The organism is Oceanospirillum beijerinckii DSM 7166 (assembly GCF_000422425.1).
GTDB classification, from domain to species: Bacteria; Pseudomonadota; Gammaproteobacteria; order Pseudomonadales; family Halomonadaceae; genus Oceanospirillum; species Oceanospirillum beijerinckii.
Genome location: NZ_KE383828.1, coordinates 224,003 through 281,673 on the forward strand (window position 1 = coordinate 224,003; position 57,671 = coordinate 281,673).

The 57,671-nt window shown below is 46.9% G+C and carries 43 protein-coding genes (1 of these 43 cut by a window edge); 20 read left to right on the forward strand and 23 right to left on the reverse strand.

The window, feature by feature from the left end; genetic code table 11:
• Positions 1–279: 279 nt before the first annotated feature.
• The 3 genes from H579_RS0119630 to H579_RS0119640 all read left to right on the forward strand — a co-directional run bounded on the left by H579_RS0119630 (position 280) and on the right by H579_RS0119640 (position 3,283).
• Entirely contained in the window at positions 280–762 is a 483-nt protein-coding gene (locus tag H579_RS0119630; protein ID WP_028302069.1) for an REP-associated tyrosine transposase, read from the forward strand.
• 344 nt (positions 763–1,106) lie between these two features.
• Positions 1,107–2,426, forward strand: coding sequence for an AAA family ATPase (locus H579_RS0119635; protein WP_028302070.1), 1,320 nt, complete (start codon positions 1,107–1,109; stop codon positions 2,424–2,426).
• A complete protein-coding gene (locus H579_RS0119640) occupies positions 2,426–3,283 on the forward strand; it encodes a DUF4435 domain-containing protein (RefSeq protein WP_028302071.1) in 858 nt (285 codons plus the stop codon). The genes H579_RS0119635 and H579_RS0119640 overlap by 1 nt, the downstream gene beginning before the upstream one ends.
• Before the next feature lie 172 nt (positions 3,284–3,455).
• On the opposite strand, the gene H579_RS0119645 is transcribed toward H579_RS0119640, so the two are convergent.
• Positions 3,456–5,819: a hypothetical protein gene (locus H579_RS0119645; protein WP_028302072.1), complete on the reverse strand. Its 2,364-nt coding sequence runs from the start codon at positions 5,817–5,819 to the stop codon at positions 3,456–3,458.
• Between the two features lie 646 nt (positions 5,820–6,465).
• Between H579_RS0119645 and H579_RS26735 the strand changes: the two genes are divergently transcribed.
• Positions 6,466–8,454 (forward strand): LTA synthase family protein, encoded by a 1,989-nt coding sequence (locus tag H579_RS26735; protein WP_051227981.1) that lies wholly within the window; start codon positions 6,466–6,468, stop codon positions 8,452–8,454.
• A 45-nt stretch (positions 8,455–8,499) separates the two neighbouring features.
• Here the strand turns inward: H579_RS26735 and H579_RS0119655 are convergent, their stop codons facing one another.
• Positions 8,500–8,997 (reverse strand): SixA phosphatase family protein, encoded by a 498-nt coding sequence (locus H579_RS0119655; RefSeq protein WP_028302073.1) that lies wholly within the window; start codon positions 8,995–8,997, stop codon positions 8,500–8,502.
• A 123-nt stretch (positions 8,998–9,120) separates the two neighbouring features.
• Between H579_RS0119655 and H579_RS26740 the strand changes: the two genes are divergently transcribed.
• Entirely contained in the window at positions 9,121–10,314 is a 1,194-nt protein-coding gene (locus tag H579_RS26740; protein ID WP_245583317.1) for a cryptochrome/photolyase family protein, read from the forward strand.
• Positions 10,315–10,338: 24 nt separating this feature from the next.
• On the forward strand, positions 10,339–10,650 hold the full coding sequence (locus tag H579_RS29755) for a hypothetical protein (RefSeq protein WP_245583318.1): 312 nt from the start codon (positions 10,339–10,341) through the stop codon (positions 10,648–10,650).
• A gap of 109 nt (positions 10,651–10,759) precedes the next feature.
• Here the strand turns inward: H579_RS29755 and H579_RS0119665 are convergent, their stop codons facing one another.
• From H579_RS0119665 to H579_RS0119685, 5 genes are all read right to left on the reverse strand, one after another.
• A complete protein-coding gene (locus tag H579_RS0119665; RefSeq protein ID WP_051228045.1) occupies positions 10,760–12,028 on the reverse strand; it encodes an ABC transporter substrate-binding protein in 1,269 nt (422 codons plus the stop codon).
• Positions 12,029–12,288: 260 nt separating this feature from the next.
• Entirely contained in the window at positions 12,289–13,893 is a 1,605-nt protein-coding gene (locus tag H579_RS0119670; RefSeq protein ID WP_051227984.1) for a fatty acyl-CoA synthetase, read from the reverse strand.
• Positions 13,894–14,253: 360 nt separating this feature from the next.
• Complete coding sequence (locus H579_RS26745) at positions 14,254–16,785, reverse strand: 3-hydroxyacyl-CoA dehydrogenase/enoyl-CoA hydratase family protein (RefSeq protein WP_051227986.1); 2,532 nt, start codon at positions 16,783–16,785, stop codon at positions 14,254–14,256.
• 180 nt (positions 16,786–16,965) lie between these two features.
• Positions 16,966–18,165 carry a beta-ketothiolase BktB gene (gene bktB / locus H579_RS0119680; RefSeq protein ID WP_028302076.1) on the reverse strand — a complete coding sequence of 400 codons (1,200 nt, stop codon included), beginning with the start codon at positions 18,163–18,165 and terminating at the stop codon, positions 16,966–16,968.
• A gap of 340 nt (positions 18,166–18,505) precedes the next feature.
• Complete coding sequence (locus H579_RS0119685) at positions 18,506–19,684, reverse strand: acyl-CoA dehydrogenase family protein (RefSeq protein ID WP_051227989.1); 1,179 nt, start codon at positions 19,682–19,684, stop codon at positions 18,506–18,508.
• A 312-nt stretch (positions 19,685–19,996) separates the two neighbouring features.
• Here H579_RS0119685 and H579_RS0119690 point away from each other — a divergent pair, with 312 nt between their 5' ends.
• The 6 genes from H579_RS0119690 (at position 19,997) to H579_RS26755 (ending at position 28,213) form a co-directional block, all read left to right on the forward strand.
• Positions 19,997–21,112, forward strand: a complete 1,116-nt coding sequence (locus H579_RS0119690; RefSeq protein WP_028302078.1) for an AraC family transcriptional regulator — start codon at positions 19,997–19,999, stop codon at positions 21,110–21,112.
• 202 nt (positions 21,113–21,314) lie between these two features.
• Positions 21,315–24,236, forward strand: coding sequence for a LodA/GoxA family CTQ-dependent oxidase (locus H579_RS26750; protein ID WP_051227993.1), 2,922 nt, complete (start codon positions 21,315–21,317; stop codon positions 24,234–24,236).
• 15 nt (positions 24,237–24,251) lie between these two features.
• Positions 24,252–24,680: an NAD(P)/FAD-dependent oxidoreductase gene (locus H579_RS0119700; RefSeq protein ID WP_028302079.1), complete on the forward strand. Its 429-nt coding sequence runs from the start codon at positions 24,252–24,254 to the stop codon at positions 24,678–24,680.
• Positions 24,637–25,395, forward strand: a complete 759-nt coding sequence (locus tag H579_RS0119705; protein WP_157834669.1) for an NAD(P)/FAD-dependent oxidoreductase — start codon at positions 24,637–24,639, stop codon at positions 25,393–25,395. Before H579_RS0119700 ends, H579_RS0119705 begins: the two co-directional genes overlap by 44 nt.
• 326 nt (positions 25,396–25,721) lie before the next feature.
• Positions 25,722–27,122 (forward strand): DUF4856 domain-containing protein, encoded by a 1,401-nt coding sequence (locus H579_RS0119710; protein ID WP_028302081.1) that lies wholly within the window; start codon positions 25,722–25,724, stop codon positions 27,120–27,122.
• A 95-nt stretch (positions 27,123–27,217) separates the two neighbouring features.
• Positions 27,218–28,213: a sterol desaturase family protein gene (locus tag H579_RS26755; RefSeq protein ID WP_051227996.1), complete on the forward strand. Its 996-nt coding sequence runs from the start codon at positions 27,218–27,220 to the stop codon at positions 28,211–28,213.
• A gap of 76 nt (positions 28,214–28,289) precedes the next feature.
• On the opposite strand, the gene radD is transcribed toward H579_RS26755, so the two are convergent.
• The 7 genes from radD to H579_RS0119750 all read right to left on the reverse strand — a co-directional run bounded on the left by radD (position 28,290) and on the right by H579_RS0119750 (position 38,502).
• On the reverse strand, positions 28,290–30,080 hold the full coding sequence (gene radD / locus H579_RS0119720) for a DNA repair helicase RadD (protein WP_028302082.1): 1,791 nt from the start codon (positions 30,078–30,080) through the stop codon (positions 28,290–28,292).
• Positions 30,081–30,309: 229 nt separating this feature from the next.
• Positions 30,310–31,410, reverse strand: a complete 1,101-nt coding sequence (locus tag H579_RS0119725) for a response regulator (RefSeq protein WP_028302083.1) — start codon at positions 31,408–31,410, stop codon at positions 30,310–30,312.
• An 86-nt stretch (positions 31,411–31,496) separates the two neighbouring features.
• Positions 31,497–31,667 carry a hypothetical protein gene (locus H579_RS29230; protein ID WP_157834670.1) on the reverse strand — a complete coding sequence of 57 codons (171 nt, stop codon included), beginning with the start codon at positions 31,665–31,667 and terminating at the stop codon, positions 31,497–31,499.
• 141 nt (positions 31,668–31,808) lie between these two features.
• A complete protein-coding gene (locus tag H579_RS0119735) occupies positions 31,809–33,185 on the reverse strand; it encodes a multicopper oxidase family protein (RefSeq protein ID WP_028302084.1) in 1,377 nt (458 codons plus the stop codon).
• 125 nt (positions 33,186–33,310) lie between these two features.
• Entirely contained in the window at positions 33,311–34,363 is a 1,053-nt protein-coding gene (locus H579_RS0119740; RefSeq protein ID WP_157834671.1) for an alpha/beta fold hydrolase, read from the reverse strand.
• A 329-nt stretch (positions 34,364–34,692) separates the two neighbouring features.
• On the reverse strand, positions 34,693–35,382 hold the full coding sequence (locus tag H579_RS26760) for a YitT family protein (RefSeq protein ID WP_084624249.1): 690 nt from the start codon (positions 35,380–35,382) through the stop codon (positions 34,693–34,695).
• Positions 35,383–35,790: 408 nt separating this feature from the next.
• Positions 35,791–38,502: a carbamoyltransferase HypF gene (locus H579_RS0119750; RefSeq protein WP_028302086.1), complete on the reverse strand. Its 2,712-nt coding sequence runs from the start codon at positions 38,500–38,502 to the stop codon at positions 35,791–35,793.
• A 401-nt stretch (positions 38,503–38,903) separates the two neighbouring features.
• On the opposite strand from H579_RS0119750, the gene hisC reads away from it, so the two are divergent.
• Positions 38,904–39,971, forward strand: coding sequence for a histidinol-phosphate transaminase (gene hisC / locus H579_RS0119755; RefSeq protein WP_028302087.1), 1,068 nt, complete (start codon positions 38,904–38,906; stop codon positions 39,969–39,971).
• A gap of 255 nt (positions 39,972–40,226) precedes the next feature.
• On the opposite strand, the gene H579_RS0119760 is transcribed toward hisC, so the two are convergent.
• The 3 genes from H579_RS0119760 to H579_RS26765 form a co-directional block, all read right to left on the reverse strand.
• Positions 40,227–41,459 carry a putative phage abortive infection protein gene (locus H579_RS0119760; protein WP_028302088.1) on the reverse strand — a complete coding sequence of 411 codons (1,233 nt, stop codon included), beginning with the start codon at positions 41,457–41,459 and terminating at the stop codon, positions 40,227–40,229.
• 802 nt (positions 41,460–42,261) lie between these two features.
• Positions 42,262–44,199: a monovalent cation:proton antiporter-2 (CPA2) family protein gene (locus H579_RS0119765; protein WP_028302089.1), complete on the reverse strand. Its 1,938-nt coding sequence runs from the start codon at positions 44,197–44,199 to the stop codon at positions 42,262–42,264.
• The gene (locus H579_RS26765; RefSeq protein WP_051228004.1) at positions 44,196–44,855 is read right to left on the reverse strand and encodes an NAD(P)H-dependent oxidoreductase; all 660 of its coding nucleotides are present in this window, start codon (positions 44,853–44,855) and stop codon (positions 44,196–44,198) included. Before H579_RS26765 ends, H579_RS0119765 begins: the two co-directional genes overlap by 4 nt.
• Positions 44,856–45,377: 522 nt before the next feature.
• Between H579_RS26765 and H579_RS26770 the strand changes: the two genes are divergently transcribed.
• From H579_RS26770 to H579_RS29235, 4 genes are all read left to right on the forward strand, one after another.
• Complete coding sequence (locus H579_RS26770) at positions 45,378–46,187, forward strand: tyrosine-protein phosphatase (protein WP_051228007.1); 810 nt, start codon at positions 45,378–45,380, stop codon at positions 46,185–46,187.
• A gap of 442 nt (positions 46,188–46,629) precedes the next feature.
• Positions 46,630–47,217, forward strand: coding sequence for a hypothetical protein (locus H579_RS0119785; RefSeq protein ID WP_157834672.1), 588 nt, complete (start codon positions 46,630–46,632; stop codon positions 47,215–47,217).
• Positions 47,218–47,290: 73 nt separating this feature from the next.
• The gene (locus H579_RS0119790; RefSeq protein WP_028302091.1) at positions 47,291–48,151 is read left to right on the forward strand and encodes a PI-PLC domain-containing protein; all 861 of its coding nucleotides are present in this window, start codon (positions 47,291–47,293) and stop codon (positions 48,149–48,151) included.
• A gap of 291 nt (positions 48,152–48,442) precedes the next feature.
• On the forward strand, positions 48,443–48,598 hold the full coding sequence (locus tag H579_RS29235) for a hypothetical protein (RefSeq protein ID WP_157834673.1): 156 nt from the start codon (positions 48,443–48,445) through the stop codon (positions 48,596–48,598).
• Positions 48,599–48,706: 108 nt separating this feature from the next.
• On the opposite strand, the gene H579_RS30175 is transcribed toward H579_RS29235, so the two are convergent.
• Positions 48,707–49,063 carry a helix-turn-helix transcriptional regulator gene (locus H579_RS30175; protein ID WP_084624250.1) on the reverse strand — a complete coding sequence of 119 codons (357 nt, stop codon included), beginning with the start codon at positions 49,061–49,063 and terminating at the stop codon, positions 48,707–48,709.
• Between H579_RS30175 and H579_RS26775 the strand changes: the two genes are divergently transcribed.
• Both H579_RS26775 and H579_RS28180 read left to right on the forward strand, forming a co-directional pair.
• Positions 49,026–49,514, forward strand: coding sequence for a helix-turn-helix domain-containing protein (locus tag H579_RS26775; protein ID WP_084624251.1), 489 nt, complete (start codon positions 49,026–49,028; stop codon positions 49,512–49,514). The genes H579_RS30175 and H579_RS26775 overlap by 38 nt on opposite strands.
• Before the next feature lie 239 nt (positions 49,515–49,753).
• A complete protein-coding gene (locus H579_RS28180) occupies positions 49,754–50,089 on the forward strand; it encodes a helix-turn-helix domain-containing protein (RefSeq protein WP_051228011.1) in 336 nt (111 codons plus the stop codon).
• Between the two features lie 180 nt (positions 50,090–50,269).
• Here the strand turns inward: H579_RS28180 and H579_RS0119820 are convergent, their stop codons facing one another.
• A complete protein-coding gene (locus tag H579_RS0119820) occupies positions 50,270–51,442 on the reverse strand; it encodes a reverse transcriptase family protein (RefSeq protein ID WP_028302093.1) in 1,173 nt (390 codons plus the stop codon).
• 281 nt (positions 51,443–51,723) lie between these two features.
• Entirely contained in the window at positions 51,724–52,947 is a 1,224-nt protein-coding gene (locus H579_RS0119825) for a phosphoribosyltransferase-like protein (RefSeq protein ID WP_028302094.1), read from the reverse strand.
• Positions 52,948–53,249: 302 nt separating this feature from the next.
• On the opposite strand from H579_RS0119825, the gene H579_RS0119830 reads away from it, so the two are divergent.
• Entirely contained in the window at positions 53,250–53,534 is a 285-nt protein-coding gene (locus H579_RS0119830) for a hypothetical protein (protein WP_028302095.1), read from the forward strand.
• A gap of 300 nt (positions 53,535–53,834) precedes the next feature.
• Here the strand turns inward: H579_RS0119830 and H579_RS0119835 are convergent, their stop codons facing one another.
• From H579_RS0119835 to H579_RS26785, 3 genes are all read right to left on the reverse strand, one after another.
• On the reverse strand, positions 53,835–55,283 hold the full coding sequence (locus H579_RS0119835; protein WP_028302096.1) for a nickel-dependent hydrogenase large subunit: 1,449 nt from the start codon (positions 55,281–55,283) through the stop codon (positions 53,835–53,837).
• Positions 55,284–55,414: 131 nt separating this feature from the next.
• Positions 55,415–56,443, reverse strand: coding sequence for an NADH-quinone oxidoreductase subunit B family protein (locus tag H579_RS0119840; protein ID WP_051228014.1), 1,029 nt, complete (start codon positions 56,441–56,443; stop codon positions 55,415–55,417).
• Positions 56,440–57,671: the 3' portion of a PAS domain-containing sensor histidine kinase gene (locus H579_RS26785; RefSeq protein ID WP_211224760.1), read on the reverse strand. It continues 166 nt past the right edge of the window; only the last 1,232 of its 1,398 coding nucleotides appear in the window; the start codon falls outside the window, past its right edge — the gene reads right to left on this strand; the stop codon is at positions 56,440–56,442. Before H579_RS26785 ends, H579_RS0119840 begins: the two co-directional genes overlap by 4 nt.

Consider the following 57,671-nt stretch of genomic DNA (forward strand, 5'->3'; position numbering starts at 1 on the left):
ATGTTGCATCAGACCTTGCCGTTAAGGCAGTAGAAACACGCCAACAGGAATGCAGAGAAGATAAGCGCACGTTGCATCAGACCTTGCCGTTAAGTCAGTAGAAACAGCTGCCCTTTGTGTTTCTCTTTTGCGTATTGGTTGCATCAGACCTTGCCGTTAAGGCAGGCCCAGTGTCGGATGGCGCTTCGCTTATCCAACCTACGGATATTATGGATAGGGGAATAGGCTATCCGCGTTAGGATGTGAGTTTATCTATCCAAGAGACAACAAGGATGTGGTATGCAATATCGGCGCAATTATGTTGAAGGTGGGACGTACTTTTTTACGGTTAATCTACAGGATCGGGGTGAAACTCTATTGGTCGATCATGTCGATGAATTACGTGAGTCTGTACGTTGGGTAAAGAGACGCCGACCTTTTTATATTGTTGCCTGGGTTGTCTTACCTGATCACATTCATGCGGTATGGACTTTACCTGAAGGTGATGCGGACTATTCGTCCCGCTGGTGGGAAATTAAAAAACGCTTCTCAAAGGTGTTGCCACAAGATGAGCTTCGTTCTTGCGTGAGGGAAAGAAAAGGAGAGCGTCGTTTTTGGGAACATACCATTAGGGATGATCAGGACTTTCGACATCATGTTGACTATGTGCATTACAATCCAATTAAGCATGGTATGGTTAACCAATTGAAAGATTGGCCTTTTTCTAGCTTTCACCGTTATGTCGTCAATGGAGTGTATCCAACTGGTTGGCACGGTTCGTAGGTCGGAAAAGCCGTAGGCGCCTTCCGACATTGTTGGGTTCACGTATTTATTTGGGATGGTGTATTCACCTTGGATTGGCGCTTTGTTTTTCGTTGGCTTTGAAATGGTTTGAGGGTGCTCAATTTCAACCAAGGCGTGATGGAGAGGCCGTTGTCGGATGGCGCTTCGCTTATCCAACCTACGAAATTTATCGGATGTGGTATAACCTCCCGCTGTTTTTATAGAGCCCTTCGGAGACGCTAATCTCTTGTTTTTATATTGTTATTGATCTTGTTGAACAGACGTATCGGCTGTTAATCTGCTAATGGATTTAATGTTGAGACGGTGTTTGACAAGGAGATGATATGGAGCTGCTGGGTGTTAAGGTGTCGGGGCTGTTTGGTTGTTTTAATCATACGCTGATGCTGAATGAGGCAAACAAGGTGACGATTTTAACCGGGCCGAATGGTTACGGTAAAACGGTGCTGTTGAAGATTCTGGATTCGGTTATCAGTTTGCAGCTGGATTTTTTTCATAAGCTGGAGTTTGAGCTTATTGAGGTGTTCTTTAGTCGTCATACCCTCCGGTTTACCAAGGAAGTGCCCTGCTCGCCCGGTTTTCAGATGATGCTGGATCAGCAGGAAGAGACGCGCTTTTCTTATCGGGAACATTTTGCGTCGTTGTTAAAGCGTCGGATTACGACGGATGATCTTGAGCTGCTTTTGCCTCAATTGGAGCGTATTAATAGCCTTAAATGTTATGACCGGAGTATTCGGGATATTGTCGATATTAACGAGGTCGTTGAGCGCTATCCTGATGTACTGGCGTTATCGGGTATAGAGACTTCGCGCTTTTTCCCGGATTGGTATATCGGGTTGGTGGCACCGATTAATGCTCACTTTATCCGGGATCAACGTCTGATCAGCCGGGACAGTGCCAGTGATTACCGCGAGGGGGCTGCTACGCCTAAGACGCTGCTGGATACCATTGAGCAATACGCTTTGGATCTGGCTCAGGAGTTACGCCGTTACCGTCAGGAGTATGCTGAGTTATCGCAGCAGTTGGATGCGTCTTTGCCGGTGCGTTTACTCGGTTCTGATTCACAAAGCCCGGCGGTGTTGTACTCCAGTGATCAGGTTCGGGAGCAATTGGGGCAACTATTAGATCTTCAGCAAAAATTACAATGCCATCAGTTGTTGCATTCCCATTTGCAGTTATTGCAAACCGATGTTGAAATCCGGGATCAGGACCGGGCTATTTTAACGCTGTACATTGATGATACCCGTAAAAAGCTGGCCGTTTTTCAGCCATTGCTGGCTAAGATTGAGACATTTATTGACCTGCTTAATGATAAGGGGCTGGCGTTTAAAACCGCTCAGGTTGATATTGAACGGGGCTTGGTGTTTAAAAACCATAAGGGTCAAAGCCTGTCATTGAACCAACTCTCTTCCGGTGAACAACATCAGATTATTTTGCTGTTTGAGCTGATTTTCCGTGCCGGTGATAACGATCTGATTCTGATTGATGAACCCGAAATTTCCCTCCATATTGCCTGGCAGAAAGAGTTTTTGCATGACCTGCAGCAGATTATTGCGGATCGGGATGTCAAAGTGCTGATTGCCACTCACTCCCCGCAGATCATTGACAGTGAGTGGGATCTGACGGTGGATCTGGAGGATGAGTGATGAGGCAATATCTCTCCAATGAAGCGCGCATCAACGAGCTGCGCATGTTGATGAAGAAGAAAAAATACCGCAATAAGTTGTTTATTCTGCTGGAAGGGACATCGGATATTCGTTTATTCCGTAGTCTGTTGAACCGGGATAAGGTGGTTGTGGATTCGATGGATGGCAAGGGCCGTATTGAGCAGATTGTGCGTGCGGTGGACAAGGTGCATCAGCAGCGAGTGAAGGGTATTTGTGATGCGGATTATGATCATTTGAATGGCAGGAGTTACGCTTCGGGCCTGATTTTGCTTACGGACAGCCATGATATTGAAGCTATGATGTTAGGCTCTCCTGCCCTTGATGCCGTTATTTCTGAGTATGCCTCGCCGGAGTATTACGATGCGCTGCATCGGCAATTGCTGAAAAAGGCGTTAGAGGTGTGCTACGAGATCGGCCTGCTGCGTTGGATCAATGACGATGAAAATCTGTTTTTGAGCTTTAAAGAGCTTGATTTCAGGCGTTTCACCACGATTAACAATCTGAAAATTGATTTTGATCGCTCCAGGGTTATTCCTGCTTTACTGAGTATCAGCAAAAGCGCCCGTATTCAGCAACAGGCGCTGGAGCAGAGGCTTGAAGAGTACAGGGAAAGAGAGGCCGACCCTTTCCAGGTGTGCGCGGGACACGATCTGACCCGGTTTATGGCGATGGTGATGAACCAGCAGGAGGTAGGAATGTATCGCCTGGACGGTCGCGGTTTGGAATCAGCGCTGCGTCTGGCCTATCAGATTGAAGACTTTGAACACACGCAGCTTTTTGAGCAGCTGTCTGATTGGGCACAACAGATGGAAACGGGTTCTATTTTTAGTCATTGATATGGCTAATACAGACGGACTGAGCCGGAAATGCCGCAAAGCGTCTTCCGACAGCGACCGGATAGCGGAGCAAGTGCCGGATGGCGCTTTGCTGATCCAGTCTACTCTGATATCAAGAAGCTTATTGGGCTAAGGTATTCCCCCCTTCCCGATAAGCCTCTTGATTTCAGTATCAGTTGCCGTCCTGGCCCTGTAACAATGCTTGCTCGTTTACGATGATCGTTGCAGGACAGGATTCAACCGTTTGGTTAACGGGCTCGATATCTGACGGCTCAGGTTGATAAAAAAGCCCTCCTAAACCCCCAAACAGAATTAAAGTGATGCTTACCAAAGCCGCTATTGCCTTTAAGGCGGTTCTGGATCGCCTTAAGCCCTGTTCAGCCGGGTCTTTGGGTTTATTCACATAATGCAGGAACCAGGTCACAACCCCTATCACTACACCTAATACCGCCCAGTGCCAGTCCAGACTCCAGAGTTCCACGGCGGGGTCGGTCATCTCTTTAAAGTTGGTGCCAAACACCCCGGACAGAAAGATAATCCCCGTGCCGACCGTAGCGATATTTTTAACGTTTCTGTCGTGCTCTTTTTCTCTTTTCTGCTGGGCCTTTTGTGCCGTGATTTCCCGTTCCTGAATATTGATTTCCAGCAAAGTCCGGGTATCCGACATATCTTTTTCCAACTGTTCTATTAGTGCCTTCAAAGAGAAGTGTTTTTCCCAGGCCTTATAGCTTTGGTTATGGATATCCAGAATACTGACATCGGTAAAGATGTCGTTCACCCGGAATTCAATCAGATATTGCTGTAGCTCTTTCAAACTATGGAAGCGCTGATCAGAGGATAGATCACCTTCACTCAGCTCCAATGTTTGATCTACGCCGTGCAAAAAGCTGTACTGCATATAGGCCAGCAACAGGATATTCAGATAAACCTGACGCCCCTTGTCCGTCATAAATCCTTCATGAAAGTCCCGATCCGGCTGAGAAGAGATATTCGGATTAATCAGCACCACACCGCCTTCCCTGGCCGCATAATGCTCTATATCACTGTCGCCCCAGTGAGTGTAGCTACTATGGTTTACTCCAACATAACCCTGATTATGCAGATGAGCCATTTGGCACAATAAACGCTTCAGGTAATCATTATTCCGGCTATGTTTGGTCAGCCTATGGTCCTTACCGCTTAACATCATGGTGTAGATTAAAGGACGGGCAAAGCTGCTATGAAGCGCCTCATTACCTGGCAGCAGGCATTCCAGCAGTTCGGTTAAGGTAAACGACTCATCTCTCTCCAGACCGAAGGCATAACTTTTTCCCAGGCATTGCTCAAGATGTTGGGTATTCGTTGCCACACCTTCCTTTTTAAGGCCATCACACACTCTTTCCAGATAGGGTGCTGAAGAGGCGCTGATATCCGCCAGATAGGGATAACACAACTGGGCTGATTCCCGTTTGCCCCGCTCCTTATCCGCAAGAATGTAGTTCAGCTCCCGGATATCCTCCAGACAAAGTGGCACCTCGCCCTTTAAGAAATTGTCTGGTGCGACAATATCCAGTTGTAAAAAGCGTAGTGCAACCACCACGCTGTTCACTCCGACGGAGAATCGATCGAGGTATATATTGTCAATCTCAAAGCGGGCAAACACCCGGTCATCTTTATCCAGCTGACAATAATCAGGGTGCTTATTATCGTCGCCACTGCTCTTAGTACTATTATTCTTAGCGCTATGGCTCTTAACACCAATTGGCTTGGCTGCCGGTATTAAAGCCCCTGTCTCTTCATAGTGAAAAAAATTACTGATCGCCTTTTTCGTCAGCGGCATCCAGATACCTTGGCGAAACCCTTGAACCCCTTCCCGGTTGAGATAGTCAGTAAAGGCTTTACTGATACTGTGGCGCTGTGTGTGTATCGTATTCTTTAACGCACTGCCTTCTGAAGCATTCTCGTTTAATGTATTCGGTTTCAACGACTTAAGGCTATTATCAACACCAACACCAAACAGCTTTTTAACGCCTTGATGAAAATCGTCACTCACTTTTAACGCAGGGCCCTGCCAGACCATTAACTCCGGCTTCGCCTGTATGGGCAGCGCTTTAATAGCGGCCAACTCAGCTACACTAATGGCGTCTAAATTCTGTGTATTTTCCCAGTTCTGCTGACGAAATGACGCCAGCTCTTCCGGTACAGTGAAATTGGGTGCTTGGTTAAAAATCAGATAGGTTAGCTGCTGACTCTTATTTTTTTTATTCTTTTTACTCCCCCCCTTCAGCTCGGTTTGTAAGGGGAAGTAAAGCGCTCTGGGGCGCGAAAGTAATGCCTCTTCCTGCTCCAGACGCTCCATGATGTCTTCTGGTGGCTTGATTTCTTCCTGAATCAGAGCAGACAGATCCCTTGGTGTTTGCAGCAGTTGTTCACAAAGGTTTTGAATTAAGGGTTGCGTCTGTTCTAAGCCTACATTATCAAACAGTCGCCTTACATAACGTTCAACACTTTTGCGACGCAAAGTAACCGCATCAATAACACCTGATTCATTTTCCATCAATCTATTCCTTGAAATGCAACTGCACCGATGAATCGATGATACCATTCCCGATAAGTTTCTTGATATTAGAGTCGGTTGGATAAGCGAAGCGCCATCCGACTGACTCAGATACCGGATGATTGTCGGAAGGCGCCTTGCGGCTTTTCCGACCTACAACAGCTTATATTGTTTGGTATTATCTTCGGTATCTGCAACGTTAATACACAGATAAAACACTTTAGTTTCCGAGCCATTGCTATTCAATAGCTTTGTTGAATCAATCTGTTCGGCTGTTAAGCCCTTTAGGCTATCAAAACTTATAGTGACTCAATTGAAGCTAACCCTACAGTCAGGCACTGTACTGCACTTGATTACCCTCTAACCCTCTAACCCTCTAACCACAAGCCAACCGATCACAGATACCAGCCCCCAATACTCAGTTTTTCTGATTTTATTGCATTTATTTGACAAAATTTTCACCCCCAATGGCTATTAATACACAGTACTTTTCCCCGTATAAAGCCCGTATTTTCCGGCCGCTTCGGCCGGAAAATATCGGAATATTTATGTTCGGGTACTTAAAGCATGTCGCCACCCCTTTTGCCATGGGTCAGCGGCAGATCAAACCTGAAACACATATCATAAATCGCATTGGGTATCTGCTTTGCATAAACTAAAGAGATTTTTTGGCCCTCTCTATCCTGTCCTTTGGGCCTCTATTGCACTATTAAGTATTTTCACACTGTCTCGTTTAGGACTTGCAGTATGGCACTTTGATCGCGTGACAGATGCCGATGGCTGGCTGCGTGTTTTTGCCAGTGGCTTACGCGTGGATATCGCCTCGATTTGCTTTCTGTTTATCTTACCTGCTTTTTTATCCTGCCTGATTTCAGGCCCACATAAAACGGGACAACTCTGGAATATAGTGCTGCGTCTTTGGATGACTGTCGGGTTGTTATTTGCCGTGTATATGGAAGTGGCGACCCCTCCTTTTATTCAGGAGTATGACCTGCGTCCCAACCGTTTATTCATTGAATATCTTGTTTATCCGCAAGAGGTTTTTGGGATGCTGTGGTCCGGCTATAAACTGGAACTGTTTATCAGCCTGCTGGCGAGTATTCTGACGCTTGTTCTGGGGTGGAAATGGACAAAGAACCTGGTTGAAGATTTGTACTATCCAAAGTGGTATTGGCGCCCTGTGATCGCTGTTCTGATCGTCTTTATTGGAGTGCTGGGTGCCCGCTCATCTTTGGGCCATCGACCGATGAACCCTGCTATGGTGTCTTTTTCCAGCGATCCTTTGATGAATGATCTGGTGTTGAACTCAGCCTATTCGGTACTCTTTGCCGCTAAGCAAATGGGCGCTGAAGCCAATGCTTTTAAGTATTATCCAAAGATGGGTAAGCAGCAGGTTATTGATGAAATCCAGGCCTCAATGAATGTCAAACCAACAACGTTTGTGAGTAAAACCAGCCCTACACTGGCTCAGCATGATGCGACCTATCAGGGAACCTCGAAAAATATTGTGATTCTTTTAATGGAGAGTCATGGTGCCCGTTATGTGAGTAGCCTGGGAGGTATTGATCTCTCCCCCAATATGGATCAGCTCATGGATGAAGGCTGGGCCTTTACCCGTATGTATGCGACGGGGACTCGTTCTGTACGGGGTATTGAGGCCGTTACAACGGGATTTTCACCCACACCGGCCCGATCTGTAGTAAAGCTGGGTAAAAGTCAAAATAACTTTTTTACCGTAGCCAGATTGCTGGCAGACCGCAGTTATCATACTCAGTTTATCTACGGTGGTGAGAGTCACTTCGATAATATGAAGTCATTTTTTTTAGGCAATGGCTTTGAGGATATGCAGGACTTCCCGACCTTCTCAAACCCCAAGTTTGTTGGCTCATGGGGCGCTTCAGACGAAGACCTGTTTAATAAAGCCGACGAGCAGTTCACTCAGTTGACTCAGGAGGGTAAACCCTTCTTTAGCTTGGTATTCAGCTCATCTAACCATAGCCCATTCGAATACCCGGATGGCGTGATCACCCCTTATAATGAACCGAAACAGACGGTCGAAAATGCGGTGAAGTACGCCGATTATGCGCTGGGCCAGTTCGTTGAAAAAGCAAAGCAATCATCATATTGGGATAATACAGTCTTTGTTGTTGTCGCTGATCATGATGCCCGTACCCATGGCACTCAGCCCATACCTATCGACTATTTTCATATTCCGGCCATTATTTTTGGCGGCGGTATTGAAGCGCGTAAAGATGATCGTCTGGTCAGTCAGATCGATCTTGCCCCTACGCTTTTGTCGCTTGCGGGCATCAGTAGTCAGAATCCAATGATCGGCCACGACTTAACCCGGAGTGTGCCTCCCGAAAAACAGAGGGCACTGATGCAACGTGATAAGAACTTTGGCTGGCTGACATCCGATAATCAGGTTGTTGTATTACAACCAGGGCAAGGTATATCCACGTATCGGTATGATAATCTGACACATCGTTTGACCCCTCATCAGGTTGATGCTTCCATTGTAACCCGTGCCCATGCAAACGCGATGTGGGGCAGCCTCGCATTTGATGAGAACTTTTATAAACCACAAGAAGAGAGCGGTCTTTCTCTTTCCAGAGCAGAGCCCTCTTTCCAATAAGGGATAGAATCGGTGTTCCCAAGATCGTTGGCGGGATGAAAGCCCTTAGCTTTTCAGCATTTTTGGCTTTAGCAGTACCATTAGCTCCATTGAGCCTTCGGCCAGATCCTGCCAATGCTCACCCTCAAAGCTTAACTGGGCATAAGCGCAGGTGGGCATATTATCGACCGTACTGGTACTCAGGTAGTTGCACAGATCGGTGAGCGCGGGGTTATGTCCGATGATCACCACTTCTTGCATGCTGTTATCCCGCTTATGACACCAGGCCAGCAGATCGTCCCTATCAAAGGTGTAGAGATCATCATCCAACTGCCATTCAAACGGGTGCTTAGGCAAGTTTTTACTGATCAGATCGATGGTTAGCTGGGTGCGCACTGCCGAGCTGCAAAAGACATTTTCAAACTTACAGCCCGCATTCAATATCGGTTTTGCCATCAGACCGCAGGACTTTTGCCCACGTTTATTCAGTGGCCGCTGTTTGTCAGACAGAGAGTCATCGGCCCAGCTGGATTTGGCATGGCGAATAAGATGGAGTTTTTTCATAACGGTCCCTGATAAATATTTTACTGATCATTGTAAAAGTAATCGACTACATCTTCATAGCTGTAATGAACCAAGCCAGTATCAGATACGTAATTAAGGTATCGATAACTATCCGGTGAGCCTATGTCCGTACTGCGCTTAATTCTTGGCGATCAGCTTTCTACCAGTCTCTCCAGCCTGAGAGATTATCAACCCGGCGATACCCTACTGATGTGTGAGTTAAAGCAGGAAACTCAGTGTGTGCGTCATCATAAGAAGAAGCTGGTCTTTGTACTTTCTGCTATGCGCCATTTCTCCAGGGCGCTGCAAGACTGGGGGTTTAGCGTCCGCTACTTTACCCTGGATGATGCCCTGACCAGTTTCACCGAAGCGGTACACTGTGCGCTTCAGGAAAACACATACAGCCGGGTGGTGGTTACTCATCCCGGAGAATGGCGCGTACTTGCTGAGTTAAAAACGTTACAACAGCAACTTACTATGCCTCTGGAAATCCGTGAAGATGATCGCTTTCTCTGTACTCAGCAAGCGTTTGCCCATTGGGCTGAGGGTAAAAAACAGCTGCGTATGGAGTTTTTCTACCGGGAGATGCGCAAGCGATATAGCATTCTGATGGAGGGTAAGCAACCTGTCGGTGGTCAGTGGAATTACGACAGTCAAAACCGCAAATCGCTGCCGGATGATATTCAACCACCAGAACCCTGCCAGTTTAAACCCGATACGATTACCCAAGAGGTGATGGCTTTGGTGGATCAACATTTCCCCCATAACTTTGGCTCTACACAGGGCTTTAGTTATGGCATTGATCAAACACAGGCTGAAAAAGTATTAAGCACTTTCATTGAACAACGTTTGGGACTGTTTGGTGACTATCAGGATGCGATGAAAACCAACCAACCCTGGTTATTTCATTCCCATCTGGGCTTGTATCTGAATATCGGCTTACTGACGCCGTTACAGGTGATACAACAGGCCGAAACCGCTTACAGAAAAGGCGCTATCCCTCTGAATGCGGCAGAAGGTTTTATCCGCCAGGTACTGGGCTGGCGTGAATATGTGCGCGGGATCTACTGGCTGAAAATGCCCGATTACGCCAAACTCAATACTCTGCATGCCACCCGTCATCTGCCCGATTTTTACTGGCATGGTGAAACCAAGATGCACTGCCTGTCCGAGTGTGTAAACAATACCCGTGATAATGCATATGCCCATCATATTCAGCGTTTGATGGTACTGGGCAACTTTTCACTACTGGCCGGTATTAATCCCAGTGAGGTGAGTCGCTGGTTTCTGGAAGTTTATGCCGATGCCTACGAATAGGTTGAACTGCCCAACGTCAGCGGCATGACGCTGTTTGCCGATGGCGGTATGTTGGCCAGTAAACCTTATGCTGCCGGTGGCAGCTATATCAATCGTATGTCCGATTACTGCCGCCACTGCCAATACAATGTGAAAGAGAAAACCGGCGAAAACGCCTGCCCGTTTAACTATCTGTATTGGGATTTTCTGGATCGTAACCGCTATCTGTTAAAACCCAATCCTCGCCTGGCGCTACCCTATAAGAACCTGGATCGAATGAGTGATCGGCAAAAAGAAGCTTTTCGGGATAGTAGCCGGGAGTTCTTAGCCAAACTGGAGCAAAACCTGCCGGTTTAGTCCTGATGTCCGGGAAGTTAAAAAAAGCCCTGTTGCAAGCAAGAGCAACAGGGCTGGATTATCAAGACTGATAATCATGAGTGGACTTCAGAATTTGAGCAGTTAGGGATTAGTTACCTGCTACCAGTTTGCACTTAGACTCAGACAGAGGTCGGAAGGCCTTATCGGCCGGAATCGTGCGCAAAATTTTCAACAGATCCCAGTCATTTTTAGACTCGGATGGTTTCTTCACTTCCGCCAGGTACATATCATGGATCATACGACCGTCATCACGGATACGGCCATTGGTAGCGAAGAAGTCGTTGATTGGGGTTTTCTTCATCTCAGCCATCACCGCCTGAGAATCATCACTACCTGTGGCTTTAACCGCATTCAGATAATGCATGGTCGAAGAGTAGATCCCTGCATGTACCATGGATGGCATTACACCGGTACGTTTCTGGAAACGTTGTGACCAGTCACGGGTATCTTTGGTGCGATCCCAGTAGAAGCCTGTGGTCAACTGCAGGCCTTGAGTCGTCTCCAGACCTAAGCTTTTCACGTCATGCAGGAAGACCAGCAGACCAGCCAGTTTCTGACCTGAGGCCACAACACCAAACTCTTTTGCGGTCTTCAGGGCGTTTACGGTATCGCCGCCAGCGTTAGCCAAGCCAACAATTTTTGCACCAGAGGCTTGTGCCTGCAGGATAAAGGAGGAGAAATCACTGGTTGCCAGCGGGTGACGTACGCCGCCAACCACCTTACCGCCGTTGCTTTTCACAACGCTGGAGACATCACCTTCCATCGCATGACCGAAAGCATAATCTGCCGTCAGGAAGAACCAGGTATCCCCACCCTCTTTTACGACCGCTTCACCGGTGCCATGAGCCAGGGCATAGGTGTCATACACATAGTGCACAGAGTTGGGTGTACAGTATTGGTTGGTGATAGATGAAGATGCGGAACCCGATACGATGGATAGCTTATTCTTGGACTCCACCACCTTGTTTACAGCGATGGTAACGGCTGAAGACACCATACCGGCAACCAGATCGATATTGTCGGTATCTATCCACTGGCGCACCTTATTGGCACCAATATCCGGTTTGTTCTGATCATCTGCCGCCACAATAGTGATCTTCTTACCATTAATGGCACCGCCCATATCTTCAATGGCCATCTTGGCCGCTTCTAAGCCATTGGGACCTGCCAGCGGGCTATAGGTGCCAGACATATCGGCGATATAGCCGATACGGATCTCATTGTCTGAGATCCCTTTAGCATGGGCTCCACTGACTGCTATTGCAGACAGTACGGCACCTGCCAGTGTTTTTTTCAACAGCGAGCGTTTGTGATTCTTGGAACTGTTTTTATCTTGAGAAACGGTGGATTGGCTCATTGTGTGTTTCAGCATAATGCTTCCCTTGTTGTTGTTTTTGTATCAGTTGTATCGGTTGTGTTGCTTTCTGTCTATGTATGTTTTTCACAGCCATAAAACAGCTATTTCAATAGAGAAAACTCAGGACCGGAAACCCGGCCCCGTGGTCTGCCCGGCAGCAGACCAGTCCATCGAGTTATGATTGTTATAGGCACTCTTGATAGGTACTCTTGTTGAGTACTTTTTGACGTTAAACGTCCAGCGTGCTTGAAAAAAATCGATCAGGCGCTTTCAGCAAACTGCTCACGCAGATTACGTTTTAGCAGCTTGCCTGCGGTATTCTTGGGTAACTGATCCACAAACAGCACCTTTTTTGGCACCTTAAAGGCCGCCAGATGCTCTTTCGCGTGGCGGATCAGTCCCTGAGCATCCTGCTCCTGATCCGGTTTAAGCACGACAACGGCGGCAATCGCCTCAATCCATTTATCATCCGGTACACCAATCACCGCGACTTCGGCAATAGATGGGTGGGTATAAAGCGCTTCTTCCACATCACGACTGGCGACCAGTACACCGCCGGTATTCACCACATCCTTGATGCGATCCACAATATAGATAAAGCCCTCTTCATCCTGATAACCCAGATCACCAGAGTGGAACCAACCACCGGCAAAAGCCTCTTCCGTTTCTGCTGGTTTATCCCAGTAACCCACTAACAAATGAGGCGACTGATGCACCAGCTCGCCGTGCTCACCGGGTTTGCATTCCTCCCCGGTAGCGGGATCAACAATACGGGTATGTACGGTGGCAACAGGTTTACCACAGGAGCTGGGGCGTGCCTCATGTTCTTCCGGGCGCAGCACTGTCGCTAATGGCGCAATCTCGCTTTGACCGTAGCAGTTATACAGACCGGATTTTGGCAGACGTTCACCCAATTCATGGACAATCGGCTCCGGCATAATGGACGCACCGTAGTAGATTTTCTCCAGATGTTGCAGCTCGGCATCAACAAAATCCTGATGACGTAGCAGGGCGATCCAGACCGTCGGTGGCGCAAAGAAAGCATTCAGTTGATGTGCTTTCAGCAAATGTAAAATGCTGTCCGGTGTTGGGGTATCGATCAGATAGGTAAAACCACCATTCAACAGTGCAGGCATGGTGAAAACATGCATCTGAGCCGAGTGATAGAGAGGCAAGGCCGCTAAGGTGCGATCATTGCGTTGAATATCCAGATGGTTGATGCAACTGGTGTATTCACTGATAAAGGATCGATGAGTATGCATCGCCCCTTTAGGGTGGGAAGTTGTACCGGATGTATAGAGAATCTGCACCACATCCGACTCATCCAGTTGCAGATCAGGCTCCCGGCTGTCGCCATCCGCTAAAGCGATGGTCAGAATATCCTGTGTTTCCTGAGCGGTTTCAGCAAGCGTTGAGTCTGCACCGTGCAAGGTGCCGTGAATACTGATTCCTACCTGTTCATACACGTCATCCACATGCGTCTTCAGGCTGGGATCTGAAAACAGAGCCCTGGCACCGGACTGATTCAGAATATAGATCAGCTCCTCTTTTACCAGGGCAAAGTTAACGGGTACATGGATCAAACCCGCCTTGGCACAGGCCAGCCATAGAATCAGGTAAGCATCGGAGTTTTTGCCGCAGGCTGCCACCCGGTCACCTTTTTCCAGCCCGGATGCAATCAGATGGTTCGCGACACGATTAACCGCAAGATCCAGCTGATCATAACGCCATTGGCGCTCGCCATAGTGCAACGCAACTTTATCATTGAACTTATTTGCTGCCCGGCGAAAGGCATCACCGATGGTATTGCGGGTTGCCCGTTGGATCGCCCGCTGAGTATTTGCTGCTAAGTTATCCATTAGCATTGTCACACACCTCTTACTTGTTACTTCTTGTTTTTATTTTTCATTTAGTAAGGCGTCATGACCCCTTGTCATAGAGTCAGCACCAGTTAATAACGTGTTGAATGTTCAAACAATGGCCGAAGGGGTCATCTTTTTTGATCCAAACGGCCATCGCTTTTGCGAGATTAAACCATTGTGTTTAATTATCTTGAGTCGCTTAATAACCCTAAACAGCGGCACTGCTGTAGGTTGGAAAAGCCGCAAGGCGCCTTCCGACAATCACCCGGTGTCAAAACCCATATTGGCTGGCGCTTCGCTTATCTAACCTGCTCAGACATCAAGGACATTGTCGAAAATGGCATTCGTTTGTATTAAGGGCAATCAGTTGCTTAAGGGTTTGCCTGAAGCTAAAAAGTGCTCTATACGGGCTTTTGCCTTTAGGTTCTGTATCAGGGTCAAATTGCACTCTCGTTCCCAATCGTAAAAATTCTCGTACCAATCTGGCTTGGCTGCTAGGTTAAGCAAATCAAGCAAAGCGCTTTCCAGTTCGCCTTGGTAACCCTCAGTTGATACAGGAATATCTTGCGCGATTAGTTCAGGTTGGCTTTGGTTTAACTCACTGGAAGACCGGTACGCTTGATAGCTTTGCCAGAGCTGCTCGGCTTGACTAACGGCATCAAACAACAAACGATCACGATTCATGCTGATAGCGTCCGTTTCACGGAAGATAGCCAGCTGTTGTGCCTCTAGGGCTGATGCAGTGACCTTAGCCCCCTGAATGAGCCTAAAGCTATGCTCAATCGCCTTATCTGCACCAAAGCGCTGTGCAGAACGCGCCAACAACTGCTTGCAGCCACCCCAGCCCGGTACGATTCCGACCAGATTTTCCACCAGACCAACCTGAGTTTCTGCGTAGGCTTGAACAGCATGGCAATGCAGCACCAGCTCCAGACCGCCACCTAGCGCTTTGCCCGCCACTGCAGCTACGACAGGAACAGGAGCTTGTTCTATAGCCTGGAAAATCTGCTGACCTCTACGAACAAAACCATCAATTCCATCGCTTTGCTCAGTCAGTTCAAGGAACTCTTTTAGATCTGCCCCTGCGGCAAAGATATTACCGTCGCTATAGATCACCAGAGCTTTGTTGTATTGAATAGCCAGTTGCAGTGCCTGCTCCAGTTCATTGAGCAAGGTGCTATTCAGAGGGTTAACTCTATCGGTCAGTTGCAGACACCAGACATTGCTTTCGGTGATTGCGCTGATCTCACTTCTTTTACTGGTGCTCGACTGAGATTCAGAACCGGAGTTTTTGTCGCTATTTGCTGAGGAGCTATCTGTCTCAGATGGCATAGCTGGAGAAGATGACAAAGACGGCATACGCCATAGAGCACAGCGGGAGAAGCGTTGCACCAGTGCATCATCCGATAGGTCGCTTAAGTGCAATACGCCTTCAGGTTTCGCGGTTTGTGAAGCCTGATCCAGTTGCGATAACAGCTCAGCAGACTCGATACCATCGGCTTGCAGACGCTGACAGAAGTGCTCCACGCCAATACGCTGAATCAACTCAAATGGGCCAAAGCGCCAGTTGTAACCCAACTTCATAGCGCTATCGACGGACTGAGTATCTTCGGCCACTTCAGGCACCAGCTGGCTGGCGTAGTGCAACATCCGCGACAGCACTTTCCAGGCATAAATAGCACCTTTATCCAGATCAGAACTGTTTTGTGATTCGGCTCCGTCTTCGCCAGCATCTACACAAGTAGCTTTAGCGGAGACAGAAGCAGAAACAGGGCCACTTACAGAACTTGATACCGTGCAATTTAGCAGGCCATTAATATCACCGGCTTTCACGGAGCCAACCGCCAGATTGGATTTGATCGGTGCCCGGTATTCCAAGGTATCCAGATCCAGTACCTCACGGATCTTCTCACCGGCTTCGTTTTTATGCTGACGATAGAATCCCTGCAGCACTCTGCCCTTACGGCCAAAATAACCTTTCTCGACCATACCCTGAATAACAGGCACGGTTTCGGCGTAATGGGCAAAATCATCAGTGTCAGACAGCAAAGAAGCCAAACTGGCGGTCACTTTAGGCATCAGATCAATACCGCATAGATCCCATAAACCAAAAATGCCGGTTTTTGGGAAACCGCACAGCTGCATCACCTGATCGGCTTCTTCTACCGTTAAACCCAGTGCAATCGCTTCCTGTAATGCGACCTGCATCCAGTAAACACCCAGACGGTTAGCGATAAAGCCAGGACGGTCTTTACACTGAATAACGGTTTTACCCATCTTAATATCATTAAAACGAGTGATCCGTTGCTGTACTTCAGACAGCGTCTGTTCGCCGGATACAATCTCCACCAAGCGCATATAACGGGGTGGATTAAAGAAATGAGTTACGACAAAGTGCTGACAAAACGCTTCAGATAAGCCCTCAACCAACTTCTCTAATGGGATTGTCGAGGTATTGGATGAAACAATGGCATGGGGGGCTCGAACCGCTTCGATACGTTTATAAAGATCCTGCTTAATGGCCAGATCTTCGATAATCACTTCAACAATCCAGTCATAATCCGCCAGTTTAGCGAAATCGTCTTCGGTATTGCCCACCTCGATACGATCCGCAACCGAGGGATGCATCAAACCACCGGAGGAACCAGCACGGATAAAACGATCAATAGCCCCTTGAGCAATACTATTACGCGCGGTTTTGTTACCTGCCCCATGACCAGAGTCAACCGGCAGATCATCAGGCAAACGATCCAATAGCAGTACGTGTGCCCCGCTATTAGCAGCCTGTGCCGCAATCCCCGCCCCCATCACTCCGGCACCGATTACTGCCACCCTGGTGATATCCTGAGCAGTTTTGTCCTTCTGAACAGCTTTGGCATCTTGAGTAGTCATCATTTTCACTCCTATTCTTTCTAATACCAAACCAGATAAGTTGTTGTAGGTTGGAAAAGCCGCAAGGCGTCTTCCGACAATCATCCAATTTCTCGGATTCAGTGCCGGATGGCGCTACGCTTATCCGACCTACCTGATATGAAGAAACCTCTCGGGAATGGTATAAATTCCTTGTAAACCCTTCTAAATCATCCGCTCCAGAATCAGTGCGATACCCTGACCACCACCAATACACATGGTGACCAGCGCATAACGTCCCTGGATTCGTTCCAGTTCATACAAGGCTTTAAGGGTGATAATGGAACCGGTGGCCCCCACAGGATGACCATGGGCTACCGCACCGCCATTTGGATTCACTATGTCAGGATCAAACCCCAAAGTTTGAGAGACCGCCATAGCCTGAGCAGCAAAGGCCTCATTGGACTCAATCACATCCATATCCGCGACGTTTAAACCCGCCTGAGCCATCGCTTGCTCAACGGCTGGAATCGGTCCCAAGCCCATCACATCCGGTTTCACCCCAGCAAAGGCGTAACTGACAAAACGGGCTTTTGGCGTTAGTCCGCGTTTTTCCGCTTCCTGCTGTGTAGTCAGCACCATGGCTGCAGCGCCATCGTTAATACCCGAGGCGTTACCGGCCGTGACCACACCTTCTTTCTTAAAGGCGGGTTTTAGTCCTGACAGTGACTCGGTAGAGATATCCCCACGTACATGTTCATCCGTACTAAATTCCACCAACTCACGCTTTCTCTTCCCTGCACCCTTTACAGCAACGGGCACAACCTGGGATTGCCACATGCCTTCTTTAATGGCCCGTGCGGCACGTTGATGGCTTTGATAAGCGTACTCATCGATCTGATCACGGCTAAAACCGTACTGCTGGGCGATATTTTCTGCCGTGATCCCCATATGACCGCTATCAAAAGGATCACTCAGAATATCCAGCGTCATATCCAGCACTTGCCCATCCCCCATACGTTGTCCAAAACGCATGTTAGGCAACAGATACGCACCCCGGCTCATACACTCAGCACCACCGGCCAGCGCGATTCGGCTATTTCCCGCCACCAGCTGTTGCGCCGCAGAGATCAACGATTGCACTGCCGAGCCACATAGACGATTTACATTCAGCGCCGCTGAGCTTTCTGGCAGGCCAGCATTTAGCGCTATATGACGGGACAGATATACGTCCTGCGGACAGGTAGTGATGATATGGCCAAAGACTGCATGATCAATCTCTGCAGCCTCAATCCCAGATCGACGGATAGCTTCTTTAGCTGCAAAGGTGCCCAGCTCGGCAGGGGTAAAGCCTGATAGCGAACCACCAAAGGCACCAATAGCGGTTCTGGCACCATCAAGGATCACGATATCTTTCAGCTGAATAGCGTTGTTATTATTTTGAGTCATATTGCTTCCTAAACTTTTTACTGGCGGCCAGTCACAATCCAGCCGTTTACAATACAAGCGTTTACATTCCAATCGCTTACATTCAATAGACCTGAGAATCGGATCACCTCAGGCCCCTATTCGGTCTAATCGGTCTAAATCACCTATGTACTCAGTGCTATTGGAAGGTGTCATACCAAACCAGATAAGTTGTTGGCCGGAAAAGCCGAAAGGTGCTTTCCGACAATCATCAGGTCCCTGAGAAAATGTCGGATGGCGCTTCGCTTATCCAACCTACCCTGATATCAAGATACTTATCGGGCATGGTCTTAAAGTCCTATTTCCCCAACAACGACCGGGCGATCACTTCCTTCATAATCTCGGAAGTACCGGCATAGATGGTCTGGATACGGGCATCGACATAGAAACGGGAGATCGGGTATTCGGTGGTATAGCCATAACCGCCAAACAGCTGCAGACACTCATTGATGGTTTGGCACTGCATCTCGCTCAGCATCAATTTGAGTACAGCCGCATCGGTGGCCGTCATCTCACCACGAGAGTACTTGGCCATACATTGATCAAAATAGGCACGCCCCAGCTCCATCTGAGCTTTGACCTCGGCCAGCTTAAAGCGGGTATTTTGGAAATCAGCGATACGCTGTTTAAAGGCCTTACGTTCTTGCACGTAATTCAGAGTCAACTGCAGTGCACCTTCCATTGCACCCAAGGCCTGAGAAGCCACCCCCAAACGCTCACGGGGCAATTCTTGCATCAGATAGACAAAGCCCAGATTCTCTTCGCCTAACAGAGCGTCATGAGGTACATGCAGATCATCAAAAAACAGTTCAGCGGTATCACTGGAGTGCTGGCCAATTTTTTTGATGCCTTTACCACGGGAAAACCCAGGTGTATTGGTATCCACTAAAAACAGAGAAATGCCCTTAGCACCGGCTGAAGGATCGGTTTTCGCACAGACAATCACCATATCTGCCAGTAAACCGTTGGTGATAAAGATCTTGCTGCCGTTAATCTTCCAACCGGAATCGGTGCGCTCTGCCGTGGTACGCATCGCAGCCAGGTCACTGCCCGCACCGGGCTCAGTCATTGCGATAGCCCCCAGCACAGAGCCGTCGATCATTTTGGGCAGCCAATAATCTTTCTGTTTTTCGTTACCGATATGCAGTAAATAAGGCATCACGATATTGGCGTGAATATTGTAACCTCCGCATACACCACCGAAGCCCTGACGGGAGAGCTCTTCAATCACCAACTGACAGATCTCAAAGCTGGCACTGGCACCACCGTACTCTTCCGGCATATCCACGCCCAGCAGACCGGCTTCACCCAAGGTATTCCACAAACTTCTGGGCACCTGACCGGCTTCTTCCCAGTGTTCAAAGTTAGGCGCGATCTCCTGCTCCAATACTCGTTGAATCATGGTTTGGAAGATCTGGTAATCCTCATCGTTTGCTTTTACATCGCTAGCCGATTGACCTGATAAATACTGACTCATATGTATTCCTGCTCTTCTTATTTTTAGTGGATCAGGTCCCGGTAAAAATTTGGCTGCAATAAACCAACCTGATCATTAAGGCCATTAAAAAGCTTTATTTACAGAGCACGAATGACAACCGGGGTCGATTTAATTGACCAGAACGGCCAAGTCACGTTGAGGGATAGACGTTGCTTGTCGTGCTGTACTATCTTGAGAAGCACTGGCTGATTCGGTGCTGAGCAACTTGCGGGAAGAACAGAGCAATCTGTTAACACTTAGCAACGCCGACAGAATAAAAATAACAAGACAGAGAAGAGATAAGGAAGCAGGATGACTAAGGCTCATATCGCCAATCACTATATTCAAGCCTGTATCACCGGCGCAGAAACGCAAGGTTTTGAACGTAAAGACCTGCTGGAAGCCGCCAATATTCCCGAGGATTGGTTTAATCAGCCTGATAAATTGATTACCGAGGAACAGCTCAGTCAACTGATTAAAGCGGTATGGCGCTGTACCCAGGATGAGTTTATGGGACTGGCTCACCAGAGATGTAAAAACGGCGTTTTTGCCCTGATGGCTGAACTGGCTCAACAGGCGAAAACCCTGGGTGGTATGTTAAAACAGAGCGCGCGTTTCTATGCTGCGGTATATGACGGCATTGATGTGGGCCTGGATGATAGCTCGACTCTATTTTCTCCCCCTTCTACTCGCTCATCGACAGTGCCATCCAAACCAGACGGTCAGACTCGCACTCAAGCTAATGATCCAACCAACGATCAATCCAATCAAAACAGCCCATTACTGTTTTACCGCCTGCACCTTCAGGACCAAAACCAGGACCCCAATCACCTACTGCAGGAATTTCTACTGCTGATGTGGCAACGTTTTGGCGGCTGGTTAGTGGGTCAACAGATCCCCTTCGCCAGTACCCACTTTAACTACCCGGCTCCCCCTCACGAAAACGTCTACCGGGAGATGTTTACCGGCGAGCTTCAGCATAACCAAGCCATCAGTGGTTTTTATCTACACCCCCGTTTTCTGCAACTGCCTATCGTACGTAGCGAAAGCGAGTTAAAAGATTTTCTTAAGGAATCTCCTGCTTATATTCTGCATCGCCCGGATCTGGATGACAGTCTGCAAACCCGTATCCGTCTGATACTGCAGCAATACGATTTTGACCAGATGCCAGACCTGGATCAGATCAGCGCCCAGCTTCATCTGGCTCCCAGAACCCTACGCCGCAAGCTCAGTGACGAAGGTAGTTCACTCAGAGTAATTAAAGAGAACCTGCGCAAAGATTACGCCATAAAACTACTCGATGCCGAACATCTGAATATCGGTGAGATCAGCCACAAGACAGGCTTCTCTGAAGCGGCTGCATTTTGTCGCGCCTTTAAACGCTGGACGGGGCTTTCACCATCGGACTGGCGCAATAGTTATGTGTAATTCTATGTAATAACCGCCCTACCCCTGACAGATATCAATGTAATTTTGCGTAATTGAAGCCGCAGTCAGGCGCTCTATATTGGGTAATGATTTGAAAGACTCAAAGTCGTTTTAAGAATCGACCCGACAAGTTTGTGATCTGAGTGAATACACATCAATGATGAGCTTGTACCCCAATCCAAGGAAATGATGGAGCACACAGATGTCTGATAACAGCAATAAAAACACACCCAGCTGTCAGTTCTGTATAGATAATCCTGAACAAGACGTTAAAGAGATGTTTATTTCAGGTCAGGAAAAGCGTATTGCCCGGGGAGAACAACCGGCAAAACGTGCAGTATTTCGTAAAGTCCATGGCGTCGCTCATGGTGAATTTCAGATCAAAAGTGACCTGCCTGCAGAGTACAAAGTAGGTGTTTTTGGCCAGAAGGACAGTTATCCGGTCTGGGTGCGTTTTTCCAGTGATACCGCCCCCAATGCCACCGATTTAAAGGCAACCTCGGGCATAGGGATTAAGCTGTTTGGTGTTGAAGGTGAAAAACTGCTGGGCGACGGCACAACCCAGGATTTTATTCTGCAAAACAATGATGTTTTCTTTGTCGATGATGCCCAGGCGATGTGCGAATTTACCCGCGCGGGTGTGGTAGAGGCAGACTACGACAGTTACTTGAAAACCCATGAAACAACCGCTCGCATCCTTGACGAGATGGAAAAGAAAGAAGCCAGTGTGCTGACCACGACATTCTGGAGTGCCCTGCCTTACAAACTGGGTCATAACCGTCCGGTCAAATACAAACTGGAGCCGGAACAAGAAGTCGACGGGGAACCTTTTGACAGCCCCAGCTATCTGGCGATTGATCTGACGCGACGCTTGCGCAGCAAGGAAGCCCGTTATCGCTTTATGGTGCAGTTCCAGCAGGATGGCGACCCTATTGACCAAGCTACCGTGCGCTGGGAAGGCCCTTGGGTACAATTGGCGACACTGGTATTGCCACCTCAGGATATCACTACCCGTGGTCAGGCAGAGTACGGTGAAAATCTGGCCTTTAATCCCTGGCATGCGCTGGCGGAACATGAACCTCTGGGCAGTCTGTCTGCAGCCCGCAAGATCACTTATGCCGCCAGTGCAGAGACCCGCCATGCTGCCAATGGCATCAGCAATCAGGAACCCGGCCAGCCTCGTCCGGCACAATTCCAAACACCTGCGCAAGACACCTGTATCGTTAAAGCGGCGATCTACCCTGGTATCGGCGTTGCCCGTGTGGGTAACAGTCCTGACGAGTTCTTTATTGGCCCCGAAGTGGATAACCCGGCCCCAGAGGCGCCAGGTTTTTACCGTGATAGCCAGGGCGCATTAAAACGCCAGGCGGCCCGTTTCAGAATTTACGGTCTGAATGCAAAAGGCGAGATCATTAAAGAGCTGACTGCTGCGGATGCAGATATAGAGTGGAGTGTGCATCTGGCAAACCAAAAATCAGCCTGGTACGAATTCCAGCTGGCTCTGGATATTCCTGAGGCTAAAGATGCGCCACCCAGCCTGCGCCGCAACGCTTTAATCTCAGATCGTCGGAGTTTGGTAATAGACCCTGGTTCTCGCAGTATTTCTGGGCTGAACAAAAGCGGCGACGACTACCGTTTTAATACCGATTATTTTATGGATATGCCAGAGCCTGTGGATCTGGGTGAAATACGTACCGATGAACAGGGCCGACTGCTGGTACTGGGGGGCTTTGGCAAATCAGCTTCCTATGACAAATCCCCTGCCATCACGTTTGGTAATAATCAGGGTTGGCACGACGATACCTCAGATGGTCCGGTGACCGCAAAAGTCCACTATGAGGGTGTCGATCTGACCGTTGACCCGGCCTGGATTGTCGTTGCGCCACCCAACTATGGCCCTCAGTTGAAATCTGTACGCACCATGTGGGATCTCATGCGTGACATTGCTATCCAAAACAAGATGATAGCTTGCCCCGCCCGACCATCATTCACCAAAGATATTCTGCCTATCTTCCAGCGTATGACCGATCTGCAATGGGTGAATGCCGGTTTTGCCTCCAGCTTTGGTTGGCAAGGACCGTTTAACTTTGAAGAACCACAGTGGTTAAAACGTATGTCCAGCCTGGATGCCAGCTATCGGGGCTTACGTCGCACCCTGTATCAACAGTTCAGGAAATATGACCGTGATGGCATATCCCCGATTCCCTGGCCGTACCTGTATGGCGACGCCATGAACTTACCACCGGTATCACCGCGTCAGCACTCTGTTCTGACGGATACCCAGATGTCGATGCTGGAACAGTGGGCCAACGGTGACTTTATTGATGATTACGATCCAGATGCGGCTCCAATCACTGACCTGGAGAATCTCGAACCGGCAGAACAAGCCGCTATGCTGGATAAAGCCTCGCTGGACTTCTGTCTGGCTGACGCCTTTCACCCAGGCTGTGAAATGACCTGGCCGGTGCGCGATTCCCGTATGTATATGTCAGCATTTCGCTTTAAACATCCAAAACATGCGAATTGGAAAGAGCCTAACTATGGCCCTCAGTTAAACGGGGATGTGCTCAGTCTGCCCAGTGGTCCATTATCAGCCGGTCAACTACCCGGTGGTATCACCCGTTGGATGGCCGTGCCTTGGCAAACAGATACCGCCAGCTGTCGCTCTGGTTACGACAAGGAATTTGATCCTTATATTCCTTCATTCTGGCCAGCACGTGTGCCGAACCAGGTGATGACCAAAGAAGCCTACGACGTTGTGATTGATGAAAGTCAGCCACTGGAAAAACGTAAGCAGGCGTTCAGTCAGCGGGCTGATTGGGATTATCCTCTCAATACAGACAAGAGCTATACCTATCAGATCAATCAAATGATTGCGCATTTCGATCAGATGGGTGTTGTTGAGGTACGCGAGGGACCAAGAGACAGTTCAGGCTTCCCATCCTATGTCCAGGTTTCCGATCGAAATGCCCTGATTACACCACCGATAGGAGAACGCAGAGGGGATCAGGAAGATGAAGCTTGCCATCCTCTGTCTCATGGCCTGGACCTGCTTGACGAGCTGATGGAATCCATCTCGGATCTCAGCCAGATCGACAAAGTCCACCGCCTGGACAGAAAGTAGGCCTGGAAGACGATCATGACAGCGCCTTTAAACGCAACACCCATAGAAGAAGGGCCTGTCCGGCCCTCGGCGCACTTTGATGTGCTGATTGCCGGTGCAGGTCCTGCGGGTTGCAGCGCTGCTATCACTTTAGCCCCCCGTTACCGGGTGGCTTTAGTGGATCGCAGTGATCAGCAGACCTTTCGTATCGGTGAATCACTCTGCCCTGCGGGGCGTCGCTTGCTGACTAAGATGGATCTATGGCAAGACTTCCTGCGCCAAGGGCATCAGGCCTGCTATGGCAACCGTTCCATCTGGGGCAGTGACGGTGTTCAGGAAACTGATTTCCTACGCGACCCGGATGGTAACGGCTGGCATCTGGATCGAGCCCGTTTTGATTTCTGGCTACGGAATCACGCCGTTGCCAAAGGTAGTCAACTATACAGCCCCCTATACCGTCAGTGATGTGAAATATCAGGATGACGTTTGGCATGTGTTGTTAAAGTCCGCGGATGACGAAATCACTGTTACTGCAAAGCTCCTGATTGACGCCGCCGGGCGTGCCTGCCCTATCGCCCGAAAACTGGGAGCCAAACGAACAGCAACCGATAAGTTGGTTTGTGGTTATCTGGTTGGCCGTGAAGTCCCCCAATCCACCGATGCCGGTTTTAGCTATATTGAAGCCAGCCCGGAAGGCTGGTGGTACAGCGCACCTATTCCTGATGATCGTCGAATTCTGGCCTTTTTTACTGATACCGGACTACCGGCTACCCAGTGGGCACTCAATCCCGAGGGGTTGATACAACATGCTTATAAGCAGGCATCGTTAGCGGCATTACTGGATCGTTGCCAGTTCCAGGCAACTGAAGAGTCCGGTTATCACGCTGCGCATACCTCAACTCTGGATACCAAATACGGAAACCAGTGGCTGGCCACCGGTGACGCTGCGATGAGTCTTGACCCACTGAGCTCGCAAGGTATCTTCAACGGTCTTTATACCGGCTTATACGCAGCCCTGAACGCTGACAAGTGGTTTTCCGGTCAGATCACGGACTTTAGAGACTATAACCAACAATTGGACAACATTGAAACAGCCTACCGACAGCACTACGACGAGTGGTATGGACTCCAGAGACGCTGGCAGGATCAGCCCTTCTGGAGTGCGAGACACAAACGCTAAGCACTGATATTTGTTATGCACTGATAAATGATCCAGGCGGCAGAGGCCCTGCTTCTGCCCGGCCTGACATCAGTACCGTCACCAGCAACCTCAACTAATACCTCAACCTACACCTCAAATAGCCCCCTGCAGTACACCCATACCTAAACTCAAGGCTTGCTTGCATATGACCAGATCAGTCTGCTCTTATTTTTTCTATTTCGCCATCAATTAATAATGCAAATGATAATGCTTCTCTATAGATTTATACTTAACCGTGTGATAAATTTATTTTCAGTCGTTAACTGATTGTTAATAAGCACTTTTTTATATTGAGAGGCTTAACTGTGAAATTAAAACTGATTGTGACTTCCGTTGCTCTGGCATCCGCAATGAACGCTTTTGCGGCTCAAGATTACGCAAACTTCCCCGTAACCGTTAAAGATTATGATGGCAGTGCTAAAGACTCGGTGGCCTATACCGGTCAGGCGGCCCGTCAGGTTCTGCACACCTCTCTGAAAACTCTGTCCAAGCAGGGTAACGGCGAGCCAAACGCTCAGCTGAAAGCTAAAATGCTAACCTACTTCGACGGTAAGCACTCTGGCCGTGACATTCTGTCCCCGGTATCTAAAAGCGGCTTCGTGGTCACACCAGATCAGGTGGATAAACTGTCTGGTGATAAGAATCTGGCAGGTAAAACCTATAAAGGTACGGTTGCCGGATGGCCTGGTAACATGAAGGGACCAGAAATGGTTCGCTTTATGATCGACAAAGCCTCCTCCGCAAACAAAGGCTTTGATCCACTGACCGGTTACGATTACACCCAGTTAATCTCCAAGTTCCTAATGGGTGCAGTATTCTACAATCAGGCCGTAGACAACTATTTGGATGAGCAGCTAGATGCTGACAAAAAGCCAAACAACAAGCCTTACAAAGACGGTGCTAAATACACCGGTAAAGAGCATGTTTGGGATGAAGCATTCGGTTACTTCGGTGCTCCGGCTAACACGCTGAGCCTGACTGCGGAAGATGTATATAACATCGCTAAACAGAAGCCTGAAGCCTTCAACAAAGCCGATGCTAACAACGATGGTAAAGTCTCTCTGTACAACGAGATGACCTACGCCCACGCTTACTACGCAGCAGGCTTCGATAAAGGCGGTAAGACCAACTACCTGCACACCATCACTCAAGCATTTGTTGACGGTCGTCAGCTGATCACTGATGCCGATGGTGAAGCGCTGAGTAACATGGAGCGCCTGCAGCTGAAAGGTTACGCAGAGATCATCGAAAAGAATTGGGAAAAAGTAATCGCTGAAGCCGTATTTAAGTATGCGGGCTCTACCTACAAGGATCTGGGCAAGCTGCACCAACTGATCGAAGCCAATAACGACAACATCGACAAAGAATACCGTACATACGCTAAGCACTGGGGTGAGCTGAAAGGCTTCGCACTGGCGCTGCAAACCGGTAAAAACAATTTGGGTGAAACGGCAGATAAGCTGAATAAGCTGATCGGTTTCGGCCCTATTCTGCTGGGCGGTACTCAGGTGGTCGGTATTGATGGCAACAATGATTTTATTCAGTCTTACTCCATGAACTTCGAACAATACCAACTGAATATGCTGAAAGTTCAGCAGCTGATGATTGATGAGTTTGGCGTTAAAGCTCGTAACAAAGATGTGCTGTCAGATATGAGCGGCCTGGCTGACAAGCTGAGTTCTGGCGTTGCGGTTGAAAACGACTAATCGTCTTTCACAACAGTCTCCGATTCAAGCAGCCCCTAATTCAAGCAGCCCCTATGGCAACATAGCGGCTGCTTTTTGCTATCAGGATCTTAGTTTTGTTAGAAACATACCTTACAGACTTTTTGCAAAACCTTTCTGAAACCTTTACCAGCCCTAAAAAGCGGGTCTTTATCGGCTACCTGTTGTCAGGCTTTGCATTGGGCATGGCTTGGCTGTACTGGCGTAAAAAACAATCGCTAAAAGAAAGTTGGCAGAGATGTTTTGCAAAAGAGATCTGGTGGTCCCCTTCGTCACGAGCCGATTATCAGGTGTTGCTGCTTAACAAGCTCACCTTTCTGTTTTTGGCCCCACTACTGTTAACTCAAATGACAGTGGCCAGCTGGCTATTTCAAACCCTGTATGAAGTGATCGGCCATAGGCCAATTTTTGGCAGTGACTGGCCCACAGGCTCTATCCCTCTACTCTTTACCCTGTGTTATTTACTACTGGATGACTTCTTTCGTTATTACCTGCATAAGCTGCTGCATGAAGTACCGGCCCTGTGGGCTTTCCATAAGGTGCATCACTCGGCTCGTACCATGACGCCACTGACAGTATTTCGTGCCCATCCGGTAGAAGGCGTGTTGTTCTCCCTGCGCACCGCCATCGTACAAGCGATCAGCATTGCCGGCTTTGTCTTCTTCTTCGGTCCTCAGGCCGATTTAGTCACCGTTTGGGGAGCCAGTATTTTTGCATTCTTGTTTAATCTGACTGGCTCAAACCTGCGTCATAGCCACGTTAATATTGCCTACTGGCCAAAGCTGGAGAAGTTTTTGATCTCGCCAGCCATGCATCAAATCCATCACTCTACCGACCCGAAACACTTCGATAAAAATTACGGCGTCATTTTGGCTGTCTGGGACCGATGGGGTGGCACTCTGGTTCACGGTCACGAATCTGAGGGTATCAGTTATGGTCTGTCACGCAAGATCAGAGCCGACGAACATAGTCTGAAAAGCTTGTATCTGTTGCCTTTTAAGGAATCAGCCAGCGCTGTGCTTAAAAGCCTGTCTCAACGCAGGCCGTTTAAGAGATTTCAGCAAAACACCTAAGCGCTAATGAGGGAAATACGATGGCGCTACAAACAGATGGCGCTGATACCGACAGGATATGTCTAATGCCTGGCTCTTAATACGCCTTACGATAGTTGCCCTGATAGTCAAAGATACGTTCCTGTACCTGCCAGTAATGTTTCTGCTTACGGGCAACAACAAAGTCTGGCGCTGGCAGTAAGGCCTGTACGCTGAGCACCTCTTCCAAACGCTTAAACTCCTGCGGAGCCTGACTATTCGCTAAACGTCGACCAAACAACCTGTTAAACACTTTGCGCTGAGCCGGTTTACTGAAATCAAAGGACTCAACCAGTTCTTCACCATCTTCACCGTGATAAGTGATCCTTAGCTTGCCCTCACTTTTACTACCATTTTTGCTGTCACTCTGGCTTTCACTCACACTCAATGTGATACCCGCGCAACGAATCACCATGGCATCTTTCAGCTTCAGAGCATCACGGAGTTGATCATCCGGGTCGATAATGGCTTTTTTACACTCGTGACAGTTACGGGCCGCAATATCGTTCTCAGCGCCACAATGGGGACACTCTTTAAAACGAAAACGGTAGTCGCACTGCTCAGGGCGCTCTGTCGATTCTTCTCCTTCAGAGGGCTCTAACAAACCCTGACAACGACGACCATAATGCTCAATCACATTACCCTGGCTATCGGTTTTACCCCAGAAGATATTGGCAAAACCACAACCGGGACAAAAGACCTGCACCGGTTCGCTATCAGGGTTGGGCTTCTTCTCCCCCACTTCTGGATGATGCAAATTAACGCTGTTACCGGCGTAATCGATCACCAGGCAATCTTGTTTACCCTCATCCAAACGCAGTCCTCGTCCCACAATCTGCTGATAAAGGCTAACAGACTGGGTTGGGCGCAGAATAGCGATAAAATCCACATGAGGCGCATCAAAACCCGTAGTTAATACCGATACATTCACCAGATACTTGAGCTGGCGCTGTTTGAAGCGCAGGATCAGGGAATCCCTCTCATTCAGATCGGTCGCCCCGGTAATTAAGGCGGTTTGTGAGTCAGGCAGGTAACCTGTAATTTCTTTGGCATGGTCCACAGTCGCCGCAAAAATCATCACCGCCTGACGTGTCGCCGCCAACTCCATCACCTGCTCGATAATAGAACGAGTTACCCGCTGGTGTTTGCTCAATAGCTGGTTGACTTCTTTCTCGGCATATTCGCCAAAGCGGTTCTGTTCTAAAGCAGAGAAATCATATTGCGCCACTGCCGCATCAACCAGATCGGGTTTTGTCAGATAACCCCGGCTGATCATATAGCTTAGGGGTAATTCATAGATGCAGTGCTGAAAAGGCTTGTCCTGCTCGCTACGGACAAAGCCTCTGTAGTGATAACGATAGATCCACCCCATACCTAAACGATAGGGGGTTGCCGTAAGGCCCAGTACTTTCAATGCCTGATTATGCTGACGTAATAGTTCAATAATACGCTGGTACTGACTGGTCTCTTCTCCACTGACCCGATGGCATTCATCAATAATGATCAATGAATACTCATGCTTGAACTGATCCAGATTAGCCGCAACCGACTGTACGCTGGCAAAGGTGACCTGATGATAGCTTTCCTTACGCTTTAAGCCTGCAGAAAAAATCCCACCGGTTAAGCCATAGCTTTCATACTTGGCATGATTCTGCTCCACCAACTCCTTTACATGTGTCAGCACAAGAATTTTACGACGAGCCAAACGGGCTAACTCGGCAATCACCAAGCTTTTACCGGCCCCAGTAGGCAAGACAATAACAGCGGCAGCATCGGACTTACGGAAGTGTTTCAGAGTGGCATCAACGGCTTCTTGCTGATAAGGCCGCAGTTTAAAAGGCGCATTCATTAGGCAAAACTTAATGGTTACAGGAACTTAACAGCTTTATGAACTTAAGCCTTCCATAGTAACAGATCTCAACTCAGCTTCCTGCTTTAATAAAAAGAAAGCCCGGTTTAACTTTCGCTAAACCGGGCTTTCCATTATCAGAAACCAAACGATGTTGACGCCCTTTTGAAGCATCGATGTAGACTGTTTACTTCTTGGTATTTACTTCTTGGTATTTACTTCTTGGTATTTAATAGTGCAGCAGAGATTCCAAGCGGGATTCACCGTTGGGTAATTCATCAGGGTGTTGCTGACGAATACCTTCAACACTATCAACAATACTGAGGAACACCTCAGTTAATTCTGGATCAAAGTGGTTACCTGCCTCTTCACTAATTAACTTGCAAGTATCTTCCTGACTCCAGGGCTGTTTATAGGGCCGCTCGGAACGCAGTGCATCATAAACGTCACATAGTGCAACAATGCGGCTTTCCAGAGGGATATCAGCACCCTTCAGGCCATTTGGATAACCTTTACCATCCCAACGCTCATGATGGGTTAATGCGATCTGTGCAGCCATATGCATCAGAGGTGTATCCGTATCGCTCAGAATCTCATAACCGATACGTGCATGGGAGCGCATAATATCCCATTCCCGGTCATTCAACTTGCCCTGCTTCAACAGTACGCCATCAGGGATACCAATCTTGCCCACATCGTGCATCTGCGATGCCATCTGCACCTGATTGGCAAACTCACTATCCCCCGTCGCCGCTAAAGCCAGAGCACCACAGCTTTTACTCATACGTACAACGTGCGCACCCGTTTCATTATCACGGTATTCTGCGGCACGGCCTAAGCGATATAAGATCTCTGACTGGGTGTTTTCCAGCTGTTCTGTTTGGCGCTTCACTTCCAGGTGCAGATTGTCACGCTCATCTTTCAGCTCTTTCGATAAGGCCACCAAGCGAAGGCTATTACGGACTCTTAACAGCAATTCGTTGACATCAAAAGGTTTCATCAGATAATCCAGAGCACCTAACTCCAGTGCCTGCATTTTGTCTTCAGTTGACGTCAAAGCGGTTAGCACAACCACTTGGGGTGGATGCTCAAGATCACGCTGCATCATAGCCATCAGCTCAAGACCGTGAAGCGAAGGCATATTCAGATCCAGCAACAACAAATCGACGGGATGAGCGCTGCACCAATTGATCACTTCCTTTGGATCGGTCAAGGCAGACACATTAAAGCAACCTGCTTTTTTAAGGGAAGCAGTGACTATGCGAATATTCATCTCTTCGTCATCCACCACGAGCAGGCGGGCTTCACGCAGAGCCTCGTCAAAAATCATAGACTGCCTCATATCATCTTTTCTTATATTCAACAACCAGTCGGTAGGTATTAACAAAGGGCTATATTAATTTACACACCGTAACCCTACAACTCATTTCGACCCAATCCATAACCAATTACCATGGCAACTGTACCACCAATAGCCAGGTAGCCATTATCCAGACCAATAATCTCAGCCCAGTTTACAAAAGCAGTGGACAAAAGCAGCAGGCCTCCACCATTTAACAACACACGACCCAGCGCTACCCGTTCCATACCTCAACCTTAATGGCAAATAATCCAGAAAAAACAAGATAACTGTTTTTAACTCTCATCTCTATAAAATCAATAAAAAAGAGCCAACTATGTTGCTTTAACTCAGTATTTTATTCGTGGTTCAGCCCAAGCACCACGACACTAACTGACTCTAACGTATCCCATTAAACCTGTCTTCATATGCTCAATAACGTGACAGTGATACATCCAACTACCGGGATTATCTGCAACAAAAGCCCCTTTGGCTCGGCCATTCTTGCCTAGAAGTATTGTATCCGTGTGGAATGGTGTCACAGGCTTACCGTCCATCTCCAGAACCAGGAAGGTATGCCCATGCAAATGAATAGGATGGTGGTACTGGGTATTGTTTCTTAGATCAAAGATATACGTTTTACCCAATTTTAGATCTGCAACAGGTTCCGGAATATTTCCCGGACTCATTCCTTCCCAAGCCCTGCGATTAATCAACCAGAATGTTGGATGGATATTGCCAGCAGCATCAGTTGGACTGATCGCTCCCTCCCATTCAAAGACAAAGCTCACGGTCTCAGCCTTAGCCAGATCTGGTACTGGAATAGGATTTAATGGCAGTTGAGGCAACTGACCGTTATTTTTAACCCCTGGGTCCTTTGCTCCAGATTTAAAGCTGGCTAATGGAAAACCAAAACGTCCCCGCAAAAATTCCAGTGTAAACTCAGCACCCTCTTCTGGCATGATAAAGCCCAGGTCTAATCGCATACCCGGACCGATTTTGTGTTGCTCTAACGGATAGTATTCTTGAATAGCGTTACCATCAATCGCAATAACCTGAGCCTCAACACCCTTCATATGCAGGTCATAGGTCATCGTATTATCTACATTGGCAATACGAAGACGTACCCGACTCCCGGCGGGATAACTCAGTAAAGGATTGTTCACGCCATTGGCCGTCCCCCACTCTCCCGGCGTTCCCATGCGTGCCGCATAACGAGGACGGGTCAGGGTTTTCCACTGCCCTTGCTTATCCAAATACCAATGCTTCAGGATAAGCACTTCATCAATATCAAAATCAACCGGCTTGGCCTCGTCGACAATAATGGCCCCCACCAAACCACGCCCCAGCTGCTGAGTGCTATTCATATGAGGGTGATACCAGAAAGTACCCGCATCGGGTGGTGTAAACTCATAAACAAAGGTTTCACCAGGCATAATAGGCTTCTGACTTAACAGAGGCACGCCGTCCATCTCAATAGGGATACGCAGACCATGCCAATGAATCGTAGTGGGTTCGTCCAGCTTATTGGTAAATTCAATACGCACCGGCATGCCCTGACGAGCACGAATCACAGGCGCTGGAATCTCACCGTTAAAAGCTAATACCTCGGTTTGATAACCTGGCACCAGCTCTGCTACGGCGGGCTCGGCCGTTAAACGATAGTGATAAGGGTTGGCTCCCTCAACCTGCGCCAAAGACCATCGTGGTAGAGCCATAGCTACCACAGATAGAGTACTTAACTGTAAAAATTCCCTACGATTCAATGAGGTATCCTCAACATGGACATTTTTTAGGCATAATAGACTATTCACTACAAATAGGAAGCATTATTATTTGAGATAGATCAAGGGAGGTTTGAACACTGCTAATAAGTCAGCCTACACGCTTATCAGTATGACACATGCTGTCGGAACAGCTGAATCAAAGTGCGGTTAAACAGGTCAGACTGCTCATAAAATGGAAAATGTGCGGAATGCTCAAACCAGGTTAATCTCTTGTCCGGTGCGTGTAGCAGTCGATAGTAATCAGTCACCAGCGTCACAGGTGCAGCCTGGTCATATCTCCCCATCAGAAAATAGATCGGCACCTCAACACTGGGAATATCTGTTCTAAAATCAAACTCCCAAACCTGATCGTCATAAAACAAGGCTTGTGATAGCTGCCAACCCTGCAGCCATTTATTCTGCTGATTGAGATAAGGATGATGACTCAGAATAGTTTCTTCAATAGTTCCCGTATCGGTTTTGCCTACCAACTCCCCGCCAAAAAAAGCCATCCATTTTGCAGTAACCTCATAACCGGCATCATCCAGATATTCACCATCCTCATTCGATCGCCCTACGGCCACTAATTCATTAATCGCCTGCACATGAGCGTTTGACTGGGCCTGTTCCAAAGCAAAGTCATAGCTCAGTTGTTCATTTTCGACAACACTCACGATCTGCCCAACTCCGGCATAGGCGTAATAATCGGAAGGCTGCTGCTCCAAGAGATACATGGCGATGACAGTGCCGAAGGAGTGTGCCAGGAGATAGATTTTATCTCGCTGAAAGGTTTGCTTAAGCGCAGAGGTTAAGACATGGGCATCATCCACCAACTGGGCCAGAGACAAACTTTCTTCCGAGATAGAGATATCAAACGATAAACCGGCTCCCCGCTGATCCCAGTTCACTACTATAAAGTGTTTTTCTAACTCGGCATTTGTTTGATGCAGCAGAGGCATCATCGCAAAACCCGGTCCACCATGGAGTACTAACAAAATAGGCTTTGAAAAGTCATCCCCTTGAATATAAACCGCCTGGGGCTGATCATTGATTAGCAGAGTTTGCAGGCCGTTTTCTGCTTTTAAGATGGTTGATGGGTTAGGTGAGGTACTGCCAGATGAAATGCTATCCGTAGAAGCGGGGTCTATAGAAGCGAGGTCTATAGAGGCTTTATCCACCAAAGTGATGAGCTTCTGGTTCGCAAAAGCTGGCAAGAAAACAGTGGAACAAGCGAATAACAACGAAAAGAGTAGATATAACTTCCCAGAACGCATCCATGCACACATTTTTTAACCCCTCCCTGGAGCAATTAGAATGATATGGTCCGCTTTGTACACACTTACACAAAAGTGTTTCGATATATTTTGGCCAATGGCTAAGGCATGAAGCCATCTTCTAAAGAGAAACTTTTGTGTGAGTGCTTATCCTTACCGCCATTACAGAGTATGCTAATAAAAAACAATTCGCCCATCATCACTTATAAATAGGCCAATTATCCTGACCTAAATCAAGCATCAGCCAGAGATCGAGTCGCAACTGGCATCGCTTTCTTTACCTTAAGACTTTCATGCTCAAGTGAAGATTCTGACATGGACTTAGGCTCCGATTTAGGCTCAAGATCAGGTTTAGCCTGGCGGTAACGACCTAATACTGAGCTTACTGCCACAAAAGCCACCATTGAATACAGAACAGTCATCGGCGGAAAGAAAAACAGCGCAGTAGTCAAAATAGCAATATCTGCTGCCAGTAAAGTTTTTGCAGCAGCTAAACCATATTGACGCTCCAAAAATACTGCCAGAATAGAGGTGCCGCCTATAGAAGCGTTGTTACGCATCAAAACAGTTAAACCAAAGCCGATCAACAAACCGCCTGAAATTGCGGCTAACAGGGGATGAGCCATATCCAACACAAAGCTATGCTCAATCAGATCCGATAGTCCTGATAACAGAGAAACCGCAACAAAAGTGCGTACCGTAAAGCCAAGGCCTAGGTATTTCAGGGAGATCAGATAAAACGGCAGATTGATAACAAAAAATACCTGACCAAAAGTCAGATTAGAGAAGATTTTAAGGGTAATTAAACCTATCCCAGCCGTGCCACCCACAAGCAGATCAGCAGCGTTAATCATCTGCACACCCAGGGCAACCAGCAAACAGGCTTCCATAATAGACAGCCAATTATTGGCGCGTTCTTTCATTGATAAACTCTCCAAATAACATAGGAGCCAAAATCTTGTTTTGAAACTCCGAAGTTCAACTTGTGGTTAAACCTTCAGTTAGCCTGCTATGACACAATGCGTGACAAAGCAGCTGATACCTAGCCGGCCCGTGCCCCTCGTCAGGGCTGAGGAAATATCGCAGGATTGTTGTTATTGGAGAGCGCCACAGAGATCACAGTAAGATCAACTGTTAATACGAGCCTTATACAGTTTGTCTTTTGGACAAACCTCTTCCTCATAGCAAATTATACCTAAGTCGAATATCTGGCATAGAGACAAGTCCAGATTGTTCCCAGTAAAATAGAGACAATCGTAAAAATATAATTACACCCATACAAATAGGACAAGCTTTTGATCTGATTAGCTTTTTGTATGCGTACAATAAACTCAAATCATCTCTTTCTCAGCTATACGCCTTGCAGCAGTGATCACCGCTTGCCCTAAAGCAATACCGCCATCATTCGCCGGAATATTGTGATGCTGAAATAGAGTCAATTCTGGTAATTGCTCCGCAAACTGCTGTTCAAACAGTTTTATTAGCAAACGGTTCTGACACACTCCACCGGTAAATACCAAGTGCCGAACAGAGTGTTGATGTGTGGAAAGTTGTTTTTGAACCAGTTGTACCCAGGCCAAAACTAAACCTTTATGAAACGCCCATGCTAAGCGGCCTGAGCTTTCACCCTGTCTTTGTCGTTGCAACAGCTCAAGCAAAGCAGGTAATGCATCAATAGAACTTACGAGGCTATTCTCAGAGTCTGACTTGCCCGAGGCTTCTTCTCGAATCGCTTCAGTCCAATCATCTCCATCGCTTAACGCAAAGCTTAAAGGCTTAATATCACCGATATCGCTCTCTTTTGTCTTTAGCTGCTCCTCAGCCAAAACCTGAAGTGCAATAGCCGCCTGCCCCTCGTAACTGATACTACCACTGTGTAAGTTTAAAGCTGCCGCAAAGGCATCAAATAAACGGCCGCAAGAGCTTGCAACAGGGGCATTAAGCCCATTTTCTATCATCTGCAACACTAAGGGAACGGGTTTATCAACAAAAACGGGTAAAGACAGATAAGCCGAATATTCCTCTTTACTGGCGGTGCTTAACAGAGCCAAAAGATTGCGCCAGGGTTCTTGCATCGCTTTTGCACCGCCAGGTAACGCCAGAGCCTTTAAGCCCCCTAGCTTCTGACAGTGATGATAATCAGCAAGCAACAGTTCACCACCCCATAATTCATTGCTCTCTCCAAGCCCTCCTTCAAGTCCTCCTCCAAGCCCTTCTTCAAACACCTCTACACTTTGCCCCATACCCAAGCCATCCAGAGCAATTGCCAAGACTGGAGAGCCATCAAGCGGGTATAGATTATCGACCAAGCAAGCGGCCACATGAGCATGATGATGTAACACAGACTCTATAGGAACAGTCAACTGCTCGGATAACGGCTGAGCATATTTTGATGATAGATATTCAGGGTGATAATCACAGGCCAAATAGCCCACATCAAACTGATAGAGGTCCAGGAAACGCTCAATCCCTTGCTGATACTGATCAAAGGTACGGGCAGATTCCAAGTCCCCCATATGATTCGACAAGGTGGCCCGACCATCAGACAACAAACAAAAGGTGTTTTTCAGCTCTGCGCCTAACGCCAGTATCTTTGTATCTCTAATATCGCGGAGGATATTATCTGAGTCAGTCGCCCCTGAAACACCAGGGTTAGAATTAAGCGTATCTGAGCTTTGTGAAAACCCATCTGGCAACACTATGGCAGATGGCGCATATCCTCTGCCCCGCCGGATCACCTGGAATGAATTTTCCGGCATTGAGTTAGAACCCCCCAGGGGTTTTGTATCGGTTCTTTTACTTCTGACTTGACCCGGATCGAAATCCAAACACTGTATCACTGCATCATCAACACGATTTTCAATACGGCGATTATGTAATAAGAAATAATCTGCGATACCGGACAAAGTATCCAAGGCTTCCTGATTATCTATGGCCTGGGGTTCGCCGGAGGCGTTACCTGAAGTCATTACCAAGGGAATATCCAGCAAGTCAAATAACAGATGATGCAAAGGCGTATTAGGTAACATTAAACCCAGTCTGTTCTGGCCTGGTGCAACGCCTTCGGCTAAACCATTGACGGTTTGATCGCCTTGTGAGACTGATTGACTCTGAGAGCCTATCCTATCCAATAACACCACTGGGGCTTGCGGAGACGATAATAGCTGCCATTGCTCATCATTAATCAGACAAAGCCTCTCGGCCTGCTGTCGATCTTTAACCATCAAGGCAAAGGGTTTATGGGGACGAAATTTACGTAACCTTAACTCAGCAACCGCCTGAGCATTATTAGCGTCACAGGCCAGATGAAAACCACCCAATCCTTTAATCGCCACAATAGCACCTGTTTTTAACAAAGCTGCGGTTTTAGCGATAATATTAGCTTGCTCAAGCTTAAGTGGTTCTCCTCTCTTATCGGAATCGCCCGGATTATTGATTAGCCCTTGATTAGCAATCAGTGCCAGCTGAGGCCCACAGTCCGGACAGGCAATAGGCTGAGCATGAAAGCGACGATCAGCAGGATTATCATATTCCTCCTGACATGCCGCACACATATTAAAATCAGCCATACTTGTGACAGATCTATCATAGGGAATGCCGTTGACAATCGATAAGCGCGGCCCGCAATGAGTGCAGTTTGTAAAAGCATAACCATATCGACGCTGACGGGGATCTCTGATCTCTTCTAAGCACTCAGGACAGGTTGCCATATCCGGTGTACAGCCTGTTTGTACTTTGCCTTGATCACTGGCACGAATCTCAAACCCATCGCAGATAAGCATACCTTTAACAGATGCTGCCTCTGTAGAGAAATCAATGTACTGGTAATCCAGCTGTTCGATTCTGGCAAGCAGTGGCAAGTTAATTTCCAGCTCAGCAACAAAATGATCAACAACATCTCTCTCAGCCAACAGAGCAATCACAACGCCCTGCCCCGAGTTCTGAACAAAGCCTTTTAGCCCAAGACGATTTGCAACCTGCCATACCGCTGGCCTGAAGCCAACGCCCTGAACCTGTCCCTTGACTGTTAATTGCCATGCCATATTCTAACGACCCATAACCGACTTCAAAGTGCCTCTTCATACCTAACAATGCCTTTTCATGCCTGACCTGCTTAAAGGCTTTTTATGTTTAAGACCTGTGCATACTTGATACCAGTTTCACATATTGACCTTCTACCGGCTGTATAACCTTTCAAAATTAATCAACACAACCTCATCAGGCCAGTCAGAGACTAGAAGAATCCTCTTTGAACACAAAGCCTGACAGCTGAGCCAGTAAGCACACAGAATTATGCCTCTAACACCCTGTATTCAAAGTCTTTTTATGAGTCTAATACAACATGTTTTTTAACAGAGAAAATTCACACTTAATCATGGCTGAAAGCACTGCACAATGCTACGCTTAGGCTCTTTGCAAGATGGCCAACAGAAGAGTTTGATAAATGAGCAAGTTTTGGAGTGAAGCGATAAAAACCCTGCAACCCTATGTACCGGGCGAACAACCGAAACAGGGTAATATTGTTAAGCTAAACACCAACGAGAACCCTTACCCACCTTCCCCTAAAGTGGTTGAGGTATTAAGCCATTTCCCAATGGAACGTTTGCGTCTGTACTCTGACCCGGATTGTTCGCAGCTGAAACAAACTCTGGCCAATCATTTCCATCTGACGACCGATCATGTGTTTGTCGGTAACGGTTCTGACGAGGTACTGGCCCACATCTTTATGGCCTTTTTCCGTCAGCCAGAGCCTCTGCTGCTGCCGACCATGACCTATAGCTTTTACGATGTGTACTGTAACCTGTATGACATCGAGACCAAGCATATCCCTCTGACGGAAAGCTTTGAGATCGATCTGCAACAGTACCGTCAACCGAATGGCGGTATCATCTTTGCCAATCCAAATGCACCTACGGGTATTGCACTGCCTCTAGTCGAGATTGAAGCACTGCTGCAGGATAATACTGACACTGTGGTTGTGGTTGATGAAGCTTACGTAGACTTTGGCGCTGAAAGTGCAGTGACACTGGTCGATAAATACCCGAACCTACTGGTGGTTCAGACCCTGTCTAAATCCCGCAGTCTGGCGGGGATGCGCGTGGGTTATGCGATTGGTAGTAAAGAGCTGATTGATGGCCTTGAGCGGGTAAAGAACTCTTTTAACTCCTACCCGCTGGATATGTTGGCAATCGCTTCAGCCAGCGCCGCAATCGAAGATGTCAATTACTTCGAGCAGACCGTAGAAAAGATCATTACTGATCGTGACTGGACTACAGAACAACTGAGCCAGCTGGGCTTTAACGTGCTGCCATCCAGCACTAATTTTGTTTTTGCCAGCCATTCAAGTCTTAGCGGTGCAGAACTGATGCAACACTTGCGCACCCAGAATATCCTGGTACGTCATTTTACCAAGCCGGGTATCGAAAACTTCCTGCGCATTACTATCGGGACCCGCGAAGAGATGCAGGCAATGGTTGCTGCTCTGAAAACCCATCCAGATCTGGTCAACTAATATTGGGCAAGCTTGTCTTTAGTTAAGTCTCTCTCAATGCCATTTTTAAATGGCGCTTTTAAATAACAACGAGAGAGACTTTCAGACCATAAAAATCAAGACATAAAAAAATGGCTCTATCAACGTGATAGAGCCATTTTTTTGCTTAGACTTTTTACAACCTTGATCAACACCTTAACCAGCACGCTGATCAATATGCAGTGGAGCGAACACCGCTAAACAGAGATCACTCCACATACCTTACAGGCAGCGGTATTAAGCCGCTTCAGCTTCACCCGCATCATCAGCTTGGTCAGCTTCGCTAACCTCTGCTTCAACACCCAGGAAAGCTTTGTACTCATCCAACTTAACGGACTGACCGAAGCTATCATCACCGTAAGTGGCAACAAACTCAGCCATTGTTGCTTTCAGATCACCTACTTTCGCACGACCACCATGCAGAGGCATCAGATCCAGATTCTCAAAGAATGCAGCTTCGGATACCAGAGTTTCGTAATCAGAGCTGTTAGCGACAGAAGTGTTCAAGCTGGAGCTGTTCAGGAACAACAGAGTCATCACGTCATTATCGATTACAGCGCGAACGATATCCGTGTACTCTTTCTTCGCTACACCGTTAGCTTCTGATTTGTGGTTATCAACAAACTTCAGCATCTGAAACAGCAGCGCATTAAAGCGGTTTAATTGAGCACTGGCCTCAGAAGCAACGAATACTTCTTCACAAAGCACATCCGCAGAAGTACTCTTGATTTTGCCAGAGCGAATGGAAGTCACAACCGCTTTAGCTTCTGCAACGATCTTGTCTTGCTCATTGCTTACTTTATCCAGCAGGTTGAAGAAGGTGTTATCAAACTGCTGAACTTTTTGCTGCTGCTCTTGCTTCTGCAGAGATTTTGCAGTTTCTTCCTGAGCATTTGCCGCATTGACCATCTCCTGACGAGTCATACGCAGTTCTTTCAACTGGATCAGAATCGTCGCGATCAGAGCAATAAAGGTTACAAAAGTCAGGATCGGGCTCAGCATACCGCCGAAGAAGTCACCAAACGTCCCCAAGTGCTCGATAACCGAGTTGTCAGTATCCTTAACAATCGGCGCAACTACCTGCATCAGAACATTAAAGACAAACAGGAATGGAATAAAGAATACTGTAGCGCTTACGGCCATCAGAATTGTTTTAGACAGACCTTCATCTTTTGCTTCCGGCAGCTCACTTTTAATGGTTGGCTCGTAGAAAGGCTTAGCTTTCGCAGACACCCAACGAGCAGAAGAGAAGGCTACCAGAGCACTGATACACAGGAAGAACAGCTCAGACCAAGTGCTGGCCCCATCGTCTCCAGCCACCAGGCTGTACAAGAAAAAGGCTACAAACCAGATAAAGGCAGATGCAATCCTTTTCTTTTTCTTATCCATCTCCAGTTTCGATGAAATTCTGTCGAATGTGAAATACACAATGAACAGATACACCGAGATCAGAACAAATTCATTGATCACTATTTTTATCTCCTTCAATTACAAACAAAATCTAATCACCTAAACAAAAGTTTCTCTACAAAATAGCCAGTCGCCTCTCTACCGACCAGCATAAGCTGAAAGACTTTTGTTTAGTTAATACGTCTGCTAAACAGCCTTCACCAACATTCCAGAATAGTTCAGAAAGTGGTCAATGGCGTCAATTTTAACCTTTCATCACAGCCATAACCGCTACTTGACAATACAAAGCAGACTAAAGTTCCCTATCACAGGTCATCACTCGCCTCTTTTGGGTAAAACGTAACTCATTTGAACCCAATTTAATAACGCAAACGTCAATTTAGCCCAACAATGGCTCAACCTAACAGCACTAATCTCTAAGAGAAATCTCTATCTTTAAAATCAGTCGATTATAGCATCTTGTGCCTGCCAGAATACAACTTACTGCGACATGTTCAATTATCCTTTTTGACCAATTTGATCAATTGATTTCTCAGTGACGGGCTGACTCGGCACACAGCCATTTTCAAGAAAGATCCCCGGCAGCCTTGACGAACACCATGGGTAAGCGCTCTCATAATAAAGGCCATGACACAACCCTGGAAGATCCGCTGCAGATTTTAGGCCGATAAGGCACAATACAACACTCTGTATACACGCGGTCATGATATTAGAGCATGGCCCAGAACTTACCCCAGGATAAATTCTGGACCATTAAGCTCCAGCTCTGATCTAACCTCAGGCCAAAAGCCCAGGCAGTACAAGAAGTACTGGAAGCATCTACTCCGATGTTTAAAACATGGTCTCAAAAATTACTCTGAAATCAACACGGATCATTCTTTAAATCCTGCTCTATTTCGTCGATGTAGTTTTTCGGTGGTGGAACCCAGCCATGTTGACTACGAGTATGATAATCCGCCCTATCCTTTTTCATCGCGTCTGACATCGCCTCCTCTAACTTGATAAACAGTTGAGTGTACTGATAGCTGAACTTCACATCTTCATCAATCTTCTGCCAGACATCATACAACTCGGCCTCATGCACTTGCTCACGCTCTAACATGGCCGTTTTCATTTGTTCAACCCGAAATGGATGTAACCCCATAGCTTTTAGTGCCTCCCCACCCATCTCCATCGCTGAGTGATAGGTTTCACTGACAATCCAGTCCGCTCCGGCACGCTTGAGTTCATAGCCATGGCCACGGTCAAAAGCACGGGCCAGAATATGCACATGGGGATACGTATGCTTGACATAGTGAACCAGGTCGGTGGCCCTCTGTTTATCATCAATCGCGACCACTATCAGGCTGGAGTGCTCAATACCGGCAGTATGCAGTAGATCAGGTTGTGTAGAATCACCAAAAAAGCTTTTGATATTAACCCTGCGTACATTATCTACCTGAGACATATCATGATCCAGCACCACGGTTTTAAAACCGTTCGCTGTAAGCATACGATTCACAATCTGACCAAAACGCCCAATACCAGCGATAATGGCAGAACCCTGCTCATCAATCTCATCCGGTACTTGCTGTTTATTCGTCTTCTGGCTTAACTTAGGCACGATCACCTTATCGAAAAAGATAAATAAACCAGGTGTCAGGAACATAGAGATCGCTACCACCATGGATAGAATCTGAGCCAGCTCAGTTGGCAGCACATGGTGTTGCTGGCTGTACCCCAGCAGCACAAAACCAAACTCACCAGCCTGGGCCAAACTAAGGGTTAATAACCAACGATTGGACCCTTTAACCCGAAAGATCAATGCCAGAATATAGAGCACAACCGCTTTAATCAGCATCACTGCCAACGTTAGCGCCAAAATCACACCGGCATACTGTGCCAAAAGATCAAAACGAATACCGGCACCTACAGTAATAAAAAACAGACCTAATAGCAGGCCTTTAAACGGCTCTATATTGGATTCCAACTCATGTCGGAACTCACTATTGGCCAACACCACTCCAGCCAGAAAAGCCCCCAGCGCAGGTGATAAACCCACAAGGCTCATCAACGCAGCAATACCAATTACCAGCATCAGCGCTGTAGCGGTAAAGACCTCCCTTAAGCCGGACTCCACCACATAGCGAAATAGCGGATGAGCCAGATAATGACCACCGGCAATAACGCCCACAACAGCAGCAACGACAACAGCCGCATGAGCCCAACCGGGTAGATTAGCCACTAGAGACAGCTCTTCATGATGACCACTCGCTGTAGAACCTGATGCAGACAGATCGATAAGCTCCGGTAAAGCCAACAATGGAATCAGCGCTAACATAGGGATAACAGCGATATCCTGAAACAGCAGCACCGAAAAAGCGCTACGACCACCTTCGGTTTTTGCCAGCTTTTTCTCCTGGAAGGTCTGCAATACTATGGCCGTGGACGACAGAGCAAAAATCAACCCCACAGCCAACCCCACGGACCAGACCTGCCCTAGCTGCATGGCGATAAAGGTGATCAAACCGGTCGTAATGGCCACCTGAGCACCACCCAACCCCAGCAAACGCGCTTTCATCTCCCATAGCATACGGGGCTCTAACTCCATACCTACCAGAAACAGCATCATCACCACGCCAAATTCAGCAAAGTGCTGAATCGCAGCTGTTTCCTGCCCAACCAGACCGATAATTGGACCTATGATCACACCTGCGATCAGATAACCCAGTACCGAGCCCAGCCCCATTCGCTTCGCCAGAGGAACGGCAATTACCGCTGCACACAGGTAGATAAATGCCTGTAAGAAATATCCAGTCATAGCCTACCCTCCCGTGTACTGAGGTCATGAGATAAATAGGGCGTTTCAGCGGAAATAGAGCCCTGTTCACACAGATACTGATTCAATGTGACATAATCTGTCGCATCCTGATAAACAATGTTCTGTTCTTTAATCAGGGTTAACAGACGCACAAAACTTTCGATATGCACATCCAGTCTCTGCTCCTCCACCGCAGTGCGGGCGCCAAACAGAGTATAAGGCGGCAAATAGTGCATCCGGGTAAGATTAGCGACCTGTTCTAACGGCCGTAACAGCTCCCGGATAGTGAAGCGGTTATAACTACCAGGGCTGTAACTATCCTCCACACCACCGGCCGTAATTGCACAGAAAAACAGTTTGTTCTGCAGCGCCTTGCCCTCAGGTCCGTAGGCAAAATCATATTCCAGCACCAGGTCCTGCCACTCTTTCAGCAGTGACGGCGTGGAATACCAGTACAGCGGGTACATAAAGATTACCACGTCATGATCAACCAGCCGCCGTTGCTCACGGCAAATATCAATATTGAAAGTAGGGTACTCACCATACAGACCAACACAGGTTACCCCTTCCACAGCCTGACAAGCGTTAAATAAAGGCTGATTCACCTCGGAACGGTGAGGGGAAGGGTGGGCATAAAGTATTAGAATTTTATTCATAAAAATCCATTTCGACTCGGTTACAACCGTTTGCTCAGATCCAGGTAGCAAAGCACAGACTCATCTTTAGCTACTGATTATTAATTTTTAGGATAACTACCCTTAAGTATGTGCTTTCTATAAGAAAATTCAATTGTAGAGACTATCTTGAAAACTACCGCACTACGGAATCACAAATATGAAGAAGCCCACAAATTAGCAAGTCCCCCACTATTCATCTTCCTACCTGTTTGCAGAACCTATGAACTCACGGTTATCCTGATCGATTTACCCATAGCGTTTTTCTTAGCCGAAGTTTCCAGAATATTTCCCTCAGCAGCGGCTTATTTAACATCATTTTTCCCCTATACTTGATAAAGTAAGGCTGAAACCTAATACTCTTTAAACTTAAGTAAGTGATTCCAAGTGAAACAAGCGCTTTCTCAGTGACAACATCAGAAATCCTTTTATTTCTCTTTAGTGCACGCGTTTTACGCAGTTTTCCAAATAGATCGATCAGTAATCAGAATAGGATCCCGCCCTATGTCAGACTCCGCCCCCCAACGTGTTCAAATAATCGACGGCGCATTTAATTTTCGTGATCTGGGTGGTTATCGCAACCTGCAGGGTCAACAAGTATGCTGGGGCAGAGTATTCAGATCTGGACACCTCAGTGGCATCACTCCTGAAGGGCAGCTGGCAATCAATCAACTAGGGCTGTCCCATATCCATGATTTTCGTATCGGCCATGAGCAAAAAGCCTATCCTACTCTTTTGGAGAATGTCGTACGCTACGAACACTATCAAATGGATTTTGCCAGCCTGGAACAAGTGATTGATCTCGCCCGTAAGGAACAGCTCAGCGCACAAGATGCCTACAAGCTAATGCAGCAGGGCTATATCGATGCCGTTCAGAACCTTGCCTGTACTCTGGGGGACTTTCTTAAACAACTGTCCCGCGCCAGCAAAGAGGCTGTTATAGGCTTTCACTGCATGGCAGGAAAAGACCGAACCGGCATCGCCGCAGCCAGCTTTTTAATGGCATTGGATATACCTGAAGAAACCATCATTGAAGACTACCTGCTTACCCAACAGCACCTGGATCATGATCATATTCTGGATTTTGTTTATGAGCTGGTCCGCAGCAACGTACTGGAAACATTGGGTCATGTACCATCATGTGTAGAGCGCAGCGCCCTACGCCCTTATTGTGTTGCTGATGAAGGTTATATCGAAAGTTTCTTCTCAACAATGAAACTGGAGTTCGGTAGCAGAGAGAAGTATCTTTCAGAAGGTTTAGGCCTCCGTCCAGATGACCTCTGTCAACTAAGACAAAATTTCCTTATTGCTTAGCATGTTGCACGCACTCTTTGCGCCATCATAGTGATCTTTTTATCACCTTCGCTGAAATCTAATCCCAGCGTTTTCCATTACTCAGCCTGAGCTTTCAAAACATCCGGCAGTAGCTTGTCGAACCAAGAGCCATCAAACAGATCTTCAATTTCACCCACCAAATAGCTCTCTGCCACTTTCTTTTCTGACATCAAGTGAAACATGCCATGCCGCTATGTCAGGTCCTGCTTAAAACCTTATTACACTGTATATTGGTGTAATAAATCAATATTACAGCGCTACCACCTGCCACAAGATAGAAACACTTCGGATTTTTTGTTTCTACCTGTAGCCGATATGCAGCCTCCGTCTAAATCATATAAATATCAACAAGTTAAGAAATCTTCTGTAATACGTCGTCAGAAAGTAACCAAGACGTAATCTCTTATCAAGATCAGTAATCATGAGCAATACATATATTGGCCAAGCATGTTTATTATTGAAGACGCTTAAAAACACAGCAAACAACCAGGACATATTTCTCATGACAAAACGTCACGCTAAAGCCCGCATCATTAACAAAACCGGTCACGATATTATTACGGCATCTATCGTTCACAAATATAGTAACAATTACAAGAACATGAAAACCTTGGGTAAGATCCCAAATGGTGCGACCAGCAGTGAATACCTAGAGGTTGAGTACAACACAGGGGTTGGCACCCTAGGTAAGGATTGGTGGCTGGTAACCTGGCAGTATGATGACGAAAAAGTCTATTACACCGATCCAAATAATTTCCGTGGCATTTTTGACTTCATGGAAAAAATAGCCTCTTCAGCGGCTTCGTCAGAAATGTCTCCAGTTCTGGCCGATGCTATGTTCAACAGTGAAGGTACCTCTGGTTTTAAGCAGCATACCTTACGTTCAAAAGATCAGAATAAGTTCGTTGACTTTATTCTGATGCCAAACGGTAAGGTAGAGATCAAGTCAGTTTCGGGCACTCCCTCTAAAACCGTTTACTCATCGAAAAAAGCGAAAGCCACCGCTTAATCGAAGTCTTTACACAGTAAACGAGGCACCAGAAATGGTGCCCATCTATCCCTGTCGTTATAGAGAGATATCAATGAAACAACGTTTCCCCTTCTCACCCTCACTATTTGTTCTATCACTGCTGTTCTCATTACCAGCCTTCTCCAACCCACCTGTCTACGCCATTGGTCATATGACCAACGTTCCAGATGCACTGAGTTATTACACCCAACGCAACGTCAATGCCATCGAGGTGGATATCAACTTTGAAAATGGACAACAGGCTTACCTTCACCATGGCACGCCATGTGATTGCTCGACCAAGCTCCACTCCGGGCAAAAGAGTGTGTGCTCTGTTGCCAATGCCTGCAATGGAAAGACTCTTGCTGAACGGCAATTCGGCGCTATTGCGAAGCTAGATCAGCACGCTTTATCTATGGTTTATCTTGATAGCAAAGTCAGTAAACTCTTCCCTACTGATCAAGAGAAATACGGTAAGCAGGTGATTGAGCTAATCGAAAGCAGCCTGTTCAATCAAGGGTACAAGGGAATTGTAATCGTATCGACCGGCACCACAGATGCAGAGTTCTATCTTCAGGCTGCAGTAGACAGAGCCAAACAATCGCCGAATCAGTCTCAGATCTACTTCACCTATGACATGATCGACAGCTATTCTCAGGCCAAAAAAGCACTGAATCGCTTGAATACAAAGAACCTTGTGTACTCAACCGGGCTGACCTCTATCGCCAGGATAGATAAACACTACCTGGCCAATATCGCAGCAGCCAAGAAGGACGGCTTCTATCCAATTATCTGGACCGTAGATAAAGAGCAAAAGATTAACGATTACTTCAAGGCAGGTGCCCTGGGCGTCATGACCAATCAACCCGGTAGCCTGATGAATGTCGTTCAGCAAAGAGGCCTCACTCTTGCCCAACCGAACTTCAGACCCTAACCAAACCATGCTCCCTTCAACATGAAGTGGAGCTACTACCCACACTATAGATTTACTCCGTGTCACTCTGGCCCCATCATGCTTTCTGCAACACCTGTGTTAAAAACTTCAAGCCATGAGGCAAGCACTAAAGAACAGCGAAAGCCTCAAATGGACAGACGCCGATAAAACACTATCTGCACAAGATAGCCGAACAGCGCTGGAAAGCATCCGTGGTGACAACGCCCCCATCGAAATCAATACAGTAACTCATCTCCAAAGCCTCGCACCAGCGAGGCTGGGTACAGCCCGATGCTCGATACCAGAAACTGGACCGCTCCAGAAGCCCGTCTGACACTGGAAGTGTTTAAGCAAGTTATCGAATGGTCCACACAGCATCAAAAGCCCTACCTTTGGCGCGCCTACCTACTGGCCATACTCACCGGCCGTAATCAACTCCTGAATTGACTGATTCGACGCATCCAAAACACACGCACCGCCGCCACCTTACCGGGATAGGCATACACCGCGTGATAACAAGCCTGAGACAGAGACAAAGTACCCCCATCATGTTTTCTAGGTCTTGCTCCCATGCGTGGTTGCTCCTATTAAAAACGTGTATTGCCCGTCAGCTTCCACCAAACTTGTAGGAAAGATGTCTTCTACTGTGCAGCCAAACACCCGCGCATACTCAATGGCTTGGTAAACAGTTGGAGTACGATGCTGACGCTCATGACCAGAAACGACCCCTTGAGAGATGGGAGGCTGCAGCAGCCTTCCCAACTCATCTTGTCTTAGGCCTGCTTTCTTTCGATATACAGAAATGTAATTTTTTGGCATATCCACAACACACAATAAAAAACGCATTTTGCAATATACAGTCAAGCAAAACGTTATGAACATTGCAAAACGCATATGGTATAAATCACACATGGATATAGGAACGAAGATAAAAACAGCACGCGAAGCACTGGGACTTACCCAGGGCCAGCTTGGTGAACTCTGCGGTTGGGAAGGCAACTCTCAGCCAAGGATTGCTGGTTACGAAAAGAATAAACGCCAGCTAACCCCTGACGGCTTAGTGTTGATGGCAAAAGCTTTACGTAAACCCATTACCTATTTCTTTGAAGATGCAGGCACAGAGCTAATCTCTGAACCTGCCAGCTCACTTCTAACAGATACCGTTACCGGTAACACTGAAGATATCGAGCTACTAAAGCGGATTATTGCCAAGGTTGAACGGATCTCATCTGACCAGAGAATCCTGATAGACCCGGAGCAAAAAGCACGTGCCATTTGCGCACTACTTCAAACTGAACTTCAGAACAAAGAAGAATCCAGTGATGCGACAGTGCAAGCCACTGTTCGCGCTCTATCTATTTAAGTACTCCCTTACCCGGACTTCCCATTCGTAAAGGGCTACAATGCGCTCAGCCCCTACGAGCCTCTGAATTCTAAGCCATTCAAGCAGCAGTTTTTCAGCAAGACATTCCATGTAAATTCCTCCCCCTAGGAACCTGATCACCATAGGCATAACGCCAACTCAAAGTAAATAGAGTGCTAAGCAGCACATTACTTTTAGCTGAAAATCACCAGTTCACTTAGCTATTCTGGTGATTCCCCATGATTTCAGATCAAGCAAGCCGATTACGTCTGGCCAGAGTGGCAGCAGGTTTTACTCAGCAAACACTTGCCAAAAGAATGAACATTTCCTTATCCACTTATAGAGGATGGGAAACCCCTGATGGATCTGAACCCAATACCTTGGCAAAGCTCATTCAGCTATGCCAGATACTGGATATATCAATTGACTGGCTGTTAACAGGCGACAAGCAATACCGTATCACCGCCCAGCAAAAAGAAGCGATTTCAAATCTAGTGATTGCTTTTGATCTACCGCACTCGAAAAAGATGCAAAAAAGCTTGCAAAATAACAAATCGCAATATAGATCAATATAACAAATAGACATTATAAACGATGAAAACGATCGAGAACAGCCATTCACTGGCTCAAGGGCCTCAGATCATGAGGGGCCATGTTGCATCAGGAATGAGTGCAGCAACGCTCTTTAACAATGTAGATTTCAGATGTGAAAAAACCCGCCTGGAATGGGCCAGGCGGGGTTATGACAGGCAGATTCAAATAAAAGGCCAGTCTATTCTATCGAAGCTTTTTCTTAACTTTATGGCATACATGGGTTCTATTTGATTAACATAGTTAATCATTCCTAATAAATGATTTCGGAACCCTACCACTGAGGAAAACTTCTTCTTTTGAGAATGTATAACTGGACCAATGTCTTTTCTCAAACAGAAGTGAAGATGCTGTTTAATCTGATTTTTTACTTCTCTTCTAACTTTTGGATACTCTTTATCAACATTTAAACCCAACACTAATTTCTTAGTCTTTGGACCACTAATAACGGTTTTATTCTTATTAACTTGGAACTCGCGCTTATTTAATAAGCCATATACAGATAAAAGAAAGCACCTTATATCTTTTCTGGATAAATCAGATGTAGTTGATAAATATAAGTCATCAGAATATCTATTATAAAGAAAACCATGTTGCTCAGAGAAGAGCAACAAATCTCCATCTAGCGACTTACATACTAAATTGGACAAAGCAGGACTTGTTGGAGCACCTTGAGGTAAAGAACCTAACATATTTCCTGAGCAAGTATAACTAGCAATACCTGAATCTTTAGACCTATTACTTATCCATTTAGACTTTTCACTAGGATAAATAAAACGAGGGTATACCCTAGTACATATTCTAGCTAATTCTAATGACAACAATTTAGGATAACCTAGTTTATTAAAAACATAATAAACTTGTCTTTCTGATATAGAGTCAAAAAAATCCTTTAAGTCAATTCTAATTAGCCAACGGCAACCACAATGCAATTCAGCAGCATCATACACTCCTTTACCTTTAGAGTATGCCATAGCGCACTCATGAGAAGGTATTTTTGATAAAATTTCTTCATTGATATACTGTTGAACACTCAAAAGCCTTGGCTCAGGAATACAGATAACTCTTCTTTTATCGTTACTATTCTTACCTTTTTTTCTAATTTTGAAAAAACGATAAGGCTTATCCTCATAGTTACGTGAAGCGATAGACTCTAGAAAAGACAGTTTACTTTTTGACAATACAGATAAATGATTAAGTGTAAAAACTATAGGAATATCTCTATTGACACTATTAATTCTATTACCTATTTCAATTGCATTTCTAATAACATCATGGGAAATATTATCTCTATTGGCATTCTTTCGGTAGCGCTGAGGATTCCAGTTTTTGTACATCTACTTTTAACCCTTGGGTTAGAATAGTCGCGGTTCAGCATTGAGGCGCGAAGCACGAGAGACCGTTGAATCGCGACTATACTGACACTATGCGTCTGCTATTACTAAGGTACGCAAAATATGCGACCATTAAACTAAGCAAACATCCTTGATCACTTAATAAGCAGTCTTACATAAGTTTTCCACCTTCACCATCCGGTGGTTTATAAGGGTAGAGACAATAGTGCCGAAAAACTTTTGTATGACTACTTAGATGCCTGTTGGCACTAATGCTAGAAAACTCAAACTGGAACCCTCAGCGAACTCGGATAATAATCCTTATAAGGCTCTCTTTCAACTATCTTTTCATCTTGTATACTTTTGAAATAGTTTATCTGAGCATGACCCAAATCTGTTAATCTAAGTGTTTCATCAATCCATTCATAGTTGATGGCATCTGAAACTATCTTTGCGATACGAAACTTATCAATACCTGTCCTTGCTGAAATAGCATCAATACTCCTAGGTTTTCTAGATATAGCCCCCAAAACCGTTAGCATTTCCTTTGCAGCAGGACTTTGTTTTTTCAACCAACCTGTTCGAGCGATTCGCTTCTGTCTTTGATTTTCTAAAACAAACTCACTATCTAACTCGTGATACCCAGAAGCAACTTCACTAGCAACACTAGTGGTTACACGATTAGGGAAAAGAGGACTCCAGGAATTTGACCTCTTATAAAAAATATTTGGTATATTATTTGGAGCGCTGTGTTCAAATGCAATCAGAGCTTCAACATAATTATAAGCAAATGACGGCATATTTTTTTTATTTTCCGGATCATATTTATCGCACAAACTCTTAATTCTACGCCTATCTAATTCATGACCAAACGAACTATTAATAGTAGGACATTCTAGACAAAACTTAATACGAGGAGATATTGGATGACGCTCAATTTTATTTTTTCCATCTTTTGTACAAGAATATGCTACAATATTGATCTCCAACCAACCTAAAGAAACCCAGCTTTTAATAGTTCTCACAAGCCATAATGAATACAAAAGCTTACATATTCTCTCACCTGTTCCGATGAAGTCTGTTACGACGATCAAATTCCTGATTCTTTTATTCTTAAAATCCTCAACTGTAGGGTTAATAATAATACTACCGTTCTCTTTAGACCTTTTAAAACCTGATACAATTGTTGAAATAACACCTTCACTGCCGATATCTCTAGCACTATCTTTAATAAAAGCTTGATTAGGCTTTCCGCTAGCAGTGTGAGGTTTTTTCTTTTCCTCACGAAAGAATGGCTTATTCCTATCAGTTTCTTTTTCCACATATATTGATATTAGATTCGCCGAGCGGTCTAATTCTTTTTGTAGAAGACAATGAATTGCTTCACTAAACTCATTATTAGAAACCCATCGAAATGCCTTTAAGAGTTTTTCAGCATCAGCTTTGTCTTCAGAATCAAACTGCTGTAGCCAAGCAAGGCCTTCTTTTGTACATTCTAAACGGCTCAATATATAGCCCAACCATATAAAATAAAAACATCTAACAGTGAATCAATTGTTTTTCCGACAAAAACACTCAACACTACTTTAAATCAAACAAGAGGACAAACACTTCATAAACCTCGGTCGGCCAATCAGTTGTGCCCTTATGAGCTATATCAACTCAAAATTTTACCAATCTAATAGAGGTTACACGGTGAAGCGCCTCTTCATTAATTTATCAAAATTAGGGGACAACCACTTGGTTAATTCTTATAAATCAATTAGTTAGACCAAACTCAGGGCGTATCCAAGCAGAGAATGCCATCTATTTGAATGCGTTTACCGATGCGATCAGTTCTGCCCTTCGCTCTCCTGATACCGATTTTGTCCTCTACGTTGCCAGTAAGGCTGGTATTCAACGTCAGTTTAATGCTCGTTTTATTGAGAGTGTTACGCCTATCGTTAAGCAAGCTATTCAGCGCTCGGTCAGTGAAATGGTGGTTAGTTGCCTTTCGTCTGGTTCGGGTGTGGCTCCTCCGCCAGTTGTGGCTACATCTGCTCAGCCTGAGCCGGTGTCAGCAACAGTGCTAAAAGTCCTTAAAATGCCAACTTAAATTGTCCACCCGACCCGCATGATCTTTCCTTAAGGTGACCAAACCAAATAGGAAAACATCATGCTAAGCCGAGAGGACCACAAAAAGCAATTGGGGACGTCCACATTTATCTTCTTGAAAATTAACAGATATCTCTACAAATAAACTTGGTTTCTAGTAAGGACTGCCCTAATTCTTTTGGGCTTTCAGGTAGCAAAGCTTGGTGTTCTCAGTGACATATTGAAAACTACCGCAAGCCAAAACCCCATAATTAAGACTTTGCCCATCAAAATGTAATTCATTGATTTTAAAACATTAAAATCAAGTCGTAGTACACACCATGCAAGGATCAAAACTCCTGACAATATGTTGCACCATCACCTGTTTAGGATCATTTCTTAGGTCTACACCCTGTAAGGCTTTTTCCAATGGGCCCGGTTGACCGTGGCTGTCTCTGGGGGCAAAGTTCCAGGTGGTAGGTGCGATAATCTGATAGCGGGTCAGCTTGCCTTTTTTGACACTGATCCAGTGTCCCAAGCTGCCACGGGCGGCTTCCGTTAGTCCGATGCCGTCACCATCCTTGAGTTTAATCTCTTTATGGAAAGGGGCTTGGGGATCGATCTGGGTGAGCCAGCTTTGCATCATGGGCACGATGCGAGCCAGTTCGATCATACGGCCTATGACGCGGTTACGTACGTTATTGCCCTGCTGCTCCATCAGAGACAGCGCCAAAGGGTGACCATCAATCACCTGCCGGGCAAACGCACCTGTTTCCATGGGCATGTTGGCTAAACGGGGGGATTTGCACCAGCTGTAAGCGTTATCTTTCTCGGCGATAGGTAAAGTTTGCCCTTGTGATGGCGGTAAGGCTTTATCACCGGCAAGCCAACTATGGCTGATATCTTCCTGAATCGCGGAGAGTTCCAGCTTTTGATAGCCCGTTTGTGGTAACCAGATACCACTTGCCAGGCCTGCTTCGTTTTCTGTTTGAAAACAGCCGTAACTGAGCAATCTGTCGTAGGCTTTGCCCTGCTCGGCCAAACCGAGTTCTTCACTGAGATATAAGAAGTGCTTTAGGTCATGATCCTGCCAGCGCCCTGTTTGCCAGTAGGCCTGTAGCTGTTGCTCGTTTTCCAGGCCATTAAAGGCTTGCAGAGTACAGCCAAACAGTTTTTGCTCCAGAAACTGTCTGAAATTGGCCAGGGTCAGCTGCATACGCAGTATCTCTTGTGTCTGAATCGGTCGGGTACTGCCACCGGGCTGCACGCTTAAGGTGTGCGGCCACTTACCCGCCAGATAACCGGTAAGGTGCAATAAATTGGCTCTGGCGGGTAATACATCCTGGGTGGCGCTGCCTTTAACAGCGGTAAAGCGCTGTGCTGTATTCTGATAGCTGCTGAGTTTTTGGTAATGATCACGAGCAAAATCCGGCATAAAGAACAGATAAAAGTGACTGAGGTGATCGGCCAGATTTTCGGTTGCCAAAGTAAGATTACGGCACAGTTCGCCGTTTAACGGGGCTTTTTCTCCAGCCAGATCTGCAATCGCCAATGCAGAGGCCGTAGATTGAGAGACGGAACAGATACCACAGATTCTGGGCACCAGCACCAGTGCATCCAGTGGTGATTTACCCACCAGCATCTGCTCAAAACCACGATATAACGGTGAATTAACGTAGGCGGCCTGGACGATGTCGCTGTCGATATTCAGATGAACTTCCAGATCCCCCTCCACACGGTTAAAGGGTCCCAGGGTGATTCTTTGGCTCATAATAGTCTTCTTATTGTTATCTTGGTCTGCTGTTTTGTTATGTTGGTCTATTGCTGATCGACACTATTTTTAATCACTTCTTTACCAGCCGTAAAAGACTCTGCCATAAAGTACTTTAATCACAAAGGCTGCTAGCCACGCTTTTTATGGATCGTCGGTGGTACGATTTTCAGCTCTGATACGGCATTATCCTTTAAACGGGCCGGTGTCGCGGCTTTGGATAAAGATGCCAGCGCGACAAACCAGGCTTTAGGCATATCGGTCGGTAAGCCGATAGGAATACCGGCCAGCTTGGGGGTCTGTTGGAAATGATGGCGCGGGCTTTCAAACTCTGGTGCCGTGCAGTTAATACAGGCATAACCGCCGCGGGTACAGGAACCTTCACCGTTCCATAACCGGGTATTGCAGTCCGCATGGGCCTGAGTCCCCATACAACCCAGGTGTTCCATCATACAACCCAGTTGACCATGGGCCTCGGCACTGGCTTTGTATTCATAGTATTCATTACGGGGACAGCCATGATGTACCAGCTGTTCGGCGTAGTGTTTGGGCCTTTGGAAGAGATCATAGTTAGCCTGATCCACTGGCATAGCCACCAGTTGCATCAATGTTTCGGTGACCCAATTGGGATGAGTTGGACAGCCTGAGATATTGATTACCGGCAAACCACCGGCACTGATAAAGTCACGGCCCAGTAGTCCACCGGAGTGCTCACCTTCAAACTGCAGCCCTGTGGCCTCAGTCACATTATCTTCTCCACTGCCAATACCGCCAAAGGCAGCACAACTACCGACCGCGATTACCTGCTGGGCTTTACTGGCCAGTTCTCGCACCCAGTGAATCATAGGTTTACCCGTACCACCCAATATATGGAAGCGCCCACTTCCCTGAGGGCCTTGTAACATAGCGCCTTCGATGCAGAGCAGATCCAGCCGTTGCTGATCATCCAGAATATCCTGTAAAAGCTGCTGAAACTCCTGATTACAGGCTTCGCTTAGCGAGGGATGCCACAGTAGCTCAATACCCATCAGATCCAGTGTAGATACCAGATCAGGACTTTCGGCACATAACAACGACATAGAGCAACCGCCACAACCACCGGACTGTAGCCACAGGAGGGTTGTCTTCGCGGGCTTTAATGTCTCTGTAATCGATGTCATCCCTGCACCTCTTGTTGCTGAGAAAGAGAAGTCTGTGCAGGAGATGATATTAACGGCTCAACCGCTTGCTGAGGCAATACCAGGGTAAAGCAAGCACCGCCATCAACACTGTTAGTCGCCACTAACTGACCGTGGTGCTCTAGGACGATGCCATAGCTGATCGATAGTCCAAGGCCGGTACCCTGGCCCACTGGTTTAGTGGTAAAGAAAGGCTCAAACAGTTTATCCAGATACTCTTCTGGAATGCCCGAACCACTGTCGGTAATCTGCACCTGAACCCAATTCTGTTCAGGGTAGCTCAACTCTACGGTCAATTCAGGCTGGTCACAGTTCTCCATGGCATCAATGGCGTTTTGTACCAGATTCATCAGCACCTGTTGAATCTGACCAGGGTGACCATAAGCTTCTGCCTGTTCCGGTAAGTGAGTATTTAATCGCAACTTGTCGCCCATAGGTTTTGATGTCCACTGCAGAGCGGTTTGCAGAGTATGCACCAGATCAAACTGCTGACGACCGCTGGCCTGCCCGGTAGAGAAGCGGCGCAGATCCTGAACGATGCTTTGTACCCGCTCCGCCCCTTCAAGAGTGCCGTCAACCAAGGGATCAAGGTCCTTCACAATACGGGCGATACGCAGCTCTTCGGCAAGCTGCTGCAGCTGTGCTCCACTGACGCCTTTTTGAGCCTGATCTAAAAACTGCAATAAGCGCCGGGCATAGCCCTTTAACGCGTGCATATTGCCGTACACAAAGCTGATGGGGTTATTCAGTTCATGGGCCACACCTGCCACCAAACGCCCTAGTGATGCCATCTTTTCAGCATGTACTAGCTGCTGCTGAGTACGTTTCAGCTCTTCATGGGCTTCATTGAGTTCGTGATAAGCTCGTTTTAACTCGCCGATAGGACGACCAACAATCACCAGGCCATCAACACGCTGACGGTCATCAAACAGCGGTGTGCAGTTCAGGCTAAGCTCCAACGCATCACCACCCGGCAGGCACAGCTTGACCTCACAGTCATTGAGCGTGGCTTTGGTAGGGTTCTGCATCAATTGAGAAAAACAGATCTGGTCACTGCAAAACAGTTCGGTCAGTTGGCAGCCGGTCAGCTGGTCATGGGGCAAACCCGTTAATTCGGTTAAGGCGGGATTAAACTGCTTAACCAAACCCTGACGGTCAGTCACTACCAGAATATCACTCATCGCCTGCTGTACGCTGGCCATAAACTGAT

Bases quoted from the DNA above. Each gene is read 5' to 3' on its own strand.
- H579_RS0119785 (WP_157834672.1), top strand. From the start codon at position 46,630: ATGAGCAATACATATATTGGCCAAGCATGTTTATTATTGAAGACGCTT.
- H579_RS0119635 (WP_028302070.1), top strand. From the start codon at position 1,107: ATGGAGCTGCTGGGTGTTAAGGTGTCGGGGCTGTTTGGTTGTTTTAAT.
- H579_RS30175 (WP_084624250.1), bottom strand. From the start codon at position 49,063: ATGTGTGATTTATACCATATGCGTTTTGCAATGTTCATAACGTTTTGC.
- H579_RS0119840 (WP_051228014.1), bottom strand. From the start codon at position 56,443: ATGACATCGATTACAGAGACATTAAAGCCCGCGAAGACAACCCTCCTG.
- H579_RS28180 (WP_051228011.1), top strand. From the start codon at position 49,754: ATGATTTCAGATCAAGCAAGCCGATTACGTCTGGCCAGAGTGGCAGCA.
- H579_RS0119790 (WP_028302091.1), top strand. From the start codon at position 47,291: ATGAAACAACGTTTCCCCTTCTCACCCTCACTATTTGTTCTATCACTG.
- H579_RS26740 (WP_245583317.1), top strand. From the start codon at position 9,121: ATGTCCGTACTGCGCTTAATTCTTGGCGATCAGCTTTCTACCAGTCTC.
- H579_RS26760 (WP_084624249.1), bottom strand. From the start codon at position 35,382: ATGAAAGAACGCGCCAATAATTGGCTGTCTATTATGGAAGCCTGTTTG.
- H579_RS0119655 (WP_028302073.1), bottom strand. From the start codon at position 8,997: ATGAAAAAACTCCATCTTATTCGCCATGCCAAATCCAGCTGGGCCGAT.
- H579_RS29755 (WP_245583318.1), top strand. From the start codon at position 10,339: ATGACGCTGTTTGCCGATGGCGGTATGTTGGCCAGTAAACCTTATGCT.
- H579_RS26750 (WP_051227993.1), top strand. From the start codon at position 21,315: ATGTCTGATAACAGCAATAAAAACACACCCAGCTGTCAGTTCTGTATA.
- H579_RS0119670 (WP_051227984.1), bottom strand. From the start codon at position 13,893: ATGCTAATGGATAACTTAGCAGCAAATACTCAGCGGGCGATCCAACGG.
- H579_RS0119685 (WP_051227989.1), bottom strand. From the start codon at position 19,684: ATGAGTCAGTATTTATCAGGTCAATCGGCTAGCGATGTAAAAGCAAAC.
- H579_RS29235 (WP_157834673.1), top strand. From the start codon at position 48,443: ATGCTCGATACCAGAAACTGGACCGCTCCAGAAGCCCGTCTGACACTG.
- H579_RS0119645 (WP_028302072.1), bottom strand. From the start codon at position 5,819: ATGGAAAATGAATCAGGTGTTATTGATGCGGTTACTTTGCGTCGCAAA.
- H579_RS0119690 (WP_028302078.1), top strand. From the start codon at position 19,997: ATGACTAAGGCTCATATCGCCAATCACTATATTCAAGCCTGTATCACC.
- H579_RS0119750 (WP_028302086.1), bottom strand. From the start codon at position 38,502: ATGGCATGGCAATTAACAGTCAAGGGACAGGTTCAGGGCGTTGGCTTC.
- H579_RS26765 (WP_051228004.1), bottom strand. From the start codon at position 44,855: ATGAATAAAATTCTAATACTTTATGCCCACCCTTCCCCTCACCGTTCC.
- H579_RS26775 (WP_084624251.1), top strand. From the start codon at position 49,026: ATGAACATTGCAAAACGCATATGGTATAAATCACACATGGATATAGGA.
- H579_RS0119765 (WP_028302089.1), bottom strand. From the start codon at position 44,199: ATGACTGGATATTTCTTACAGGCATTTATCTACCTGTGTGCAGCGGTA.
- H579_RS0119835 (WP_028302096.1), bottom strand. From the start codon at position 55,283: ATGAGCCAAAGAATCACCCTGGGACCCTTTAACCGTGTGGAGGGGGAT.
- radD (WP_028302082.1), bottom strand. From the start codon at position 30,080: ATGAATGCGCCTTTTAAACTGCGGCCTTATCAGCAAGAAGCCGTTGAT.
- H579_RS0119700 (WP_028302079.1), top strand. From the start codon at position 24,252: ATGACAGCGCCTTTAAACGCAACACCCATAGAAGAAGGGCCTGTCCGG.
- H579_RS0119725 (WP_028302083.1), bottom strand. From the start codon at position 31,410: ATGATTTTTGACGAGGCTCTGCGTGAAGCCCGCCTGCTCGTGGTGGAT.
- H579_RS26745 (WP_051227986.1), bottom strand. From the start codon at position 16,785: ATGATGACTACTCAAGATGCCAAAGCTGTTCAGAAGGACAAAACTGCT.
- H579_RS0119640 (WP_028302071.1), top strand. From the start codon at position 2,426: ATGAGGCAATATCTCTCCAATGAAGCGCGCATCAACGAGCTGCGCATG.
- hisC (WP_028302087.1), top strand. From the start codon at position 38,904: ATGAGCAAGTTTTGGAGTGAAGCGATAAAAACCCTGCAACCCTATGTA.
- H579_RS0119665 (WP_051228045.1), bottom strand. From the start codon at position 12,028: ATGAGCCAATCCACCGTTTCTCAAGATAAAAACAGTTCCAAGAATCAC.
- H579_RS26770 (WP_051228007.1), top strand. From the start codon at position 45,378: ATGTCAGACTCCGCCCCCCAACGTGTTCAAATAATCGACGGCGCATTT.
- H579_RS0119630 (WP_028302069.1), top strand. From the start codon at position 280: ATGCAATATCGGCGCAATTATGTTGAAGGTGGGACGTACTTTTTTACG.
- H579_RS0119820 (WP_028302093.1), bottom strand. From the start codon at position 51,442: ATGTACAAAAACTGGAATCCTCAGCGCTACCGAAAGAATGCCAATAGA.
- H579_RS29230 (WP_157834670.1), bottom strand. From the start codon at position 31,667: ATGGAACGGGTAGCGCTGGGTCGTGTGTTGTTAAATGGTGGAGGCCTG.